The organism is Streptomyces sp. NPDC053755, from assembly GCF_040677675.1.
GTDB lineage: Bacteria > Actinomycetota > Actinomycetes > Streptomycetales > Streptomycetaceae > Streptomyces.
In genome coordinates, this window is sequence record NZ_JBFASK010000009.1 from 73,217 (window position 1) to 129,340 (window position 56,124).

A 56,124-nucleotide genomic window follows, 5' to 3' on the forward strand; every position below is an offset into this window, starting at 1 on the left:
TTCCGGTCCCCGCTACCCGTCCCTCCCCGCGGCGACCCCGCCGCACCCGGCCGACGGGCCGCCGCTCTTCCGGTCCCCGCTACCCGTCCCTCCCCGCGGCGACCCCGCCGCACCCGGCCGACCGCTCCTGCCCCCGGGGCGGCACCCTCCCCCCGTGTCATCCCCGCCGGCTCGCGGACGCGGCCTTCCGGTCCAGGTCGGTGAGGATCAGCTCCCCGTTGATCGCCGTGCCGGCCCGGTATCCGCCGCTCGCCGCGTTGATCACCTGCTCCGCCGGCCCGACCGCGTTGCCCGCGGCCCAGACCCCCGGGACACTGGTCCGCCCGGTCGCGTCCACCGCCACGAACGGCCCGAACGGCGTCTCCTCGGTCGTGGCCCCGAGCGCCGTCAGCAGCCCGTCCCGGGGCGACAGGAGCGTCCCGGCGAAGAGCACCGCGCGCTCCACGACCCGGCCGTCGGCCAGCCGCACACCGGTCAGCCGGTCCTCCTCGACGACCAGCCCGGACACCTCGCCGGTCACCACGGTGATGCCGGCCGCCGCCACCCTCGCGCGATCTTGCGGGGACAGGGGAGCGGCCGTGTGGAGGAAGAGGGTCACGTCGTCGGACCACTGGGACACCATCAGGGCCTGGTGCGCACCCATCACCGGGTGCGCGATGACCCCGAACGCCTGGTCGCGGACTTCCCAGCCGTGGCAGTACGGGCAGTGGAGCACGTCCTTCCCCCACCGCTCCGCCACTCCCTCGATCGCCGGGAGTCCGTCCACCAGGCCCGTCGTCACGACCAGCCGGCGCGCGTGGACCGTCCGCCCGCCGTCCAGGGTGACCACGAACCCGTCGGCCCCGTCCGAGGCCGCCTCCGTCACCCGCCCCGCCGTCCACTCCACCCCGTACGCCGCGATCTCGCGCCGTCCCTCCGCCAGGAACGCGGCCGGGTCCATCCCGTCCCGGGAGAGGTAGCCCTGCATGTGGGCGGCCGGGGCGTTGCGCGGCTCGCCTGCGTCGACCACCAGGGTCCGGCGCCTCGACCGGCCGAGGACCAGAGCGGCGCTCAGTCCCGCCGCACCGCCTCCGACCACCACGACGTCGTACCGCTGTCCGGGAGTGTGCTCGTGTTCGCTCATGCCACGACTCTCACTCCGGCGGTCGACTCTTGACAAATGTTCTTGCCGTTTCTGCAATGGACTCATGACCGATGACGAACGCATCGACGAGGTACTGAACGAGGTCGGTCCGCGGCTGCGCCGCATCCGGCACGAGCGGGGGGCCACCCTGGGTGATCTCTCCGCCTCCACCGGCATCTCGGTGAGCACGCTCTCCCGCCTGGAGTCCGGGCACCGCAAGCCCAGTCTGGAGCTGCTGCTCCCCATCGCGCGCGCCCACCAGGTGCCCCTGGACGAACTGGTCGGCGCGCCGCCGGTCGGCGATCCGCGCGTGCGGGCCAAGCCGATCGTGCGCCACGGCCGCACCATGTTCCCGCTCACCCGCCAGCCCGGGGGCCTCCAGGCCTACAAGGTCGTGCAGGACAAGCCGTACGAGAACCCCGATCCGCGCGTGCACGAGGGGTACGAGTGGCTCTACGTCCTCTCCGGCAAGCTGCGGCTCGTCCTCGGCGAGCACGACGTCGTCCTGGTGGCGGGGGAGGCGGCCGAGTTCGACACGCACGTGCCGCACTGGTTCGGGCCCACGGACGACGGCCCGGTGGAGTTCCTGAGCCTGTTCGGGCCGCAGGGTGAGCGCATGCACGTGCGAGCCCGGCCGAAGAACTCCTGAGGGCGGCCGAGAAAGTCGCGGCATACGGTTCCTCCACGGCAAGCGACCGCTTAGTATGCGACCGACCGCGCAGTACGGACGACCGCTGGTGGAGGAGCTCCATGCAGGCATGGCGAGTGCACGAGAACGGCGAGCCGGGCGAGGTGATGCAGCGCGACGAGGTGGACGTGCCCACCCCGGGCGAGGGGCAGCTCCTCCTCAAGGTCCGCGCCGCGAACATCAACTTCCCCGACGCCCTGCTCTGCCGCGGGCAGTACCAGGTGCGGCCGCCCCTGCCCTTCACCCCCGGGGTGGAGATCTGCGGCGAGACCGAGGACGGCCGCCGGGTCATCGCCACCCCCGTCCTTCCGCACGGCGGCCTCGCGGAGTACGCCGTGGCGGACGCCGGGAGCGTGCTCCCGGCCCCCGAGGCCCTGGACGACGCCGAGGCGGCCGCGCTCCACATCGGCTATCAGACGGGCTGGTTCGGCCTGCACCGCCGCGCCGCCCTGAAGGAGGGCGAGACGCTGCTCGTCCACGCCGCCGCCGGCGGAGTCGGCAGCGCCGCCGTCCAGCTCGGCAAGGCGGCCGGCGCCACGGTCATCGGCGTGGTCGGCGGCCCCGAGAAGGCCGAGGTGGCCCGCGCGCTCGGCTGCGACGTCGTCATCGACCGCCGCTCCGAGGACGTCGTCGCCGCCGTGAAGGAGGCCACCGGCGGCCGAGGAGCGGACGTGATCTACGACCCGGTCGGCGGCGCCGCCTACGCCCAGTCCGCCAAGGCCGTCGCCTTCGAGGGCCGGATCGTCGTCGTCGGCTTCGCCAGCGGATCGATCCCCTCGCCCGCCCTCAACCACGCCCTGGTGAAGAACTACGCGATCCTCGGCCTGCACTGGGGCCTCTACAACCTCAAGGACCCGGCCGCGATCCCGCGCTGCCACGAGACCCTCACCGCGTACGCGGCCAAGGGGCTGATCAAGCCGCTGGTCAGCGAGCGCGTCGCGTTCGCCGACGCGGCCGACGCCGTGCAGCGGGTCGCCGAGGGCGTCACCACCGGCCGTCTGGTCGTCCTCCCGGAAGGAGCCCGGGCATGACGGACACCGCCGAACTGCTCGACCGCACCCGGCGGCTGCTCGCCGAACACCCGCCCGCCGCCACCGCGCGGGAGGACTTCCTGCGCGCACGCTTCGACGCCGGGCTCGCCTGGGTGCACTACCCCGCCGGCCTCGGCGGACTCGACGCGCCCCGCTCGCTCCAGGCCGTCGTCGACGCCGAACTCGCCGCGGCCGGCGCCCCCGACAACGACCCGCGCCGGATCGGGATCGGTCTCGGCATGGCCGCCCCGACCCTCCTCGCCTACGGCTCCGACGAGGTCAAGCAGCGCTTCCTGAAGCCGCTCTGGGTCGGCGAGGAGGTGTGGTGCCAGCTCTTCAGCGAACCGGGAGCCGGCTCCGACCTCGCCGCGCTCGGCACCCGGGCCGTCCGGGACGGCGATTCCTGGGTGGTCAACGGCCAGAAGGTGTGGACGTCCAGCGCCCATGTCGCCCGCTGGGCCATCCTCATCGCCCGCACCGACCCCGACGTGCCCAAGCACCGCGGCATCACCTACTTCGTCTGCGACATGTCGGACCCCGGCGTCGAGGTACGGCCCCTGCGCCAGATCACCGGCGAGGCCGAGTTCAACGAGGTCTTCCTCACCGACGTCCGCATCCCCGACGCCCACCGCCTCGGAGAGGTCGGCGACGGCTGGCGGGTCGCCCAGACCACGCTCATGAACGAGCGCGTCTCCATCGGGGGCGCCCGCATCCCCCGCGAGGGCGGCATGATCGGCCCGGTCGCCACGACCTGGCGCGAGCGCCCGGAGCTGCGCACCCACGACCTGCACCGCCGCCTGCTCGACCTCTGGGTCGACGCCGAGGTGGCCAGGCTCACCGGCGAACGGCTGCGCCAGCAGCTCGTCGCCGGACAGCCCGGCCCGGAGGGCAGCGCCATGAAGCTGGGCTTCGCCCGCCTCAACCAGGCCATCAGCGGCCTGGAGGTGGAACTCCTCGGCGACGAGGGGCTGCTGTACGGCGACTGGACCATGCGCCGCCCCGAACTGGTCGACTTCACCGGCCGGGACGCCGGCTACCGCTACCTGCGCTCGAAGGGCAACTCCATCGAGGGCGGTACGACCGAGGTCCTGCTCAACATCGTCGCCGAACGGGTCCTCGGCCTCCCCGCCGAACCCCGCAACGACAAGGACGTCGCCTGGAAGGACCTCGCCCGATGACCGACCTCCTCTACTCCGAGACGGAAGACGACCTGCGGGCGGCGGTCCGTTCGCTGCTCGCCGACCGGGCCGGCGCGCAGACGCTGCTCGCCCGGATCGAGGGCGAGAGCCCGTACGTGCCGGGCCTGTGGAAGTCCCTCGCGGGGGAGATCGGCGCGGCCGGACTGCTCGTACCCGAGAAGCTCGGCGGCCAGGGCGCGAGCCACCGCGAGGCGGCCGTGGTGCTGGAGGAGCTGGGCCGCGCGGTGACGCCGGCGCCGTACCTCACCAGCGCCGTGGTGGCCACCGAGACCCTGCTGGCCCTGGACACGGAGAGCGGGCCCGTCGCCGGACTCCTCGCCGACCTCGCCGCCGGGCGGAGCGTGGCGGTCCTCGCGCTGCCGCTGTCGACCGGCCCCACCGCCGCGCCCGCGTCCCGCGGCACGGGCCACGACGGCGCGCCCACGGTGTCCGGGGTCGCCGACGCCGTCGTCGCCGACGTCTTCCTTGTGCCGCGCGCGGACGGGCTCCACGCCGTCCCGGCCGCCGAGGCCACCGTGGAGCCGCGGACGCCGCTCGACCTGACCCGGCCCCTGGCCGCCGTCACCACGGACGCCGCCGGCACCCGGATCGCCGACGCGGACACCTCCGCCGAGGCCGTCCGGCGCGGTCTGCTCGCGGGCGCCGGGCTGCTCGCCTCCGAGCAGCTCGGCCTCGCGGAGTGGTGCCTGGAGGAGACCGTGCGGCACACCCGCGAGCGGTACCAGTTCAACCGCCCCGTGGGCTCCTTCCAGGCGCTGAAGCACCGGATGGCACAGCTCTGGCTGGAGATCGTGAACGCACGCGCGGCGGCCCGCGCCGCCGCCGACGCACTGGCCACCGGCAGCCCCGAAGCCCCCCTGACCGTCGCCGTCGCCCAGGCGTACTGCTCCCGGGTGGCCGTCCACGCGGCCGAGGAGTGCGTGCAACTGCACGGAGGCATCGGCATGACCTGGGAGCACCCGGCCCACCTCGCGCTGAAGCGGGCCAAGTCCGACCAGATCGCCTTCGGTTCGGCCGGCTTCCACCAGGACGCGCTCGCGGAGCTGGTGGGTCTCCCGGCCCCGGCGTGAACCGGAAGGCCGGGCCGAAGTAAGGGGCCCCCGTGCCCACACCCCTTTACATACTGTTTAATTGCGAGTTGTTCGCAACAACGGTTGATCTTCAAGAGGGGTGTGGGCACCATGACCGCCCGATCCATACGCGGCGCGGCCGCCGCGACGCTGGCCGGAACCCTGGCCCTCACCGCGGCGGCCTGCTCGAACCCCGGCGGCCCCGCCTCGGGCTCCGGCGGCCCCAAGGATTCCGCGGTCGTCGGCATCGCCTACGAACCCGAGACCCTCAGCCCCCTCCTCGGCTACGGCAAGGACGGCAACTCCAAGATCTTCGACGGGCTCCTCGCCTTCGACGAGACCATGAAGCTGCGGCCCGCCCTCGCCGACGCCCTGCCCCGGGTGAGCCCCGACGGACTGACGTACACCTACACCCTTCGCACCGGCGTGACCTTCAGCGACGGCCGCCCCTTCTCGGCCAAGGACGTCGTCTTCACCTACCGGACGATCCTCGACCCGAAGACCAACAACCCCTCGCGGACCGAACTCGACGCCCTGAAGGACGTCAAGGCCGTCGGTGGGAACACCGTCGTCTTCACCCTGAAGTACCCCTACGCGCCCTTCGCCGAGCGGACCGTCCTCGCCATCGCCCCCGAGCACGTCGCGGCCGGCCAGGACGTCAACTCCGGCCCCTTCACCACCCGGCCCGTGGGCACCGGCCCCTACGTCCTCACCGGCTGGTCCAAGGGCGAGAAGCTCAGCTTCGAGGCCAACCCCCGCTACTGGGGCGGGGCCCCGCAGGTGAAGAAGTTCACCATGGCGATCATCAAGGACGACGACGTCCGCGCCACCCGGCTGCGCTCCGGCGACCTCGACGGCGCCATCCTCCCGCCCAACCTCGCCGCCGGATTCAAGAACGACAAGGCGAAGAGGACGTACGCCGCCACGACGTACGACTACCGCACGGTGACGCTCCCCACGCACCACCGGGTCACCGGAGACACCGCCGTCCGCCGCGCCCTCGACATCGCCGTCGACCGGCAGACCATGGTCGACAAGATCCTCGAAGGCGCCGGAAAGCCCGCCTACGGCCCCGTACCCACCGACAGCGAGTGGTTCGCCAAGGGCACCGAGCGCCGCCACGACCTCGCCGGCGCCCGGAAGATCCTCGACGAGGCCGGATGGAAGCCGGGCCCGGACGGCATCCGCGTCAGGAACGGCGTACGGGCCCAGTTCCCGCTCTGGTACCTCTCCGGGGACAAGCTCCGCCAGGACCACGCGCTCGCCTACGCCTCCGACGCCAAGAAGGCCGGCATCGACATCAGGACCCAGGGCGGCACCTGGGAGGTCATCGAGCCGCGCATGAGGACCGACGCGGTCCTCGCCGGCGGCGGCTCGCCCGGTGACCCCGACTTCGACCAGTACCTCCTCCTGAAGTCCACCCTCGCCGGCGACGGCTTCAACAACATGGCCTGGTACGACAACAAGGCCGTCGACGAGGCCCTGGAGGCCGGCCGGCGCACCGACGACCTCACCGCGCGCCGGGCCGCGTACGACACCGTGCAGCGCGAACTGGTCAAGAACCCCGGCTACACCTTCCTCACCCACATCGACCACCTGTACGTCGTCGAGGACCGCTGGACCGGACTGTCCACCCAGACCGAGCCGCACGACCACGGACTCGCCGCCGGCCCCTGGTGGAACGTCGAGACCTGGAAGCCGAAGGACACGCGGTGAGCCGTCGCCTCCCCTGGGGGGCCATGGCCCGGATGACGGGACGGCGGGCGCTGTTCGCCGTCCCCGTCCTGCTGGCGGTCACCTTCGCGGTCTTCGCCGTCGCCGCGGCCTCCCCCTTCGACCCCGTCAAGGCGTACGCCGGCACCGCCGGCCTCACCGCCTCGCAGGAGAACCTCGACCAGTTGCGCGCCAACCTCGGCGTCGACCAGCCGCTCGTCACCCGCTGGTGGGACTGGCTCACCTCCGCACTGCGCGGCGACCTCGGAGACTCCAGCGTCATGCGGCAGCCCGTCGCCGACGTCATCGCCGAGCGGATCGGCTGGTCCGCGCTCCTCGCCGTCACCGCCTTCCTCCTCGCCATCCTCCTCGGCACCGCCCTCGGGGTCCTCGCCGGACGCCGCCGCGGCGGCTGGCTCGACCGGACCGTCAGCTCCGCCGCGTACACCCTGGAAGCCGCCCCCGCCTTCTGGCTCGGCCTGCTCGCCATCTGGTTCTTCGCGCTGAAGCTGGGCGCGCTGCCGGCCGGCGGGCTCACCGACACGGCCAGCGACACCGTCACCTTCGACCAGGTCGCCGCACACCTCGTGCTGCCCGCCGCCGTCCTCGGCGTCGCCCAACTGCCCTGGTTCTTCCTGTACGTCAGGCAGGGCGTCGGCGACGCCCTGGAGGAGGACCCCGTCCGCGGGGCACGCGCACGCGGACTGCGGGAGCGCACCGTCCTGCTCGGCCACGCCCTGCGCTCCGGCATGCTGCCCATGCTCACCCTGGTCGGCTCCCGTGTCCCCGAACTCATCACCGGCGCCCTGCTCGTGGAGACCGTCTTCAGCTGGCCCGGCATCGCCGCCGCCACCGTCCAGGCCGCCACCTCCGTCGACTTCCCGCTGCTCGCCGCGCTCACCGTCCTGGCCACGGCCGCGGTGCTCCTCGGCAACCTCCTGTCCGACCTGCTGTACGGCCTGGCCGACCCGAGGGTGGGCTTCGATGGCTGACCCCCGCACCCGGCGCGTCCGCTTCTGGTCCTCCGCCGTGATCGTCGGCGCCGTGGTCCTCGCGGTCCTGGTCGTCCCCCCGGTCGTCCGCCTCGACGAGCAGGCGGTCGAACTCTCCCGCAAGCTCCTGCCGCCTTCCTGGGAGCACCCGTTCGGCACCGACGACGTCGGCCGCGACCTGCTGCTGCGCAGCGTCTACGGGCTGCGGATCTCGCTGCTCGTGGGCTTGGTCGCCGCGCTCGTCGCCACCGTCATCGGCACGGCGGTCGGCGCCGCCGCGGGAGCGCTCGGCGGCTGGACGGACCGGTTCGTGATGCGGATCGTCGACGCCTTCTCCTCCGTGCCGCACCTGCTGCTCGGCATCTTCATCGTCGCGATGTTCCGGCCGGGCGTCTGGCCGGTGATCGTCTCCGTCGCCCTCACCCACTGGCTGTCGACCGCACGCATCGTCCGCTCCGAGGTCCTCTCGCTGCGCTCGCGCCCCTACATCGACGCGGCGGTCTCCGGCGGCGCCTCCCGGTGGCGGGTCGCCGCACGCCACCTGCTCCCGGCCGTCCTGCCCCAGGCCGGACTCGCCGCCGTGCTCATGGTCCCGCACGCCATGTGGCACGAGTCCGCGCTCTCCTTCCTCGGCCTCGGCCTCCCCAGCCACCAGGCCAGCCTCGGCAACCTCGTGCAGAGCGCCCGCTCCTCCCTGCTCGCAGGGGACTGGTGGCCGACGCTCTTCCCCGGCCTGTTCCTGATCGTGCCGACCCTGGCCGTCGCGGGACTCGCCGGAGTGTGGCGCGACCGCCTCAATCCGCGCCGTCGATCGGAGCTGATGCTGTGAACCCCCGCGCCGAGAAGCCCCGCACCTCGGACACCCCGGCCGGAGGCTCCCCGGCCTCGCACATCCCGGCCCCGGGTGGCCGGGCCGGTGACCCCGGGGCCCCGCGTCCCCGAGCGGAGAACGCACGCGTCGTACGCGCCCTGGAGGCGGTCGCCGCCGGACGCGCCGACGACGCCGTCCTGAGCGTCCGGGACCTGTCCGTCCGCTTCCGCATGCGCGGAGGACGCCGGGTCGCCGCCGTCACCGCCGCCGACTTCGACCTGGCCGCGGGGGAGTGCCTCGCCCTGGTCGGGGAGAGCGGCTGCGGCAAGTCCGTCCTCGCCTCCGCGCTCCTCGGCCTGCTGCCCGGCAACGCCGAGACCACCGGCACGGCCCGCCTCGGCGGCGTCGACCTGCTGGCCGCCGACGAACGGACCCTGGCGCGTACGGTACGAGGCCGGCGCGTCGGACTCGTGCCGCAGAGCCCGGCAGCCCACCTCACCCCCGTCCGCACCGTGCGCTCCCAGCTGGAGGAGACGGTGCGCGAACTCACCGGGACGGCGCGGCGGGAGCGGCGCGCGGCGGCCGAGGCGGCCGCCGAACGGGCCGCCTTCCCGGCCGGTCACCTCGACCGCCACCCCCACGAACTCTCCGGGGGCCTCGCGCAGCGCGCGGCGACCGCGCTCGCCCTGATCGGGGACGCGCCGCTGCTGCTCGCCGACGAGCCGACCACGGGGCTCGACCGTGACCTGGTCGAGCGGACCGTCGACGAGCTGCGCCGGCACGCCGACGAGGGCCGGGGGCTGCTGCTGATCACCCACGACCTGGAGGCGGCGCGGAGGATCGCCGACCGGGTGGCCGTGATGTACGCGGGCCGCATCGTCGAGACCGCCGCCGCGCACCGCTTCTTCGGCGAGCCGGGCCCCCGGCACCCGTACGCCCGCGGTCTCCTGGACGCCCTGCCGGACCGCGCCTTCACCCCCATCCCCGGGATGCCGCCCGAACTGACCGACCTGCCCTCCGGCTGCGCTTTCGCCCCCCGGTGCGGGCGCGCGACCGCGGAGTGCGGCACGCTCCCCGTGCCGCTCGCGGGCGTGGCCTGCCACCACCCGGTGCGAGGCGGCGGCGATGCGTAGCCCCACGCCCCCGCGCCCGGGCACCCGCCCCTGCCCCGCCCGGCCGGCGCCGGCCCTCGCTCCCCACCCCGACGGGACCCTCGGCCGGGCACCGGGGCAGCCCCCTGGTCCGAGGCGAGGCCGGCTCGTCGGCCGGGCTTCCGGCCCGACGGGTGGCCGGCTCGTCTGCCGGCCCCGTGGCCCGGTCCCCATGCGGCCCCTCGGTCTCGGTGGGTTCTGCGGCCGGTCCGTCGACCGGGTCTCGGGCCGGGTCTTCGCTCCCGCCCCCGGTCACGTCCCCGCTCCCGTCCCGCCCGGAGGGCCCCGTGCTTGAACTCGACGCCATCACCGCCGGTTACGACCGCCGAGCGCCGGTCTTCCGCGGCGCGTCGCTGACCGTCCCGCCAGGCGGGTCCGTCGGTCTGCTCGGCCCCAGCGGCTGCGGCAAGTCCACGCTCGCCAGGGTCGCCGCCCTGCTCCACCGGCCCGACGCGGGCCGCCTGGTGCTCGACGGGACGGAGGTACGCGGCTGGCGGCACGGTGCGCCGCGCGCGCTGCGGACCTCCGTCGGGGTGGTCTTCCAGCAGCCCCGCCTCTCCGCCGACCCCCGGCTCCGGCTCGCCGACCTGATCGTCGAGCCCCTGCGCGCCACCGGCCGGCGGTCCGAAGCCGAGGACCGCCTCGCCGAACTCGCCCCGGAGGTCGGCCTCACCGCCGACCTCCTCGCCCGTCGTCCGCACGAGGTCAGCGACGGCCAGCTCCAACGCGCCTGCCTGGCCCGGGCCCTGGTGCTGCGCCCGCGCTGGCTGGTCTGCGACGAGATGACGGCCATGCTCGACGCCTCGACCACGGCCGCGCTGGTCGCGGCGGTCGAGGCCTACCGCGCCCGGTCCGGCGCGGGGCTGCTGGCCGTGGGCCACGACCGGATCCTCCTGGAACGCTGGTGTGACCGCACGGTCGACTGGCAGGAGTGCCTGGGCTAGGTCGTCTCCGGAAAGCCTCGCCCGGGCCGCGACGCCCTGCACGCCCTCCCGCGGCCCTTCGGGCACGGGAGGTGCCCCCACTCGCCGCCCAGGGCCCCCAACGTCACCCGTTCGGCAGGCATGCCGTACCGCCGGACGGAGCTCCCCCTGCGCCACACTGGCCGCCGGACGCCGCAATTCCGGTGCGGTGCAAGGAGGGTGTGGCGATGGCCGTTTCCATTTCCGTGGTGCTGCTTCTGCTGGTGCTGGCGGTGATCTTCCTCCGCAACGGCGGTATGAAGCTCTCCCACGCCCTGGTCTGCGCGCTGCTCGGCTTCTTCCTCGCGGGCACCAGCATGGCGCCCACCATCCAGAACGGCGTGGCCGCCACCGCCAACGTCGTCAGCAGCCTCAAGCCCTGACTGCCGTAACGTTTCACGATCATGAAGTGCCCGTGAAACGCAGGGTGGTCGCATGTACAAGTGGGGTGCTCGGGCCTAACGTCGGCCGCCGGCGCGACCGACGTACGCACCCGAGGAGCCGCATTGATCACGCCCCCCACACGAGCCCGCGCACTCGCGCTGATCGCCGCGGTGTGCGCGACCGCGCTCGCGTTCGCGACCCCCGTCGCTCTCGCCGACGAGATACCCCTCGCGCCCGGCCATCGGCTGGTGGACCACTACCAGGGCGCGCCCGCCACCCCCCGGCCCGTACCGGGAGAGGCGCCCGACCGGCATCCGTACCTCGCTCCGAACGGACGCAGCGGCATGCACGCCGACGGTGCCGGCAGCGGGACCCACCCCCACCCGGGGCCGCTCGGCCGCGCCCCGAGGGTCACCAGCGAGAAGATCGCCCCGCTCGGCGGCGAGTGCGCCACGGTCACCTTCGACACGGCCGGCCGCCTGCTCACCGTCTGCGGCACGTTCTCCGGGTTCCTGCTCAAGCTGCTCGACCCGGGCACCCTGGACACCCTCGCGGAGTACCGCCTCCCGCAGCGCTCCTCGACCGTCGAGGCCATCACCCGTCTCGACTTCGAGAAGATCTTCAAGGACACCTCCGGCGGTGCCTACTTCTACCTCGACCAGCGGGACCGGGTCGTCCTCGCCGACTCCCGCCAGCACATCCTGCGCATCGCCCACTCCCAAGGCGCCGACGGGAGCTGGAAGTTCACCGTCGAGGACGACTGGGACCTCACCCCGCTCGTCCCGCACGACTGCGTCGGCTGGACGAACCTCTTCCCCAGCGGCGTGTGCGACCCGGTCACCTCCGTGATGCCCGACTGGGACGGGCGCATCTGGTGGGTGACGCGCCTCGGGCGGGTCGGCACCGTCGATCCCGCCACCGGCGCGCTCCGCGCCGTCCGGCTGGACGGCGAGGAGATCCAGAACTCCTTCTCGGTGGCCGAGGACGGCGTGTCCATCGTCTCCGACCACGCGCTCTACAGCTTCCGCGCCGACGCCGACGGCACCCCCAGGATCCGGTGGCGGCAGACGTACGACCGCGGCACCGGCACCAAACCCGGCTCGGTGAACCAGGGTTCGGGGACCACTCCGGACCTCTTCGGCACCCGCGAGGACTATGTCGCCATCACCGACAACGCCGACGACCGGATGAACGTCCTCGTCTACCGCCGCGGCGCCGACGTGGCCGAGACGGAGCGCCTGGTCTGCCGCGTGCCGGTCTTCCGGCCGGGCGCCTCCACCACCGACAACTCCCTGATCAGCTGGGGCGACAGCCTGATCGTCGAGAACAACTACGGCTACGAGAACCCGGCCACGCTCACCTTCGGCCGCAGCGTCACCGGCGGAGTGACCCGGATCGACGTACGCCCCGACGGCAGCGGCTGCGACACGGTCTGGGAGAGCGACGTCCGGTCCCCCTCCACCGTGCCGAAGCTCTCCACGGTCAACGGACTCCTCTACTTCTACGAGAAGGAGCCGAGCGCCCTCGGCATCGACGCCTGGTACCTCACCGCCGTCGACTTCCGCACCGGGCAGCGGGTGTTCCGCCGGCTGACCGGCACCGGTGTCGCCTACGACAACAACTGGGCGCCGATCACCCTCGGCCCCGACGGCACCGCCTACGTCGGCGTCTTCAACGGGATCGTGGCCGTGCGGGACGAAGCCTGAGCCTGAGGCACGGCGACGCCCGGGGCCGTCACGGTCCCGGGCGTCGCCGCGCGCTCCCGCCTCACACGAACGCGGGCATCTCGCCCTCGGTGGTCTTCAGGTCGATCACGGCGAAGGCCGCGCCCTGCGGGTCCACGATGCTCGCGAAGCGGCCGAACGGGCTGCCCATCGGCCCGAACACCTTCCGGCCGCCGAGCTTCTCCGCCGTCGCCACCGCGGCGTCGCAGTCGTCGACCGCGAAGTAGACCTGGATGTACGACGGGACCTCGGCCGGGAAGTCCTCCGGGGTCATGGTCATCCTGCCGATGACCGGCATCTCACCGCCCAGGTCGAAGACCTTGTAGTCGACCTGGTCGTCCGTCATCCTCTTCGCGTTGTAGCCGAAGACCGAGGTCAGAAAGGCGTCGGACGTCTCCGGCTCCCGGGTGAAGACCTCTGCCCAGGCGTACGCTCCGGGTTCGCCCTCCAGCTCGAAGCCCTTGTGGGTGCCGGGCTGCCAGATGCCGAAGACGATGCCAGCGGGGTCCCGCGCCAGGCACATGGAGCCGAAGTCGGCGACCGCCATCGGCTCCATGAGGACGGTGCCGCCGCTGTCCTTGATCTTCTCCGCCGTGGCGGTCACGTCGGGGGAGGAGAAGTACAGGCACCAGGCCGACTGCGGCTCGGCGTCCTGGCCGGGCATCGGGGGGACGACGGCCGCGACGGCCTTGCCGTTCCGGTGCGCCTGGGTGTAGTTGCCGAACTCCGCGGACGACTCGGCGAAGGTCCAGCCCAGGACTTCGCCGTAGAACGTCTTGGCGGCCTCGAGGTCGGTGAACATCGCGTCGGCCCAGATCGGCGTGCCTTCGGGTTGCGCGGCCATGACGGTGACTCTCTTCCGATCGACGGGGCGTCCCCTGCGTGTCCGAGGGGGTGCTCGTGGGACGTCTCTCCAGGCCACGCTAACCACGCCTGCCCGAGCCCGCGCGGTGACGCACCGTGATGGGCCGCCCGCGAGGGGTGTGCGGACCCTTGATCGGTCCCGTACGGCGACCGCGTACGTCGCACCCCTAGGAACTGACGGTCCGTCAGGCTACTCTCCGCCCATGATTCCGACAGTCGTCTGGGGAACCGGAAACGTCGGGCGTGCCGCCATCCGTGCCGTGGACGCCCACCCGGCCCTGAAGCTGGACGCCGTACTCGTCCACACGCCCGCCAAGGTCGGCCGCGACGCCGGAGACCTCGCCGGTATCGGCCGCACCCTGGGGGTCGCCGCGACCGGCGACGCCGAGGCCACGCTCGCCGGCCGTCCGCGGGCCGTCGTCTACGCCGCGTCCGGTGACATCCGGCCCGACGAGGCGCTCGCCGACATCGTCGCGGCCATCCGCGCCGGCGCCGTGGTGGTCACCCCCTCGCTGTACCCGCTCTACGACGCGGCGGGCGCCCCGCCCGAGCTGCGCGAACCGGTCCTCGCCGCCGTCGCCGAGGGCGGCGGCTCGCTCTTCGTCTCCGGAGTCGATCCCGGCTGGGGCAACGACGTCCTCCCCCTGCTGGTGAGCGGCCTCGGCACCACCGTCGACACGATCCGCTGCCAGGAGATCTTCGACTACTCGACGTACGAGCAGGAGGACTCCGTCCGCCATCTCGTCGGCATGGGGCAGCCCATGGAGTACGAACCGCCGATGCTCGCCCCGTCGGTGCCCACCATGGTGTGGGGCGGCCAGATACGGCTCATGGCGCGCGCCCTCGGCGTCACGCTCGACGACATCACCGAGACGCTGCAGCGGCGCCCGCTCGGCTCCACCGTGACCACCCGGACGATGGGCTCCTTCGAGGCGGGCACCCAGGGTGCCGTGCGGTTCGAGGTGCGGGGGATCGTCGGCGGCGAGCCCCGCATCGTCATCGAGCACGTCACCCGCATCCACCCCTCCTGCGCCCCCGACTGGCCCACACCGCCCGACGGCGCGGGAGCGCACCGGGTGATCGTCGAGGGCCGCCCCCGCATCCAGGTCACCGTCGAGGCGACCGACGAGGGCGAGAACAGGTCCGCGGGCGGGAACGCCACCGCGGTCGGCAGGCTGGTCAACGCCGTCGACTGGCTCGTGGACGCCAAGCCAGGACTCTACGACGCGCTGGACGTGCCCCTGCGTCCCGCGGTGGGCAGGCTCGGAAGGAGACAGCCGTGATCATCGACATCCCCGAGGGCCAGGAACCGATCGGATACGTCTGGGGCGACATGGTCCCGGGCATCGGCATGGCGGCCGCGAACTTCTCGCTGTCGGTGTACGAGCACACCACGCTCGGCCTGCGCGAGTTCGAGGCGGCCCGGCTGCGGATCGCGCAGATCAACGGCTGCGCCTTCTGCCTGGACTGGCGTACCGAACGGGACGGGCGGAAGGTCGAGGAGTCCTTCCCCGACGCCGTGACGCACTGGCGCACCACGGACGCGTTCGACGAGCGCACGCGTCTGGCGGCGGAGTACGCCGAGCGGTACGCCCTGGACCACCACGGTCTCGACGAGGAGTTCTGGTCGCGGATGACCGGGCACTACAGCCAGAGGGAGATCGTCGAGCTGAGCATGAGCATCGGCTCCTGGCTGGCGTTCGGCCGGCTCAACCACGTGCTGGGCCTGGACACCGTGTGCGTCCTGCCCCAGGGCTGAGCCGGCCCCTGGCCGCCGTCACAGATCGGTGGCGATGATCTTCTCGATGTTCCGCTCGGCGAGCGCCGTGATCGTCACGAAGGGGTTGACGCTGGCGTTGCCGGGGATCAGCGCGCCGTCGATGACGTAGAGGCCCGGGTGGCCGTGCAGGCGGCCGTGGTTGTCGGTGGCCCGGTTCAGCACGGCGCCGCCGAGCGGGTGGTACGTGAGGTGGTCGCCCCAGATCCTGGAGCCCCCGAAGAGGTCCGTGCGGTAGATCGTCCCCTCCTTGGCGTTGATCCTGTCGAAGATGCTCTTCGCCATGTCGATGGACGGCTGCTTCCAGGCGGTCTGCCAGTTCAGATCGACCCGGTCGGCCGCGGCGTCGTAGGAGAACTCCGCCCGGTGCGGGTTCTTGGTGATGGAGAGGTAGAACGAGGCGTACGTCTCGATGCCGGTGGGCAGGGGCGCCACCTCGGCGAACGCGCCGCCCGCGTCCCAGTTGTCGATGCCGGCCGTCGGCATGGAGGACTGGAGCTTGCCGGTGGCGTCCCACATGTGGTTCGCGCGGCCGCACATGACGTTGCCGTTGTCCCCCCAGCCCTTGCCGACCTCGGCGTTCAGGCCGGGCAGGGCGCCGGTGGCCCGCAGCCTCGTCAGCAACTTGCTGGTGCCGACGCTGCCGGCGGCGAAGAAGACCTTGCCCGCCGTGACCGTCTTGGTCGCCTTGGTGGCGCCCGTCGTGTCGAGTTCGTCGATCGACACCGTGTAGCCGCCGCCGGCCGCCGGGGTGACGGACGTGACCTTGTGCAGGGGGGAGACGGTGACCCGTCCGGTGGCCTGGGCCTGGGCGAGATAGGTCTTGCGCAGGGTCTTCTTGCCGTGGTTGTTGCCGTACAGGACCTCGCCGGCCAGCGCCGACCTGGGGGCCGCCCCGGCCGCCTCCTGCTTCATGTACTCCCAGTCGTAGACGTTGGGCACGAAGACGAAGGGGAAGCCGGAGCGCTGGGCGTGCTTGCGGCCCACCCGCGCGTACTGGTAGCAGGCGGCGCTCTCCCACCAGGCGGGGTCCACCTGGTTGACGCCGAGCCCGGCGTTGGCGCGGGGGTAGTAGACGGAGTACATCTCGTCGGCGTTCACGGAGGGGAGGATCGCCCCGAAGTTCTCCCGCCGGGGCGTGACCGCCATGCCGCCGTTGACGAGGGAGCCGCCTCCCACCCCCCGGCCCTGGTAGACCGTGATGCCGGCGAACTCCTCCGCGTCCAGGATGCCGGTGTAGCGGGGGACGTCCTTGTCGAGCGGGAAGCCGAGGAAGCTGCTGAGGGGCTGCTTGGTCCGGGTGCGCAGCCAGAAGGAGCGGTAGTCCGGCTTGGTGGTGTTGGCGAAGACGTTTCCGTCCGGCCCCGGGGTGTCCCAGGACATGCCCATCTCGACCATGTGCACGGGGACGCCCGCCTGGGCCAGGCGCAGCGCGGCGACGGAGCCGCCGTAGCCGGTCCCGATCACCAGGACGGGAAGGTGGGCTCCCGCGGTGACGCGGGTGGCCGCCACGGCCGTTCCGGGGAGGGCCAGAGCGCCGATAAGGGAACCTGTTCCAGTGATGAATCTTCTGCGTGATACCACGTGAAGTTCCTCTCTGTCGATGGGAAGAGGAACGAGTTCTACTGCCGGCCGCTTGGGAAGTCACGGTAAACCGATAGGTAACTTATGGGTGGGTCGCGCACCTTGTGCACTCCGGCATTCAAGGTGAATCCCTATAAAGCCGACATTCTGGGCAGACTGAGGACCGATCGAGCCAGGAGCGCGCCCACCATGCCGACCACCGCCGCCGACCCCGCCCTCGCGTCCGCCCCGGCCCAGGCCCTGGATCCGGCCCTGGACGCGGTCCCCGAAGATGTCGACCGCGCCGCCGCGCAGCTCTGCGACACCGCCGCGTGGCGGGAGATCGTCCGTCTCTGGGACGCCCCGGCGCCGCCCGCCGACATCCCGGTCACACCCCCCGCGGACGGCTGGCGAGCCCTCCTGTCGGTGCCCGTCGACCAGCTCGTCGCCACCGCACTGGACGCCCTCCCGGCGCCCCCGCCCCCCGAGCGGCCGCTTCCCGGGCGGCTCGGCGCGGTCATGCCGGACCGTCTGCACGCCTGGCGCCGCATCGGCCGGCCCGACCTGCGGCCCTCCACCCATCTCGCCCACGCCCGCCGCGTTCTCGTGGAATGGGGCTGGCAGAACAAGCCCTACCGCCTCCGCGACGCCCGCGGCGCCCGCTGTCTGTGCGGCGCCCTGCTCACGGCCCACCGCCTGGGCTACGGCAGCGCCGACACCATGAACCGCTCCGCCGCCTGGCTGGTCACCGAACTGCGCGCACAGGGCTGGACGGGCCTGATCGGGCCGTGGAACCGCGCGCCGGGCCGCACCGCGGAGCAGGCGCTCGCGCTCATCGACGCGACGATCCGTCGCGCCGCGCACGCGGGAGAGTGACCCCGCTCTCGTCCCAGGTGCGCGGCCTGGGCGCCATGGCCCAGCGGATGGAGCCCGTCACCAGCCGCCCGCCCACCCGGGCCCCGTCCCACGCCGGGCCCGGAAGGCGCGGCAGCCCCAGCGGCTTCCTGGCCCACGGGGGCAGCAGCGCGACGGAGGCCGCCGCCAGCAGCGCGTAGGGCGGCCGGGCGGGCCAGGGGATCGGCGGACGCAGCAGCAGGAACCTCGCCGCCTCCCGGGAGGCGGGCGTGGCCCGCAGTTCCGCGCGGTACGCCTCCATCCGCGCCGCCAGCTCGGCGACGCTGAGCGGCGGGTCCGGGACGCCCAGCTCCCGCGCGATCACGGCGGCGTCCGCGACGTATCCGTCATAGCCGGCGTCGTCGAGCGGAGCCGCTCCGTAGACGCGGTGGGCCCGCAGGAAGCTGTCGACCTCCGCCACGTGCACCCAGCACAGCAGATGCGGATCGGAGGCGTGGTACGGGATGCCGTCCGGGGTCGTCCCCCGGACCCGCTCGTGGACGGCCCGGACCCGGTCCACCGCCTGCCGCGCGTCCTCGGCCGTCCCGAACGTCGTCACGGCGAGGAACGTACTCGTCCGCTGCAACCTGCCCCAGGGATCGCCCCTGAAGCCGGAGTGAGCCGCGACCGCGGCCATGGCGAGGGGGTGCAGCGACTGCAGGAGCAGCGCCGTCAGACCGCCGACGAACATGGAGGCGTCACCGTGGACGGCGCGGATGGGGCGGTCGGGGCCGAACCAGCGAGGACCGGGAGCGCCGTGGATCCGGGCGCGCGTGGACGCGCCCGAAGGGCCGGCCACCCGGCGGAAGAGCGTGGCGCCGAGCCGTTCCCTCAGATCGTCGACGGTGGGGGGCTGCCATCCCATGCGCCCAGTATGCGTCGCGCCCGGACGGGGTGACCCGGGCCGTACGGGCGCGGCGTGGCGCGGCCCGGTCCGGGGGTACGCGTGCGCGTCGCGTTCCGACGCCCCTGCCGCTGAGCCGCCTGCGTCACCGCGCTGCGCGATGGGGTCCCCGTGCGGCTCGGTGCCCGGACAGCCGCATCGAATCCGTAATGGACGATTCTCGGAAGCGGTTGCGTGTGCGATCTGTAATGCACGATACTTCGGGCAGGGCGGGGCGCGAGTCGCCCGTGCCGAGAGAGAGGGGACGGACATGCGACGCGAAGAGCGGGATCTCATCGGGGTGAGAGAAGTGCCGGCGGATGTGTACTGGGGCATTCACACCCTGCGCGCGGTGGAGAACTTCCCTCTCACGGGCATCCCCCTGTCGTCGCATCCCGAACTCGTGGTCGCGCTGGCCGCGGTGAAGGAGGCGGCCGCGCTGGCCCACCTGGAGCTGGGGACCCTTCCCGAGGAGCGCGCCCGGGCCATCGTGGCGGCGTGCCGGGAGATCCGCGCGGGCCGCCTCCACGACCAGTTCGTCGTCGACGTCTTCCAGGGTGGGGCGGGAACCTCGGCGAACATGAACGCCAACGAGGTCATCGCCAACCGGGCGCTCGCGATCATGGGGCACCCGCGGGCCGGCTATGAGCACCTGCACCCCCATGACGACGTGAACCGCTCCCAGAGCACCAACGACGTGTATCCCACGGCGGCCAAGCTGGCGGTGTACGCCTCCGCGGGGCGGCTGCTCGACGCGATGACCGTGCTGCGCGACGCCTTCGGCGACCGGGGCGGGCACTTCGCGAAGACGGTGAAGCTCGGGCGCACTCAGTTGCAGGACGCCGTGCCGATGACACTGGGCCGGGAGTTCGACGCGTTCGCCCTCACCGTACGGGACGACGCCGACCTCATCCGCCTGGCCGCCGCGTCCCTCCTGGAGGTGAACCTGGGGGGCACGGCGATCGGCACCGGCCTCAACGCGGACGAGGGCTTCGCGCGTCTGGCTGTCACCCACCTCGAAGCCGTCGCGTCCGTGCCGGTCCGTCCCGCCCGCGACCTGGTGGAGAGCACGCAGGGAATCGGTGGGTTCGTCCGGCTCTCCGGCGCCCTCCGTCAGTTCGCCGTACGGCTGTCCAAGATCTGCAACGACCTCAGGCTGCTGGCCTCGGGTCCCGGGGCGGGCCTCGGCGAGATCCGGCTGCCGGAACTCCAGGCCGGGTCGAGCATCATGCCGGGCAAGGTCAATCCGGTGATGCCGGAGGCCGTGAACCAGGTCTGCTTCGACGTCCTCGGCGCGGACGCCGCCGTCTGCGCGGCGGCCCAGGGGGGTCAGCTCCAGCTGAACGCCTTCGAACCCCTCATGGTCCACCATCTGCTCAACTCCGCGAACCGGCTCGCCGCCGCCTGCCGGCTCCTGGCCGAGCGATGCGTCGCCGGCATCGAGGCCGACGAGGAGCGCTTGCAGGCTCTGGTGGAGAGGAGCGCCGGTCTCGCCACCGCGCTGAACCCGGTCATCGGCTACCAGCGGTCCACGGCCCTGGCGCGGGAGTGCCGGGAGTCGGGGGTTCCCGTCCGTGAGCTGGCGGCTCGCGACGGGCTGCTCACCGACGGGGAGCTCGACGAGCTGCTCGATCCGTCGCGCCTCGCCCGGCCGAGCTGAGCCCCGGCCGGGCTGAGCCCCGGCGACGCGGTGTCATGGCGACGCTGAGTCCCGGCAGCGCAGAGTCCCGGCCGGGTCGTGCCGGGCCGGGACGTCGTGTGCGGTGCGTCATGTGCGGCACCGGATGCCCGCGGGGCCCGGTCGCGTGTGCGAGGGTCCCGCGGGGGCCGACTGCCTCAGCTTCTGGTGAGCGTGCAGGCGTAGGTGGCCGAACCGGAGCCGCTGTAGGCCTCCACGTCGAGGTAGTAGGTGCCCGTCCCGGTCGCGGTCCTGGTGAACGACAGGGATTCGTCGGTGCCCGCCCCGTCGTTCACGGAACGGGTCAGAGTGCTGCCGTTCGCGTCGAGCCAGTACACGTCGGCGTCGTAGGCGGAGGGCACGGCGCAGTTCACCGACACGGTCTGTCCGGCCGCCACGGAGACCTTGAAGTAGTCGCGGTCGCTGGTCGACTTCATGCTGCCCGTGAGGGTGCCGGGCGAGGCGAGCGCGGTGGCGTCGTCGGCCGCGTCGCGCGAGTCGTTGGGCTCGCTCTCCGCGACCGTGGACCCGCCGCCCTGGCTGCCGCAGTCGGTCACGGGCGTCCCGTTGTAGAGGTTGGCGTCGGGCGTGCCGTTCGTGACGCTGCGCAGGTAGTAGCCGCAGGTGGGGCGGTTCTTGAAGTCGAAGGTGGAGCCCGGCGTCAGACGCCAGACCTTGAAGTCGCTGTAGGTGAGCGGCTTCCTGTCGACGGCCTGCTCCGGCTGGTGGTCGGCGAGGACGACGTAGGCGTCCTTGCCGTACTGCGTCGCCATGCCGTTGCGGTCGAGGAACAGGGACCCGCCGCCCTCCTCCACCCCGACGCCCCAGGCGGAGCCGCCGGGTGCGAGGCCGTCCTTCACCGCGCGCGCCAGGAAGGACATGGTGCGGCCCATGCGGTCGCGGGTCACGAAGTGGGAGTCGTTGATGACGGCTCCGTAGTTCGCCCATTCGAACATGCCGGTGGTGAAGCTGACGTACTGGTCGTAGGGGTTGGCGAGGGCTTCCGCGCTGGTGACGCTGCCCTTGCAGGCGTCGTAGACGATCGGGCTGTTGATGTGGTGGCCCGCGCTGCCGCCGCCGGAACCGCCGCCCTTGGCGACGACCGCCTCGACGGCGGCCTCCAGGGCCGTTCCCTTCCAGGCGGTGTAGCGGCACTGGTCGCCGCCGGCGAAGTAGACGAACTCGGCGTTGCGGACGTCGGTGGCCATCTGACTGTTGTTGCCGTCGGACGCCGTCGTCAGCGTCCATGTCGTACAGGAGTTCACGCCGGTCAGCCCCGTGATCGTGTCGCACTCCGGAGTCTTGCTGCCCGACGTCGGCGCCGACCCGGCCAGGACCACCACGTCGAGGCTCCCCGTGCCGCCGCGGATCTCCTGGATGGCCCGGGTCATCGAGGCGGTCACGACGCCGCCGGCCCCGTTCATCGTGAACGCCGGACCGTTCCACGTGCTGCGGCTGACGTCGGACGCGCTGCCGAGCCTGATCCGGTCGGCCGCCGCCTGCGCCGGCTGATGCGCCATCAGTACGGAGGCCATCGCGGTGAGGACGACGGCGGCTGCCGCGGGGGCCCTGAAGGGACGGTGTGTCATGTGCACTCCTGGAGGGGCGAACTCGGTGCCGCGGCCGTGGGTCGACGGCTGCGGGATTGGTAGCGGAACATACAAGTAATGACCTGGATGGGGAAGATGTAAGTCCGGAACAGCGCCCTGCCCGCCGGGACTGAGTCGCGAATACGCGTCAAACGCTCAAAAATCACCCCAGCTCTCAGGCTGAAACTCTCGTTGCGTGAACGTAATGGGACTTACATCTAGCCATCGTGTGGGTTTCTCTGTAACTTCGCAGCAGTGCCTGGCGGTCAGACTCCGCCGGCAGATAACCACCGAGAGGTTCCAGGCGATGAACGCTCTTATCGCACGCCCCGCGGCCGCCGCCGCCGTTGCGGCGACCATGCTCCTGTCCCTGTCCGCCTGCGGCGGCGACGAGCCCGCGGCCCCGTCGGGCAAGGTCGTCATCGGCGGCGTGGAGATCGTGAAGGACCAGAAGCTGCACGACCTGCTCCCCGAGAAGATCAAGAAGGCCGGTGAGGTGCGCGTCGCGACGGATGTGCCGTACCCGCCCTTCGAGATGTACGTGAAGGAGGGGGAGACCGCGCTGACCGGCCTGGACTACGACCTCGGCCAGGCCCTCGGCGGTAAGCTGGGCGTCACCTTCGCCTTCTCCCCGCAGAAGTTCGACGGCATCGTCCCCGCCATCCAGGCCGGCAAGTTCGACGTGGCGATGTCCGCCATCACGGACAACAAGGAGCGCCAGAAGGTCGTCGACTTCGTCGACTACTCCCAGTCCGGCTCCGGCATCCTCGTCGGCGACGGCAACCCGGCGAAGGTGACCACCCTCGACGACCTGTGCGGACGGAAGGTCGCCGTCCAGGCGGCGACCAACCAGCTCGACCTGCTGAAGGGCCATCAGGCGACCTGCGCGAAGGCGGGCAAGGGCAAGATCGACATCCAGACCTTCCCCAAGGACTCCGACGCCCAGCTCGCACTGCGCTCCGGAAAGGTCGTCGCCCAGGTGCTGACCAAGCCCGCCGCCGGCTGGGTCGCCAAGACGGCCGACGACGGCAAGGCCTTCGACCTCGTCGAGGACCCGTCCGCCCCGGGTGGCTACAACGCCTCGCCCAACGGCATCGCGGTCAGCAAGCAGCTGCCCGAGCTGACGGACGCCATCCAGAAGGCGCTGCAGTCCCTCATCGACGACGGCACCCTGATCAAGATCTACAACAAGTACGGCGTCCCGTCGATCGCGGTGAAGGAAGCCACCAAGAACGCGGCGGTGGGCTGAAGATGGCCGGCACCATCAAGGTCCCGCGGGACACGACCCCCGCGGACCGGCCCCTCACCGGGGAGATCGAGGTCGTCCCCGTCCGCAACTACGCGCGCTGGATCGCGGCCGTCGCCTCGGTCCTCGCCCTCGTCGGACTGATCGGCTCCCTCGCCAAGAACGACAACCTGCACTGGGACGTCGTCGGTGACTACCTCTTCGCCGACCTCATCTTCGACGGTCTCGCGACCACCCTCTGGCTCACCGCCGCCGCCATGCTGCTCGGTCTATCCCTCGGCACGCTGATCGCCGTCATGCGGCTCTCGTCCAGCCCCGTGCTGTACGGACTCGCCAACGCGTTCGTCTGGGTCTTCCGCGGCACCCCGCTGCTCGTGCAGATCATCTTCTGGGGTTACGCCGCCGCGCTGTACACCTACGTCAAGATCGGGGTCCCCTTCACCGGCATCACGTTCTTCCAGGCCGAGACCAACGCGCTGCTGACACCGGCGATCGCCGCCCTTCTGGCCCTCGGCCTGAACGAGGCGGCCTACGCCTCGGAGATCGTCCGCGCCGGCATCCAGTCCGTCGACCCCGGGCAGGCGGAGGCCGCGCACTCGCTCGGCATGCGGCCCGCGCTGACCATGCGCCGGATCGTCCTGCCGCAGGCCATGCGCGTGATCATCCCGCCGATGGGCAACGAGACCATCAACATGCTCAAGATGACCGCGCTCGTCTCGGTCATCTCCGCCCACGACCTGATGTCCAACATCCAGGACGTGTACGCACAGAACTACCAGGTCATCCCCATGCTGGTCGTGGCCAGCATCTGGTACCTGGCCCTCGTCACCCTCCTCAGCGTGCCCCAGGCATGGCTGGAGCGGCGCTACGGCCGCGGGACCACCCGCGCCGGACACGTCTCGCCCTTCCGGCGCCTCCTCGGCGGAACGGCGGAGCGGCTCGGCAAGAACAGCAAGGAGCAGAACCGATGAGCACCCCCATGGTGCGCGCCGAAGGCGTACGCAAGCACTTCGGGAGGCTCGAGGTCCTCAAGGGCATCGACCTCACCGTGGAGCGCGGCCAGGTCTGCTGCCTCCTCGGCCCCTCCGGATCCGGGAAGTCCACCTTCCTGCGCTGCATCAACCACCTGGAGAAGGTCGACGGCGGCCGGCTCACCGTCGACGGGGAGCTCGTCGGCTACCGCCAGCAGGGCAACAGGCTCCACGAGCTGCGCGAGCGCGAGGTAGCGGACCGCCGCCGCGACATCGGCATGGTCTTCCAGCGCTTCAACCTCTTCCCCCACATGACGGCCGTCGAGAACGTCATGGAGGCCCCCGTCAAGGTCGCGGGCGTCTCCCGCGCCGCCGCCCGGGAACACGCCCACGCCCTCCTCGGCCAGGTCGGTCTCGGCGACCGCGGGCACCACTACCCCGCCGAGCTGTCCGGCGGACAGCAGCAGCGCGTCGCCATCGCCCGCGCGCTCGCCATGAAGCCCAAACTGATGCTCTTCGACGAGCCCACCTCCGCCCTGGACCCCGAGCTCGTCGGAGACGTCCTGGACGTCATGCGGCAGCTCGCCGCCGACGGCATGACCATGGTCGTCGTCACCCACGAGATCGGCTTCGCCCGCGAGGTCGGCGACACCGCGGTGTTCATGGACGAGGGAGTCGTCGTGGAGGCGGGCGACCCCCGCCAGGTGCTCGTCGACCCGGAACAGGAGCGCACCCGCGCCTTCCTGTCCAAGGTCCTGTGAGCGCCCCCACCCGCCGCCAGGAGAGGCTCGACGACCTCCTGGACCTGGCCCGGGCCCGCCGCGCCGACTACCTGCGCGACCTGGAGGAGCTCGTCTCCGTCGACTCCGGCTCCTACAGCGCCGAAGGCGTCAACCAGGTCGCCGACTGGATCGAGCGCCGGCTCGAACGGCTCGGGTTCGCGGTGGAACGCGTCCGCTTCCCGTCGACGCCCGACGGACACCGGACCGGTGACGCCCTCGTCGGCCGCCGACGCGGCACGCTGCCCGAGTCGGAGGGAGGCCGCAGGATCCTCCTCGCCGGCCACATGGACACCGTCTTCGAGAACGGCACCGCTGCCGCCCGCCCCTTCCGGATCGACGGCTCCACGGCGTACGGCCCCGGCGTCAGCGACGACAAGGGCGGCCTCCTCGCCGGACTCACGGCCCTGGAGCTCCTCGGCGACCTCGGCGTCGAGGCGTACGACGAGCTGGTCCTGCTCGCCACCCCCGACGAGGAGATCGGCTCGCCGGCCAGCCGACCGCTGATCGAGAAGACCGCCGGCGAAGTGCACTACGGACTCGGCCTCGAATGCGCCCGGGAGAACGGCGACTTCGTCATCGCCCGCAAGGGCGTCGCCGACTTCCGCCTCACGGTCACCGGCCGGGCCGCACACGCCGGCATCGAACCCGAGCGCGGTGCCAACGCCGCCCTCGCCGCCGCCCACCTCACCGTCGCGCTCCAGGCCCTCAACGGCCACTGGGACGACGTGACCGTCAACGTCGGCGTCGTCAGGGCCGGAACCCGCGCCAACATCGTCTGTCCCCAGGCGGAACTGCGCATCGAGGTGCGCGCCGCCACGACCGCCGACATCCAGCGCGTCGACCGGGCCATCCGCGAAGCCGCCGACCAGCCCGGCGTCCCTGGCGTCACGGTCGAGGTCGAGCAGCTCGACCTGTGCCCGCCGATGGAGGACACCCCCGCCTCCCGGCGGATGTTCGACCACGCGCGCACCGCGGCCCGAGCGGCCGGCATCGAGCTGGGCGCCGCCGCCACCGGCGGCGTAGGGGACGCCAACATCATCGCCGGCGCGGGAATCCCCGTCCTCGACGGCCTGGGCCCGGTCGGTGGCGCCGACCACACGCCCCAGGAGTGGCTCGACGTCACCAGCGTCCCCCACCGCATCGCCCTCCTGGCCGACCTGGTCGCCTCCCTGGGCACGGCCGGCACGCCCTGAATGACGTCCGCACCCCCTGGATGACGTCGGCACCACCCGAACGGCGCCGACGCCGACACCCAGCGGAGGGAAGCCCCGGTTCCCTCCGCCGCGGGTACGGCGCCGACGCCCCAGGCGTCGCCCGCCACGGGTCCGGCCACGCACCCCCGCCCCACGCACCATCCCGCCACCCATCCGACCCTCAACGGAGGCACCATGCGCGTCCCTTCCGCACCTGCACGCCGCACCGTCCTCGCCGGCGTCCTCGCCGTATCCCTCCTCTCGGTCTCCTCCTCCGCCCTCGCCGACGCCCCGAAGGCCCGGCCCCAGGCGGGGTCCCTCGTCCTGGTCGGCGGAGCCCTCAAGGAGAGCAACACCCAGGTCTACGGCGAGATCATCAAGCGGGCCGGCGGCCCCGGCGCCCGCATCGGGATCATCACGGCCGCCTCCGTACCCGAGAGCCAGGACCCCCACGCCGGCGACCCCGAGCGGTGCAGCAACTCCGCCTGCAACGGCGCCTACTACGCAGACGTGTTCAAGCGGCACGGTGCCGCGGACGCCCAGTGGATCCCCGTCGACATCGACCACGTCGCCAACGCCGACTCGGACGCCGTCGTCGCTCAGGTCGACTCCATGACCGGCTTCTTCTTCGGCGGCGGCGACCAGTACCGGTACGTGACCACCCTGCTGCGCGGTGACGAGCACCGGGACTCCAAGGTCCTGGCCGCCATCCGCGCCAAGCTCGCCCGAGGCGCCGTCGTCGCCGGGTCTTCCGCGGGCGCACAGATCGCCTCCGGCCCCGACATGGTCACCGGCGGAGAGTCGTACGAAGGGCTCAGGGACGGCAGCGCCCCCGGCTATTTCGACGACGCGACGCGCCTCGGCTACCTCCCCGAGGGCGGCTTCGGCTTCCTCCGGTCGGGGCTCGTCGACACCCACACCGGCGCCTACGGACGCGAGGGCCGTGCGCTGCGCCTCGCCTCCGACACCGGCCACGACCGCGTCTACGCCCTGGAGGAGAACACCGCCCTCGTCGTCGACCGGCCGGGCACTCCCCGTGAGCACCTCAGCGTCCTCGGGCCGAACGGCGTCGCCGTCCTGGACCTGCGCGACGCCCGCGCGTACGACTCCGAGGACGGCTGGTCCCTGCGCCGGGCCCGGTACAGCTACCTCACGGACGGGGACCAGTACGACGCACGCACCTGGACGCCGCGCGTCCACCCGTCCAAGCGGCCCCTGAGCCCCGTCGGCACGGCGCCCGTGCCCGTCAACTCCGACGTCTTCCACTCCGCGGCCAACCCCGACGGCGCCCCGTACGCCTTCCGGACCACCGCGCGGGCGCTCGCCTCGACGCGCGCGCAGAACAGCGCGACCGCGACCACGTTCGAGAGCGGGCCGCGGTTCACGGTGACGTACACCAAGGGGCGGGGATTCGCCGCCTTCACCGGCGACGGCACGGAGGCCCGTACGCTCCTCTCCCTGCGCATCGACATCGCGCCGCGCTGATCTGCCGAACGACACGGAGCCGGCCCCAGGACGGGGCCGGCTCCTTTCGCGTCGTCGAACGGACCGCGACGCGCGGTCCGTTCACAGCAGGCCGGTGCGCCGGGCGACCCTCTCCGCCTCCTTCATGCGCTCGTGGCCGCTGCCGCCGATCCGGTCGAGGACGGCGGCGACGAGCGCCTCGACGACCGCCAGGGCCGGCACGAGGCTGTCGTAGGGGGAGTCCGAGGAGACCTGGGTGATGAGGACGACGTCCGCGTGGGCGGCGGCGGGGGAGAGCCACGGGTCGGTGAACACGATGACCTTGCCGCCCCGCTCCCGGGCCAGTTCGGCGATCAGCGTCTTGTCGGACTCGTAACGCCGGTAGTCGAAGAGCACGGTGACGTCGCGTCGGGTGAGCTGCGTCAGGAAGGAGGTCCGCTCCACGTCCTTGTGCGGCAGGAAGCTCACCTGGTTGCGGAACTGCATCAGGTGCAGGCCCAGGTACTCGGCCATCAGATGCGTGAACCGTCCCCCCGCCACGTGCACGCGGCGGCGCGGGTCGGAGAGGAGGCCGACGGCGTCCTCGAACTCGTGGGCGGCCACCTCGTCGAAGGTCCGGGCGACGGCCTGCCGCACGATCGAGGAGCGCTCGCCGAGCTGGGTGGCGCCGGCGTCCTGCGGAGCCTCCGTCCGCTCGTGCTTCGACGTCCCGGCGGCCGTGTAGAGCGTGATCGGCGAGGCGTTGCGGGCGTCGAGTTCGGAGCGGAGAGCGGCCTGGAGGTCGGGAAAGCCCCGGTAGCCCAGCCGGGAGGCGCACCTCAGCACCGTGGGTGCCGAGACGCCCGCCCGCTCCGCGATCGTGGCGACCGTCTCGAAGACCGCGGCCGGATACCCCGCCAGCAGCACCCGCGCGACCTTGCGCTCCGCGGGACTCAGCTCTCCGAGCCGACTGCGGATCTCGTCGGCCAGCGTGGGGCTCATGGGTTTCCCTTCTGCGGCGCGGGATCACCGAGGCGGACGGCGGCCGTCGAGGCCGCGTCCTTCGGCTTGCCACGTTTCAGAACAGCGAATTTCAGAGATCGACTGTACCGCCTATTACGTATCCTGTCCCACGGGGTCGTGTGGTTCCCCGCCCCCCGTTCAGGTGGCAACCGGTTTGCGCCGTGGCCGGATCGGCACGTCAGAGGCGGGCCGCGTCCCGTACGGCTCCGTGGACGGCGCGCGCCACCCGGGCGCCCCACACCGAGCGGGGCCCCGCGAAGGCGTGCGGCTCTACGCCGGGGGCGGGGGTCCGGGCGGCGACGCACACGGCGTCCGTCGGCGTGCCGGAGCAGTCGTGGCCCGCGTCGAGCAGCGCCTGCACCTTCGCCTCGGTAGCCGTGGCCACGGCGTTGACCAGCGCCGCATCGGTCAGCGACACCGGCAGCGCCACCACGATGTTGATCGTGCCGGGCGCCATCTCGAGGGCGGTGCCCTCCTGGGCGGCGGCCGCCCAGCCCTTGACTCCAAGGCCCGCCGTGGCGACGGCCTCCACGCCGCCGTCGCGGACGTGACCGTACGCCCGGACGTCCGCGGCCGTCATCAGCCCCACCCCCGGCCCGCGGACGCCGGCCTCGCGGGCCAGCTCGGCGAGATGGCGGTCCGGGTCGGTGCGCCGGTAGCCGTGCGCCACCTGCGCGTTGAGTATCCAGGAGCGCTCCCCGATGCCCCCGCCGAGCACGGCGCTGCTGATCATCCGCCAGCCGTCGCCGACCCGCCACAGCAGACCGTGCAGCCGCTCCCCGTCTTCCAGGCGCGTGAGTGTCCGCAGGGGCGGCAGACCGTGGGGCGGACGGGGCGGCGGGTTGGTGCTCACCGGGCGGGCACTCCTTGCGGGGGACGGAACCCGCTGATCGTACGCACTCCGTTCGAAGGCGGGACGGCCCGGTCGACCGGCGCCCGTGCCGCCGCGCCCGACGTGGCCCACGAGCGTCTCCTTCCGGAACTCTCGGAGGGCGACGTGGTGGTGCTGCACGACACCGGCGCCTGGGCCTCGTGGCCCTCGTGGCCGAGGCCCCGGGCGCGCCACTCCGTCGCCTTCGGCTCGATACCCGGACCCCGCCCGCGGACCAGCGATCCGAGGCTAGGAAAGACGCCCCCTAGGTTGCGTCGGCGCCCGGGCCCTCCGCGACCGTGAAGAGGCCGCCGTCGGGGTCGCGCAGGATGATCTCGCGCCCGTTGGGGGTGGTCAGCACCGCGGAGGCGGTGGCCCCGCCCAGACCGAGGGCGGTCTCGCGTGCCTTGTCCACGTCCTCGACCCTGAAGTGCACGTGCCAGCGCGGCCGGACCTGCGGGTCGGGGGCGGCCTCCACCGCCCCGCCGGAGAGCCGGGCGACCGTGATGTCGCGGTGGCTCAGCACGACGTGGTCGTCCTCGTAGGAGACCTGGCAGCAGTCCGGCCCCTCACCCGCCCAGTCGAGCACCTCCGCGTAGAAGATGGCCGCGTCGAACGCGTTCCTGGTCCGCAGCTCCAGCCAGGCGGGCGCGCCGCCCCGGCCCACGCTCCAGTCCGGGATGACCTGGCCCTCCCAGATGCCGAACACGGCCCCCTCGCGGTCGGCGGCCAGTGCCGCGCGCCCGGTCCCGAAACGCAGGGGGCCGACCGCGACGGTGGCGCTGCGCTCCCGGATGCGGGCCGCGGTCAGGTCGGCGTCGTCGACGGCGAAGTACGGAGTCCAGGCGACGGCCACCGCGAGGCGGGGAGCCAGCGCGCCGATGCCCGCCACGGGAGCGCCGTCGCGAAAGGCCACGGAGAACTCCTCGCCCAGGCGCGTGGGCCGGAACTCCCAGCCGAAGAGGGCGCCGTAGAAGGACTCGGCGGCCCGCAGGTCGCGGGTCATGAGGCTGACCCAGCAGGGGGCACCGGGAACCGCGTGGCTCGAGGTCGACACAGACTTCAACCATCCTTCGTGGACGCCCGACAGCAGCACATCCCACCCCACCCCACCCCCGGCAAGATCGCCATTCCGGCCGGGCCCCGGCCGGTGGCGGCCCGGGCCCCGCGCCGACCGGGTCAGTCCAGCGGTTCCACCACGAACACGGGGATCTCGCGCTCCGCCTTGCGCTGGTAGCCCGCGTAGTCGGGGAAGGCGTCCACGGCCCGGTCCCACCAGGTCCGCCGCTCCTCGCCCGTGACCAGGCGCGCCCGCATGTCCCGTACCTTCGGCCCGTCCCGCAGCTCGACCACGGGGGAGGCGATCAGGTTGTGGTACCAGACCGGGTGCTTCACCGCTCCGCCGTTCGAGGCCACCAGGGCGTAGGAGCCCTCGTGCTCCACCCGCATGAGCGGCGTCTTGCGGATCTTGCCGCTCCGGGCGCCGCGGTTCGTCACGAGGACGACGGGCATGCCGCGGATCGTGGTGCCCTTGGCGCCGTCGGAGGACTCGTACAGCTCGACCTGTTCGCGCACCCACTTCGTCGGGCTCGGCTCGTACTCTCCCTCGAGCGGCATGGCGACCCCTCCCCTTCGTCCGGCCTGTCGTGTCCGCCGTGTCCGTCTTGTCCAGGGCGGACACCGGTGTGGTCCGCCGTGGCGACGCTATCCGACCCCGAGCCGACACGCACGTGTGCCGCGCACGGCGTGCGAAGCGGCCCGAGTTGCGAAAACCTGGGGGAGCCAGGAGACCGCAGCGCACACGGAAGGACCGGGGAAACCACGTGGCGGACGTCCGCACCGCGCTCCGACGACGGGTGACGCAACTGCTCGCACAGCGCAAGGACCCCGTCGTCGTCCAGACCCTTCGATCCACCGCGGCGGCGACCATCGCCTACGTCGTCGCCCTCCAGCTCAGCAGCGAGCCGGCGCCCCTCACGGCGCCCCTGACGGCGCTGCTCGTCGTCCAGGTCACCCTCTACTCCACGCTGACCACCGGCATCCGCCGCGTCAACTCGGTGGTCGTCGGCGTGCTCATCGCCATCGCGTTCAGCGTCCTGGTCGGCCTGACCTGGTGGAGCCTCGGCCTCGTCATCCTCGCCTCACTGGTCGTGGGGCGGTTCGTGCGGGTCGACGAGTTCGTGCCCGAGGTCGCCATCAGCGCCATGCTCGTGCTCGGCGTCACCCAGGTCGCGAACACCGCCTGGGACCGGGTCCTGGAGACGCTCATCGGCGCCGTCGTCGGCCTGCTGTTCAACATCCTGCTCGTGCCCCCCGTCTGGGTGGGGACCGCGGGGGAGTCGATCGAGGACCTCTCCCGCCGCATGCGCCAGCTCCTGCTGGGCATCGGCGAGGAACTCAACGCCACCACGCCCGTCGAACGGGCCGCCGCCCGGCTGCACGAGGCCCGACGGCTCGACAACGACATCGCCGACGTCGACGCCGCCCTGCGGCAGGCCGAGGACAGCCTCCGCCTCAATCCGAGGGTCAAGGAGGGGCTCCTGCACCGCATCGTGCTGCGCACCGGCCTGGACACCCTGGAGATCTGCGCCGTCGTCCTGCGCGTGCTCGCGCGGACCCTCACCGACCTCGCCAAGGCGCGGCAGGACGAGGAGCTGGTACCCGAGGAGGTGGGGTCCGCCGTCGAGGAACTCCTCGCCCACGTCGCCGACACCCTGGTCAGCTTCGGCGTCCTCGTGACCACCCGGGTCAGCGAGGACGCGGACGCCGCCGAGGAACGCCTCACCAACGAACTCCACGCCGCCCGCGCCGTCCGGGACAACGTGGCGGACCTGCTGCTCCGGGTCGTGCTGCGCGAGCCCCGGCAGTGGCAGCTCTACGGCGCGCTGCTGGCCGAGGTCGACCGCATCCTGGACGAACTCGACCTCGACCACCGCTCGCGCCGTCTGATGGAGGAGCTGGACCGTCACTCGCGCGAACGCAAGGAGAAGCGGCCCCGCCTGTCGGCGCTGCGGGAACGCATGGGCGTCTGACACCGGCGGCTGTCGCGGGTCCGGGGCCGGAAGCGGGAGCGGTCGCCGGCCCGGAGCGACGGCGCGGGGGCCGGGAGCCGTGAGGATCAACGCCGGTCGTTCATCAGCTCCTGGAACGAGTGCATGCAGGAGGCGCAGTGGCGGTCCGTCTTGTCGCGTTCCTCGGTGGGCACTCCGTGGAGGGACTGGCCGCACAGAGCCGTCCGGTTGCCCACGGGAGCGACGTGCCAGACGAAGACGCCGTCCGGGGTCGCGATGCCGACGTGCATTTCGTACATGGTCGTCTCCATGCTCGGCGGGCGGTTGCCCCTCCAGTGCACCGGAGACAGGGCCGGTTGCACGCCCGGAGCGCAGCTGTTCGGGTGACGGGCGTCCGGCCGCACCCACCGTGACCTGGTCGGACACGGTGAGCGACCGGCGGGGCCGACCGGCCGGGGGCGGGATGGCTACCCTGGAGTACGAGACCGCCCACGGTGCGGCCCGGCGGGAGGCGACCCATGACACGACGCCACCACTTCCACCTCGACCACGCGGGGCACTCCGTCAGCGTGACCGTCCAGACGGGACACGGCGCGGCCGTGGTGGTGCTCGTCGACGGCAAGGAGACGGGGTACGTCAAGCTCTCCGGCGACCGTCCCGTGACCGTCGCCGTCGAGCTGCCGACCGATCCGCCCTCCCAGGCCGTCGTCCGCGTGACGCCCGGCCCGGACGCTCCCCACTGCGTGCTCGAAGCGCCCGGCGCCGAGCCGCAGGTGATGCCCCCGCGCGCCTACTGACCGCCGGCCGGCGCCGCCCTGACGGACCGGAGATCGCCGCCCGACGAACGGGCCGGGCGCCGCCCTGACGGGCCCGGATGACGGGGCACGTGACGGACGGGCCGGCGCCCCCTGACGGGCCCGAGGTCGCCTCCGGTCCGTACCTTTCGTGTGCCCGTCGCGCCGACGGCCGGCCGGACGAAGCGGTGCATCCCGTCCGAAGACCTCCCCGATCGGCACCGCACCAGGTCAACAGTCTGTAACGCCGCAGGACTTGTCGGACAGAAGCCTTCCTTCCGCACGCCTCGTCTGGGATCTTGCGTCCACCCCACACATCACACGGCCCGGCCGGCGCCACCAGCGCCACCGGGCCATCGGAGGACGCATTGTTTTCCCACATATCCAGCCGGCTGAGACACTCCGCCCTGGCGGCCGTCGCCCTCGGCGCGACCATGGCCCTCGCGGCGCCCGCGGGCTCCGCGCACGCGGCGCCGAACGCCGTCCCGGAGCCCTCGTCCCCCTCGGCGCGCACCGCGACGGCGCCGACGGCCACGACGGCGGCCTCGACGGCCTGGGCGGCCGGCACCCGCGCCTACCTGGTGATCACCGCCCCCGGTGACACCTCGGCCGCGCGCACCGCCGTCGCGAACAACGGCGGTTCCGTCTTCGCCTCGTACGACGCGATCGGCGTGATCGTGGCGCACTCGGCCTCGGCGACGTTCGCCTCCTCGATGCGCGCCGTGAGCGGTGTCCAGCAGGTCGGCGCGACGCGGACGTCCGACGTCCCGGCCGACGCCTACAACCCGGCCATCCCGGCCAGTCCGACGCAGTCGGCGACGACGCTGACCGAGTCCAACCGCTGGGACATGACCCAGATCAAGGCGGACCAGGCCTGGGCCGTGACGACCGGGTCCGCGACCGTCAAGGTCGGCGTCCTGGACACCGGCGTGGACGACCAGCACCAGGACATCGCGCCCAACTTCAACGCGGCCGACTCCGTCTCCTGCGCCTACGGCAAGCCGGACACGCGCGCCGGCGCGTGGCGGGACGTCGACACCCACGGCACCCACGTCGCCGGCACCATCGCGGCGGCGAAGAACGGCAAGGGCGTCATCGGCGTCGCGCCGGGCGTGAAGATCTCCTCCGTGCGCATCGCCGAGAAGCCGAGCGGGCTGTTCTTCGCCGAGAACACCGTCTGCGGCTTCATGTGGGCGGGCGACCACGGCTTCAAGGTCACCAACAACAGTTACTACACCGATCCTTGGCAGTTCAACTGCCCGGACAACGCCGATCAGGCCGCCATCATCGAGGGCGTGCGCAGGGCGCAGGCGTACGCCGAGAGCAAGGGTTCCCTCCAGATCGCGGCGGCGGGCAACGCCAACTACGACCTGGCGAACAAGACGACCGACACCGAGAGCCCCAACGACTCCACGCCGGTCAGGCGCACCATCACCAACGCCTGCATCGACATCCCGACCGAGCTGCCGGGCGTCGTGACGGTCGCCGCCATGGGCAACGGCAACGTCAAGGCCTCGTACTCCAACTTCGGCAACGGCGTCATCGACGTCGCGGCCCCCGGCGGCGACGGTACCTCCGGCGTCTACTCGACGCTTCCGGGCGGCAAGTACGGCAGCAAGAACGGCACGTCGATGGCGTCCCCGCACGTGGCGGGCGTCGCCGCGCTCATCGCGAGCACCGACCCGGCCCTGACGCCGGCGCAGATCCGCGACCGGCTCGCCACGCAGGCCGGCGACGTCGCCTGCCCCTCGGACAGCCGCTGCACGGGCACGACGGCCAAGAACGGCTTCTTCGGCGACGGCCAGGTCGACGCGCTCAAGGCCGTCGGCGGCACCACGCCGCCGCCCGGGTCGTACTTCGAGAACCTGACCGACGTCACGATCGCCGACAACGCCACCGTCGAGAGCCCGATCACCGTCAGCGGCGTGACCGGCAACGCGCCGGCCACCCTCAAGGTGGGCGTGGACATCAAGCACACGTACATCGGTGACCTGAAGGTCGACCTCGTCGCCCCGGACGGCACCGTCTACACGGTCCACAACCGGGCCGGCGGCGGTACGGACAACCTCGTCCAGACCTTCACCGTCAACGCCTCCGCCGAGGTGGCGAACGGCGTCTGGAAGCTGCGGGTGAACGACAACGCCAACCAGGACACCGGCCGAATCGACGCCTGGAACCTCACCTTCTAGCGCAAGGGCCCCCGGGAGAAGCCCGCGTGAGGTGACCCTCACGCGAGGCCGCACCACCGAACCCGCCCCGGCCGTCAGGCCGGGGCGGGTTCCGTCTCGTGCCGGTCCGGACGGGTCAGGCGTCCTCGCGCAGCAGATCCGCGCACTTCTCGCCGATCATCATCGTGGTGATGCACGGGTTGACGGTGACGAGGTCCGGCATGACCGACCCGTCCGCCACCCGCAGACCGTCGACCCCCTTGACGCGCAGGCGCGCGTCGAGCGGCGCCAGGGGGTCGTCGTCCGCGCCCATCTTCACCGTGCACGCCGGGTGGTAGACGGTGTTGTGCGTCTTGTGGATGTAGTCGAGCAGCTCGTCGTCGGTGTGCACCGACGGCCCGGGCGCGAGTTCGGCCCCGGCCCATCCGGCGAGCGCGGGCTGCCCGGCGATCCGGCGGGCGAGCCGGAGACCGTACGTCATCACCCGGACGTCGTGCTCGTGCGTGAAGTACCGCGGGTCGACCTTCGGCTTGTCGCGGTAGTCGCGGGTGCGCAGCCGCACCGTCCCGCGCGACTTGGCCCGCGTGACGTTCGGCGTCAGGCAGAAGGCGTTCTCCGACGTCGGATAGCCGTGCCGCGCGGTGTTCATGTCGAACGGCACCGAGCCGTAGTGGAACATCAGGTCCGGCCGGTCCAGGCCCGGCTCGGTGTCGTAGAAGACGCCCGCCTCCCACCACTGGCTGGAGACCGTGGGCATCGGCTGCTTCGCCTCCCACATGATGACGCCCTCGGGATGGTCCTGGAGGTTCTCGCCGACCCCGGCGGAGTCCACCACGACCTCGACGCCCACCTCGCGCAGGTGCGCGGCGGGTCCGATGCCGGACAGCATCAGCAGCTTCGGCGTGTCGATGGAGCCGCACGAGACGACGACCTCGCGGCGGGCCCGGACCCGCCGGGTGTGGACGAGGTCCGGATCCAGGTACTCGGCGCCGACGCAGCGGCGTCCGTCGAGCATCAGCCTCTTGGCCCGCACCCCGGTCCGTATCTCCAGGTTGGGCCGCTTGCCCATGATCGGGTGCAGATACGCCACGGACGAGGACTGGCGCACGTTGTTCTCGTCGGAGTTGATCTGGAACCAGTTGGCGCCGCGCACCACCGTCCTGCCGGTGTTGAAGGGCGTCGTCGGGATGCCGGCCTGGGCGCACGCCTTCAGCAGCGCCTCCCCGCACGGGTCACCGCCCTTGAGCGTACGGAGCTTCACCGGACCGGTCCGCCCGTGGTGGTCCCCGGGCGCGTCGTTGTTCTCCAGGCGCCGGTACAGGGGGAACAGGTCCGCCGCGCTCCAGCCCGTACAGCCGGCCCTCGCCCAGTCGTCGAGGTCCTCCGCCGGTGCCCAGAAGGCGATGCAGGAGTTGTGCGAGGAGCAGCCGCCGAGGACCTTGGCGCGGGCGTGGCGCATGAAGCTGTTGCCGCTCGCCTGCGGTTCGACGGGATAGTCCCAGTCGTAGCCGGAGTCCAGCAGCCCCATCCACCGTTCCAGCTTCAGGACGTTGTCGTCGCCGACGTCGCTGGGTCCGGCTTCGAGGACGCAGACCGTGACGGACGGGTCCTCGCTGAGGCGCGCGGCCACGACGTTGCCCGCCGTGCCGCCGCCGACCACGATGTAGTCGAACACCTCTTCGGGTCGCGTGCTCATGAGGGGACGGTCTCCTTCACTGCGGTGGGCTCGGGGGTCGCCTCGGCGGCGTGTTCGGCGAGGACGCCGGTGCGGTGCCGCTGGACGAACCAGTAGTAGGCGAAGCCGCCGAGCGCGATCGCGCCGACGAACAGGACCGCGCCCCAGCGCAGGTACCAGTGGAACGGGGCGGCGGCGTTGTAGACGGCCGCGCGCGGCCAGATGAGGTTGAGCGTCATGGCTCCGCCCCAGAGCACCGCCAGGATGTTGACGGGCAGGCCCCAGCGGCCGAGCGAGAACCTGCCCTCGGCGGGCCGCCACCGGCCGCGCAGCCGGGCGATCAGCATCGGCCCCGTGACCAGCAGATAGGCGACGTAGATCATGACGATGCCGATGCTGGTGACCACGGTGAAGATCTGCGGCTGACGGATGTTGACCAGGAGGATCGCGAGTGCCAGGACACCGATGATCACGGTCGGCAGGACCGGGGTGCCGAACCGCGGGCTGACCTTCGCCAGCCGGGAGGACGCCGGCAGGTTGTTGTCCCGCGCCATGGCGAAGGTGAGCCGCACCGCCGCCGTGTGCACCGCCAGCGCGCAGACGGTGACCGCGATCAGGACGCACCAGAGCATGGCCTTGCCGGCCGTCGGGCCCAGGACGTCGAGGACGACGTACTGCAGTCCGTCGGAGGACAGCTTCTCGCCCCGCAGGCTCGACACGCTCATCAGCGCGAGGATCAGGATGAGGCCGCCGAGGACGAACGAGGCGACGATGGCCCGGATGATGGCGCGCGGCGCGTTACGGGAGGGGTCCAGGGACTCCTCGCCGAGCGAGGCCGCGGTGTCGAAGCCGTACATGACGTAGGCCGAGGCGAGCGAGGCGATCAGGAACGCCCCGAGGTAGCCGTACGGCTGGCCCGTGCCGGTGCCGGCGGTGTCGGTGACGACCTCCGGGCCGCGGACGACGTTCACCGCGAGGAGCACGATCAGCACGACCGTGGCGATCAGTTCGAGGAATACCCCCGCGGTGTTGATCATCGCCATCAGCCTCACGCCGAAGGCGTTGACGACGGTGGTGAAGAGGATGAGCCCGGCGGCCAGCAGCACCGCGTTGGTCGCCACGTCGTACGTCCCCGTGCCGTCCCCCACGAACTGGAAGAACGAGGAGATCTGGGGGAGCGTCAGCTGGTAGGCGAGGGCGACCGCGGCGATCGACACGACCGACGCGATGAGCATCATCCAGCCGGCCAGCCAGCCGACGTGCCCGTTCCCGACCCTCTTCGCCCAGTTGTAGATGGAACCCGCCACGGGGTAGCGCGCGGCCAGTTCGGCGAAGCAGAGCGCGACCATGACCTGGCCGGCGAAGACCATCGGCCAGGACCACCAGTAGGCGGGCCCGCCGCTGGCGAAGCCGAAGTAGAAGAGCTGGAAGGTGCCGGTGAGGATCGAGATGTACGAGATACCGGCCGCGAAGGTGTGGAAGTTGCCGAGCGTGCGCTTGAGTTCCGGCCGGTAGCCGAACTCGGTGAGTTCGGCGTCGTCGCCCGGCCGGGACGGTGGATCGGTTGCCATGAGTCGTCTCCTGGGGGCAGTAGCGATGCGGTCAGGCGAACCAGCCCTGCGGTTCCGGTGCGGTGTTGCGCCAGATGTGCTTGGTCTCGCGGTACTCCGCCAGGCCGGCCGGGCCGAGTTCACGCCCGGTGCCCGACTGCTTGAACCCGCCCCATTCGGCCTGCGGCACATAGGGGTGGTAGTCGTTGATCCACACGGTCCCCAGGCGCAGACGCGCCGCCATGCGCCGGGCCCTGCCCTCGTCGCTCGTCCAGACCGCGCCCGCGAGCCCGTAGACCGTGTCGTTGGCGAGCCGTACGGCCGCGTCCTCGTCGCCGTCACCGAACCGCTCGACGGTCAGCACCGGCCCGAAGGACTCCTCCCGCACCACGGACATGTCCGCCCGGCACTCGTCGAGCACGGTCGGCAGGTAGTAGAAGCCCGTGTCGTACGCGGAACCCTCCGGACGGGCTCCGCCGCAGCGCAGCACCGCGCCCTCGGCGACACCCCGCTCGACGTACGCAGCGACCTTGTCCCGGTGGGCCGCCGAGATGAGCGGCCCGGTCTGCGCCCGCTCGTCGAAGGGCCCGCCGAGCCTGATCTCCCGGGCCCTGCGGACGAGTTCGTCGACGAACCGGTCGTGCAGCGAGTCCTCGACCAGGAGGCGGGCACCCGCCGAGCAGACCTGCCCCGAGTGGAGGAACACCGCCGTCAGCGCCATGTCCACGGCCGCCTCGAAGTCGGCGTCGGCGAACACGATGTTGGGGTTCTTCCCGCCCAGTTCGAGGGCGACCTTCTTCACCGTCCCGGCGGCGGCCGCCATGAGCCTGCGGCCGGTGAGGAGCCCGCCCGTGAAGGAGAGCAGATCGACGTCGGGGTGCTCGGCGAGGGGCGCGCCGGCCTCGGGGCCCGCGCCGAGCACGAGGTTCGCGACGCCGTCGGGGAGCCCCGCCTCGGCGAGCAGCCGCATCAGGTGGATCGCGGTGTGCGGGGTGAGTTCGCTCGGCTTCAGGACGAAGGTGTTGCCGGCGGCGAGCGCGGGCGCCACCTTCCACGCCGTCTGGAGCAGCGGATAGTTCCAGGGCGTGATCAGGCCGCAGACGCCGACCGGTTCGTACACCACACGGCTGTCGGCGCCCGCCGTGCCCGTGTCGATCACCCGTCCCGTCTCGGCGGCGGCGAGCCGCCCGAAGTAGCGGAAGCAGTCGACGATGTCGTCGATGTCGTAGGCGCTCTCCACCAGCCGCTTGCCGGTGTCGAGGGACTCGGCCCGGGCCAGCGCCTCCTTGTCGCGGGCGAGGAGATCCGCCACCCGCAGCAGCAGGTCACCGCGCTCCGCCGCGGGAGTCGTGGGCCAGGGACCCTCGTCGAAGGCGCGGCGCGCGGCCGCGATCGCCTCGACGGTGTCCTTGCCGCCGGCCTCGTCGACGACGGCGACCAGCCCGCCGTCGGCGGGGCACCGGATCTCGCGGGTCCGCTCGTCGAGCGCGGACCGCCAGGCCCCGCCGATGAAGAGTTCGGGCATGTTCTCGTTCCTCCAGGTCAGCGCCCCCGCGGGGCGCCCTCGGGGCAGGGCGCCTATCCGGAGGTCCGGCTTCTATTCCGAATGTGACGGTCGACACGTCGACGGAAGGAACTCGGAGGCGGGGGCGGGGTGGGGGCGGACCTCTCGGCGCACGGTCGCGACACGGGCGATCCGGGCGCCGGGGCCCGGCCGGCCTCCCCGGGCGTCCACCCGGCCGACTCCCGCAGGACTCCGCCCGGGCCGACTGCCGCTGCCGTCCACCCGGCAGACCTCTCTGGCGGTCCGTCCGCCCGCCCGCCGCCGGGGGCCCGACCGCCCCGCCCGCAGCCCTCCGGGGGCGACTTCACCGGCCGCCGCCCGGGGCTCCACTCCCCGGCCGTCCGCATAGCCCCCTTCCCCGCCCGCCCGCCGCCCCCCCGGGGGGGCAGAATTCCCCGGCCGGCTTCCCGGCTCCGTCAGCCCGGCCGACGGAACAGATCAGACCGAGGCGAACGCCCCCGCCGGGAATACACGGCCCCGCGTCGGCGTTGTCGCCCGCTGAGCGGTCATCGCCGCCATCGGTGGCCCGAGATTGCCCGGCAGCCCCTCGGGAAGCGCCATGATCCGTGCCAGAACCCTGCTCCTCACCGTCGTCGCCGCGGCCCTCGCCGCGCTCATGGGCTGCTCCGCCCTCGGCAGCCGTGAGGCAGCGCCTTCCCCCGCCCCCGAGGCGACGTCCCCGGCCCCTGCCGGGCCCTCCGTCAACCTGCCGCCGCCGAGTTCGCCACCGGCCACGCCGGCCGATCCCGTCGCGATGGCGCCCACGCCGGACCCCGCCGACCGGACGCGGCCGTCCCGGCTCTCCCTCCCGTCCATCGGCGTCGAGGACCTGCGCGTCGTCCCGTACGAGGGGACGACCGACGACACGCCGGGCACCCGCATCCAGGACCGGGGCGTCGCCGCCAGCCCCCAGGGCGCGGGCGGCGGAGTCGGGCCCGGCGAGGTCGGGAACTTCCTCGTGACGGCGCACCGGCTCTCCGCCGGAGGACCGCTGCGCGATCTCCCCGCCATGGAGGTCGGCGACCGCGTCATCGTCCGGGCGGCAGACGGCACGGCCTACGAGTACGAGATCGTCGAGACGCGCCAGACGTCCTTCCGGTCCGAGCGATCCCTCGCCGAGCAGCGGGCCGCCGTGCCGGGCGAGCCGGGCGCGAAGCCCACGAAGGCCATGATCACGATATCCACCTGCGCCACGCCGGAGGACGACGCGGCGGGCAACTACTGGCGGGACGAGAACGGCAACCCCGAGCACCGGATCGACAAGATCGGCGTGCTGACCTCGGCCCGGCCGCCGGCCTGATCGGCGAGGCCCTCCGCAGAGCACCCCTCACACCCGCATCCGCCGGCCCGGTCGGACGAGGGCTCCCGTGACGTTTGCGGCCCGGCACACGCTGAACGGAACATGAGCAAGATCGAAACGATGCCACCGGCCGGCGAGCGGCGGCGCGGGCCCGGGCAGGTGCATGCCTGATGTTCCGTCTGTCGCCGCGCTCCTGGCTGATACTCGCCTCATGCGCCGTCGTGCTCCTGCTGCTGACGGTGTCCCTCTCCTTTCCGGCCCTGACCTCCGCCCTGACCTCCCCGTGGCGCGGACCCACCGGTCGTCCGGCCCTCTCCGGACCCCTGCCGGACGCCCCGCTCCCCGGCGGTGGCACGGCCCTGCTCTCGTCCTGCGGGGTGGACGACGGCCCGCGCCCGCGCGCGCGAGGCGAGGGGGAGCGGGACAGGGACCCCGAGCTCGTCTTCGGCGGTTACAGCGCGGTCGACCCCGGCACCCGGACGCCCGGCCGGCCCCGCTTCACCGTCCACGTGTCGGTCCGCACCGTCGACCGGCCCCTGCTCCTCACCGCGCCCGTCGCCGGCGGACGCGTCGATCTCGACGTCTACGGTCCGCGCGGCGAGGGCCGCCGGGCGTCCGCCCGGGGCCTGACGGCGACGGTCGTGGAGGACGGCTACCCGAGCCGGCCTGCGAAGACCCCCGCGTCCGGCGCCTTCCGCGTGCGCCCGGGCGAGTCGCTGCGGCTGGACGTGGAGCTCCCGGCCGGCGCGGTGTGCCCCGGTCACACCGTGGCCGACGTGGGCAGCTGCTCGCCCGAGGGAACCAACGACGCCACCCTGTGCCCCGTTCTGACACTGGCGCTCTCCGACCCGGCGATCCGGGACCACCGGGCCGCCGTGACGGGCCGAGATCCCGCGGGCCTCAGCGATCGGCTCGTCATGGTCTCCCTGGAGCCGGAGATCACGCGGACCTGAGCGGTCGGGACCGTGCCGGCGGCGGCGGACGACGCGGCCGCGCCCGACCGCCCGGCCCCACGTCCTGAAGCTCGTGCCCCAGACCCCGTGCCCCGCCCGCACCCCGTGTCCCGCCGGCCCACCGCCGCGTCCCCGTCCCGTACCGCTCCGAAGGCCCCCTTGAAGGATGGAAAGATGGCCGGGTTAGCATATGAGCGCCGCCTAGCTCGAAAGATAAGCCTGTGACTGTCAATGACGACTCGTTCACCAACTGGAAGAACCGCGAGGAGATCGCGGAGTCGATGATCCCGATCATCGGGAAGTTGCACCGCGAGCGGGACGTGACCGTCCTGCTGCACAGCCGCTCCCTGGTGAACAAGTCGGTGGTCAGCATCCTCAAGACCCACCGGTTCGCTCGGCAGATCGCCGGCGAGGAGCTCTCGGTCACCGAGACCCTGCCGTTCCTCCAGGCCCTCACCGCGCTGGATCTCGGTCCTTCCCAGATCGACATCGGCATGCTCGCCGCGACGTACAAGACCGACGACCGCGGTCTGTCGGTGGCCGAGTTCACCGCCGAGGCCGTCGCCGGTGCCACGGGCGCCAACAAGATCGAGCGCCGCGAGGGACGCGACGTCGTCCTCTACGGCTTCGGCCGCATCGGCCGCCTCGTCGCCCGCCTGCTCATCGAGAAGTCCGGCTCGGGCAACGGCCTGCGCCTGCGCGCCATCGTCGTGCGCGGCGGCGGCGAGCAGGACCTGGTCAAGCGCGCCTCGCTGCTGCGCCGCGACTCGATCCACGGCCAGTTCCAGGGCACCATCACCGTCGACGAGGCGACCAGCACGATCGTCGCCAACGGCAACGCGATCAAGGTGATCTACGCGAACGACCCGTCCGAGGTCGACTACACCGCGTACGGCATCAAGGACGCCATCCTCATCGACAACACGGGCAAGTGGCGCGACCGCGCGGGCCTGGCCAAGCACCTGCGTCCCGGCATCGACAAGGTCGTCCTGACGGCCCCGGGCAAGGGCGACGTGCCCAACATCGTCCACGGCGTCAACCACGACACCATCAAGCCCGACGAGCGCGTCCTGTCCTGCGCCTCGTGCACCACCAACGCGATCGTGCCGCCGCTGAAGGCCATGGACGACGAGTACGGCGTCCTGCGCGGCCACGTGGAGACCGTCCACTCGTTCACGAACGACCAGAACCTGCTGGACAACTACCACAAGGCGGACCGCCGCGGCCGTTCGGCGCCGCTGAACATGGTCATCACCGAGACCGGTGCCGCCTCGGCCGTCGCCAAGGCGCTGCCCGATCTGAAGGCACCGATCACCGGCAGCTCGATCCGCGTCCCCGTCCCGGACGTCTCCATCGCCATCCTCAGCCTGCGCCTCGGCCGTGAGACCACCCGCGAGGAGGTCCTGGAGTACCTCCGGGACGTCTCGCTGCACTCGCCGCTCAAGCGTCAGATCGACTTCACCACCGCTCCCGACGCGGTCTCCATGGACTTCGTCGGCTCGCGCCACGCCTCGATCGTCGACGCCGGTGCCACCAAGGTCGACGGCGACAACGCCATCCTCTACCTCTGGTACGACAACGAGTTCGGCTACTCCTGCCAGGTCATCCGGGTCGTCCAGCACGTCTCGGGCGTCGAGTACCCGACGTTCCCGGCTCCGGCGGTCTGATCCCGTCGCGCCACCCCGCTCCGCCGCCCGGCCCGCCCCGGGCGGCGGAGCGCGATCCGGGGGCGGCCGGACCCGTGAGGGTCCGGCCGCCCCCGCATCCTTTCCCGGACACGAGCTGCGGGGGGGCGATCCCGTCCAGCCACGGGGATGCCGACCGGGCCGGTCCGCTGGGGTCCGCGCGGGCGGCGGTGACCCCGAACCGGTCTGCGTGGGCGCCGCCGACACCGGTCTGCCGGCCTCCCTGTGGCGGTCTGTCGGGCACCTGCGCACCCCCTCTCCCCGTGCGTAGGCCACGGATCACGCTCGCCCTGTCGCCGTCGGCGCGCTCGCCGTGCCGACCCGGCATACGGGACCTACCGTGCACAGTGTCGATCTGGTGGCTAAGGAGAAGGACATGTCCGAGCTCGTCGTCATCGGCTTTGCCGACCGCTCCACCGCGAACGAGGCGTTCAGGAAGGTCCAGGAGCTGCAACGCAGCGGTGTCGTCGAGCTCAACGGACTCGCCGTCGTCTCGGTGGACGAGGACGGCGAGACGCACGTCGACACACCCGCCAAGAACGAAAAGGTCGCCGTCTCGGCCACGGCCGGCGCCCTGTGGGGCCTGGTCTTCGGCATGCTCATCCTCACCCCGGCCATCGGCGTGGTCGGTGCCGCGCTCGGCGGGCTGATCGGCAAGCTCAGTCAGATGGGCGTCGACAAGGACTTCAGGGCGAAGGTCCAGTCCCTTCTCGAACCCGGCTCGGCGGCCGTCGTGATCATGGCTTCCGCGATCACCGAGGATGCCTTCGCCGAGGCTCTCCATCCGTTCGGCGGAACCGTCCTCAAGACGTCGCTCGCCGAGCGGGATGAGCAGGAGCTCGTCCAGCAGCTCGCCGGCGGCGCGCAGGCCGCCTGACCGGCGCTCCCGGGGCTCCACGGGGAGTCCTGCCCTCCGCCCCGTCTCGTACCGCCCCGGTCCAGCCCGGTCCCGGCTCCTCCCGTGCGGCTCCCGGCCCCGCCCGGGTCCGTACCGCGCCTGCTCCGGGCGCCGAGCGCGTGTCCCCGCCCGGGCAGCCGAGCGCGACCGTCACCCGCACCCATCACCCCGCCGAAGGACGAGCCGAGTGACCACCTCTCTCCGCAGGAAGCACCCTGTCCGCGCCCGTGCCGTGAGCGCCGCGGCGGGGGTGGTCCTGGCGGCCCTCGCCGCCGGCGCCCTCGCGTCGTGCGGCTCGGACGACGACTCGGGCGGGAGCTCGTCGTCCAGCGGCGCGCCCACACCGCCCGACCAGGAGTCCTTCGCCGGCGAACCGCCCTCGGCCCTCGCCTCCGCCGCGGAGTCCGCCGCGGCCGCCGCCAGGGAGTCCGCGTCCTCCGCCGCCGCGTCGGCGTCCGCCCGTGAGGCCTCCCGCAAGGCATCGACCGGGACGGAGGCCGAGCGCTCCCGGCAGGCGGCCGAGAACGCCCTGAAGAACGTCGACGCTCCCGGCAACGCCGTGAGCGACGTGGCGATGACGGGCAAGCCCCGCGCCCAGACGGGCGGGCTGTTCGCCGTCGTCGTCACGATCACCAACACGACGAAGGCCAAGGCCTCCTACGCCGTGCAGATCGACTTCCTGGACGCGTCCGGCAAGGTGGTCGAGACCCGGTTCACCGGAGCCGAGGCTCTCGCTCCCGGAGGGCGCGTCCAGCCCGTGGTGGTCAGCCGGGCGCCCGAGGCGCCGCCCCTCACCCCCAGGCTCACCAAGGCGCAGCGGTACTGACTGCCTGCCCGCGCCGAGGACATCGCGCGCGGCGGGCGGGCCCGAAGTCCGGGTGGAAGCGGTGGACCGCCTTCATCGCCCGGCTCTCGTCCTGCCGCGCGCGCCGGTACGGCGGGTCGGGGGTCACGCTCCGCCGTGGAGCCGGCAGGGCATGTGGCGTCGATGGTCCGCGGCCCGAGCTCGTGGGCGACGGTCTTCCGGTCGGGTCGTGGTCGCCCTGTCCCGTTACTGCGGGTGCGTCCAGCCTTGACGTGGCAGGTCGGACCGGGGCCCGTTCACCCGCTTGCCGCTTTCCGGGTTGCCGCTAATGTCGATATATAGGCGAAATGTGCATCCTCGTTCCCACGCTGTGCCGGTGAGGGGAAGGGGGCGTACGAGAGGAGCCTCCCATGACCCGTACAGTGCGCGGGGCGATAGCCCTCGCCGGAGCCGTGGCTCTGTCGCTGGGCGCGGTGGCGACCAGCGGCGCCTCCCAGCCGGGGGCGGACAGCGCGGCCCAGGACGAGGTGAAGATCGGACTGCTGCTGCCGGAGAGCAAGACCACGCGGTACGAGAAGTTCGACCGCCCGTACATCGAGCAGAAGATCAAGGAACTGGCGCCCAACGCGCAGATCGACTACTACAACGCCGCCGAGAGCGCCACGACTCAGCAGCAGCAGGTCAACACCGCGCTCGCCAAGGGCGACCAGGTGCTGATCCTGGACGCCGTCGACGCGAAGTCGATCCAGTCCTCCGTGCAGAAGGCCCATGACGCGGGCGTGAAGGTCGTGGCCTACGACCGCCTCGCCCAGGGCCCGGTCGACGCCTACGTCTCGTACGACAACCGCAAGGTGGGCGAGCTGCAGGGGAAGGCGCTGCTGGACGCGCTCGGCGACAAGGCCGGCAGCGGCCAGATCGTGATGCACAACGGCTCGCCGACCGACCCGAACGCGGCGGAGTTCAAGGCCGGCGCCCACTCCGTCCTCGACGGCAAGGTGAAGATCGGCAAGGAGTACGACACGCCGAACTGGGACCCGAACAACGCCAACCAGCAGATGTCGGGCGCCATCAGCTCCCTGGGCAAGGAGAACATCGTCGGCGTCTACTCGGCCAACGACGGCCTCGCCGCCGGCATCGCCACCGCCCTCAAGTCGGCGGGCATGAACGTACCGCTGACCGGTCAGGACGCCCAGCTCGACGCGATCCAGCGGATCCTGCTCGGCACCCAGACGATCACGGTCGAGAAGCCGTACAAGCCGGAGGCCGACATCGCCGCGACGATGGCCGTGAACCTCGCCGAGAACAAGCCGCTCCCGGCCGACCTGACGCCCACCACCGTCACCAGCGGCAGCGGCCAGAAGGTCCCGGCCAATCTGCTCACGCCGATCGTCGTCGACAAGGACAACATCAAGGACACGGTCGTCAAGGACGGCCTCTACACCGTCCAGGAGATCTGCACCCCGACCTACGCCGCAGCCTGCAAGGAGGCCGGGCTCCAGTAGCCCCGAGGCGACGCCCGCCGGAGACGGCGGGCGGTCAGGGGGGTTCACGGAGGAGGCGGTTCCGTTGCCGGAAGCACCCGTGCTCGCCCTGCGGGGCATCTCCAAACGGTTCGGCGCCGTGCAGGCGCTGTCCGGCTTCGACCTGGAGGTCCACGCCGGCGAGGTCGTCGCACTGGTCGGCGACAACGGCGCCGGCAAGTCCACCGCCGTCAAGGCGATCGCCGGGGTGAACCCGCCCGACGAGGGCGTCATCGCGTGGGAGGGCCGCCCGGTCGGCATCAACCGGCCCCATGACGCCCAGAACCTCGGCATCGCCACCGTCTACCAGGACCTGGCCCTGTGCGACAACCTCGACGTCGTCGGCAACCTCTTCCTCGGCCGCGAGCTGCGCCGCTTCGGCGTCCTCGACGAGGTCCGCATGGACAAGCGCTCCCGCGAGCTGCTGGCCACGCTGTCCATCCGCATCCCCAGCGTCCGCATCCCCGTCGCCTCCCTCTCCGGTGGCCAGCGCCAGACCGTCGCGATCGCGCGCTCGCTCATCGGCGACCCCAAGGTCGTCATCCTGGACGAGCCCACCGCCGCCCTGGGCGTGGAACAGACCGCCGAAGTCCTCGACCTGGTCGAGCGCCTGCGCGACCGCGGCCTCGGCACCATCCTGATCAGCCACAACATGGTCGACGTGATGGCGGTGGCCGACCGGATCGCGGTCATGCGCCTCGGCCGCAACAACGGCTTCTTCGACAAGCGCTCCACCTCCACCGAGGAGATCATCTCCGCCATCACCGGAGCCACCGACAGCGCCGTCACCCGCCGGGAGACGCGCAAGCGGGAGGAGGAGCGATGAAGCGTGCCCGAGGCCCCGACGACGCCGCCCAGGAATCGGCACGCGACGCGATGCCCGCCGTCGACAGCCGACTGCTCGTCAGGGAGGAGGGACTGCGGGGCTACCTCGGTGAGTTCCGGCGCAAACTGCGCAGCGGCGAACTCGGTTCGCTGCCCGTCGTCGTCGCCGTGATCGTCATCTGGACGGTCTTCGGCAGCCTGAACAGCGCCTTCCTCTCCGCCCAGAACCTCTCCGACCTCAGCCAGCAGATCGTCGGCACCGGCATGATCGCCGTCGGTATCGTCTTCGTCCTGCTCCTCGGCGAGATCGACCTGTCCGTCGGATCCGTCAGCGGACTGTGCGCCGCGCTCTTCGCCGTCCTCAACGTGCTGAACGGCATGAACGAGTGGCTGGCGCTGCTCGTGGCCGTGGCGGGCGGAGCCGCCGTCGGCCTCATCCAGGGCTTCTTCTTCGCGAAAGTCGGCGTGCCCGCGTTCGTCGTCACCCTGGCGGGCAATCTCGCATGGAACGGGCTGATGCTCCAGATCCTCGGCACCAGCGGCACCGTCAACATCCCCGCCGAGAGCATCGTCACCCGGCTCTACTCGACCATCTTCCACAGCCCGGCCGCCGCCTACGTCGCCGCCGCCGTGGGCGTCGGCCTCTTCCTGGCCGCCTCGCTGCTGGACGCCAACCGCCGCAGGTCGGCGGGGGTGCCGTCCCGGCCGGTCGCCGAGATCACGCTGCGCACGGTCGTGCTCGCGGCGATCGCCTTCGCCACGGCCTACATCCTCAACCAGTACCAGGGCCTCCCGCTCGCGCTGCTGATCTTCCTCATCCTGCTCGTGGTGCTCGACTTCGTGCTCCGGCGCACGACCTACGGCCGGCGCGTCTTCGCGGTCGGCGGCAACATCGAGGGCGCGCGACGGGCCGGCATCAGCGTCGCGTTCGTCAGGATGAGCGTCTTCTCGATCTCCGGCACCATGGCGGCCGTCGGCGGCCTCTTCCTCGCCGGACAGATCCAGTCCGCGAGCCAGACCTCCGGCGGAGGCAATCTCCTGATGAACGTCATCGCCGCGGCCGTCATCGGCGGCACCAGCCTCTTCGGCGGCCGGGGATCGGTCTGGTCCGCCCTGCTCGGCGCCCTGGTGATCGGTTCCATCCAGTCCGGAATGAACATCATGGGCGTCAGCAACGCCATCCAGTTCATGATCACGGGTGCGGTCCTGCTGGCCGCCGTGGTCGTCGACTCGCTGTCCCGCAGGAGCCAGAAGGCCGCGGGCCGCGCCTGAGCGCCGTCCCACCCGCAGCCGACACCCCTCCGACCGCCCCGCCACGCGGGGCGGTTCTTCTGTGCGCGGACGGCCTTCGGACATCCTCGGCAGGCTCCGCACCCCGGCAGGCCGGTCGCCGACGCCGTGCCGGCGAGCCCGATACCCCCTGGGGCGGACGGCCCTGACGCATCGTCGGTCCGCAATCGGCACCCCGTGACAGGAACCGACGTGCCGCGTTGGCCCTCATGCTCCATGGGGCCCGGGGACGGCGCGCGGCGCCGACTCCTCCGGCCCCTACGGCACACCCGAGCGTGTGCCGTACCCCTTGAGCCGAGGAAGAAGACGAGGAAGTCACGTGCCCCTGTCGTCGCACCGACGTCTGGCCCTGAGCGCCACCCTGATCGCCGCACTCGCCGGCGGTCTCGCCCCCGCCACCACGGCCGCCGCGGCACCGGCGGCCCCCGCGGCCCCCGCGATCCCCACCGTCCCCGCCCCCGACATGGAAGGCGTGACCGCGGCCCTGAACGCCGCGATGGCCAACGGCGCTCCGGGCGCGATGGCCCGCTTCACCGGCCCCGACGGCGTCCGGACACGGACGGCCGGAGTCGCCGACCGCGTCTCCGGCGCGCCGATGGACACCCGGGCGCGCTTCCGGATCGGCAGCGTCAGCAAGACCTTCTCCAGCGTCGTGCTGCTCCAACTGGTGGACGAGGGCAGACTGGAGCTCGACGCCCCGGTCAACGGCTACCTGCCCGGGCTGCTGCCCGACGATCGCATCACGGTCCGCCACCTCCTCACCCACCGCAGCGGCCTGGCCGACTACACCAACGCCATGTTCGCCCGGACCGTCCCCGGCTTCGAGGCCGTGCGCAACCGCGTGTTCGGCTACCAGGAGTTGGTGGACCTGTCGCTGAGCGAGCCGCGCACCACGGAGCCCGGAGCCGCGTACAAGTACTCCAACGCCAACTTCGTCGTCGTCGGCATGCTCATCGAGAAGACCACGGGCACCTCGGTCGCACGGCAGTACGAGCGCCGCATCATCAAGCCGCTGAAGCTGCGGCACACCTCCTACGTCCACCCCGAGGCGGGGATCGAGGGACCGCACGTGCGCGGCTACCTCCACCCCGACGAGGAGGGCGCGCCGCTCGTCGACTCCACCGAACAGACCGTCTCCTGGGCGCAGTCGGCCGGCGCGGTCATCTCCGACCCGGCGGACCTGAACACCTTCACGACCGCGCTCATGCGGGGCCGGCTCCTGTCGCCGCGGATGCTGGACGCCATGACCACGGTCACCCCGACCGACACCACCGACACCCGCTTCTACGGTCTCGGTCTGCGCCGCTACGACCTGTCGTGCGGCACCCAGGTGTACGGACACACCGGGACGGTGCAGGGCTACTACACCTATGCCTTCGCCACCCGCGACGGCCGCCGCGCCCTCTCCGCGATGGCGAACACCTCGAACCGGGGTGCGGCCAACACGGCGCTCGGCGGAACGCTGGAAGCCGCCTTCTGCGGGAAGAAGGCCCCGGCCGCGTCGTCGTCGCGCACGGCGCCGCGCCCGCTCTCCTCGCTGCCGGCGGAGGCCGACCTGCCCGAGCGCCGCTGAGGCCGGCCGCGGTGGGAGACCGCGGCCCCTGGCAGAGGGAGGGCGGGCGCTCGGCCCGCCCTCCCGCCGCGCCCCCGCCTCAACCGGTACGGGGAGGCCGGCCCTCGGCCGAGTGTCCGGACCCCGTCCGGGATCCCCGGCCTCCCAGGGGCCTGCGCGCGCCAGGGCGGGCCGGCCGACGACAACGGGGCGTCGCACGACCGGGGCGGCGCCTGCTGACGTCGTACGGAACCACGGAACCACGGAACCACGGAACCACGGCACCACGGCACCACGGCACCGGGCCCGCGGGATGACTTCCGCGGGCCCGGCGCCCTGCCGTACGGGCCTCTCCCGTGCGGACCCTCCCGCGTGTACCTCTCCCGCGCGGACGGCGGAACCGTCCGCCCTCCGAACCCGTCGACGGGCAGGCGTCCCTCAGGCGAGAGCGGCCATCGCGAGCGCGCCGCAGGCGTCGACGACGCAGCACCATTCCGACCAGGCCCGGGGCACGACCCTCCCCGTCCTGTGGTGGACGAAGTCCCAGACCGCGTGCGCGAGCCAGCCGGCGGCCAGGACGCGGACGCCGAGGGTCTCGTCGACGGCCAGTGCGGTCACCGCCACCGCCACGAAGCCGACGAGGCCCGCGATCTGGACCAGGAGCGTGCCGGGACTCCGGAGTTCGCCCCGCACCGCCCCGAAGAGCAGGTAGAAGAGCGGCATGCCGACGAGGAGCCCGGCCAGGAGGCCCCGGGGCGGGAGGCCGTCGACGAAGGTGACGAGCGCGAGGGCGAGCGCCACCAGGGTGGGCCACCGGTGCCCGAGCCGGCTCAGGAACCCGCCGCCGGGCCGGAGCGGGTGAGGAGGGGGCGTCACGGGGCCCGTGGGGGTGGCGCCGTCCGGGGTGCCGTGCGTAGAGCCGGTCGTCATGGTCTCTCCGGAGGGTGTCGAAGGAGCGGGTCGCCGGATCGGGCCCTCGGCGCGAACCGGCGAAGCGGCTCACCGGATCCACTCACCGGATCGGTTCGACAGAGCGCTTCGACAGAGCGCTTCGACGGATCGCATCGGCGGACCGACGCGGCGCGTCGATCGGAGTGAGCCGTGAGGTCGCGCGGTGCCGTCGGTCGGGTCGTGGGGCCGGATCGTCCGAAGGGTGGGGGAGGTCCCCTCCGAAGCACTGTTCCCCTCGTCCAGGGCATCCACCGGCTTCCCGCCGCAAAGATGTCCGGTGCCTTGGGGTACGGGTCCTTCCGGCGTAGGGTCGCCGCATGGGGGAGCGGCTCATGGTGGTGGTCGGCTACGACTCGGCCGAACTGCTGGACATCGCGTGCGTGACCACGAGTCTCGCCATGGCCAACGGCCTCGGGGAACCGGCGGTTCCCTACCGCGTGAGCGTCGTCGGTCCCGGCGGAGGCCCGATCGTCTGCGGCTCCGGTCTGACCTTGCAGAGCCAGCAGTCCCTCGAACGGCTCACCGGCCCGCTCGACACCCTGATCGTCTCGGGCGGCGTCGGTTTCGACCGGGCCGCCGGCGACGACCGATTGGTGGGTCACGTACGGCGGCTCGCCAGGGAGAGCCGACGGGTCGCGTCGGTGTGCACGGGGGCGGGCGTGCTGGCCGCCGCCGGTCTGCTCGACGGACGCCGGGCCACCACGCACTGGCGGTTCGCGCCCTGGCTCGCCTCCCGGTATCCCGAGGTCGTCGTGGACCCCGCCCCCATCTACGTCCGCGACGGAAACGTCTACACGGCGGCGGGTATCACCAGCGCGCTGGACCTCACCCTCGCCTTCATCGAGGAGGACCACGGTCCCGAGCTGGCCCGCCAGGTGGCACGCGACCTGGTCACGTACCTCCAGCGGCCGGGCGGCCAGGCGCAGATGAGTCTCTTCACGGCCGCCCCGCCACCCCGCAACGACCTGGTCCGGGCGCTGGTCGAGCACATCACCGCCCACCCCGACCACGACCTGAGCATCGAGGCCCTGGCCGCTCGTGCGGGGGTGACCCCTCGACACCTGACCCGCCTGTTCACCGAGCACCTCGGGCAGGCCCCCGGCCGGTACGTCCGTCAGGCCCGCACCGAAGCGGCCGCCCAGCTGCTCGTGTCGACCACGCTGCCCGTGACCGGCGTGGCGGCCCGGTGCGGTTTCGGTACGGCCGAGTCGCTGCGGCAGGCCTTCACCGGCCGGTTCGGCATCTCACCCGCCCGCTACCGGGAGACGCAGAGCCGACGCCCGGCCCACTGACAACGGCCGCGTTCGAGGCGCCCGGTCCACGCAAGCGCCCTAGCCCTCGCCGTCGCGGCCGTTGTCGCCGCGCAGGCGGTCCGTGTGCCGGGTGATGGTGTCCACGCGGGCCGCGAGGTCGGGATGGTCCGCTTCCAGGTGCCGGTGGGTGTCGATGAGCGGGCGGACCAGGGCTGCGGCGTCGTCGTCGCCGAGGGCCTCGGAGAGGCGGGCGAGGGGGGCCCGCGAAGCGGCGGGCAGGTCGCCGAGGGTGGTGATCTGCCCGGCGAGCCGCCGCAGGTCCGCCGCGTTCCCCCGGGCCCAGGCGGTCACCGACCGGTCGGCGGCGCGGCGGTCCCGCGTCGCCTGGACGCGCTGTTCGCCCGTGCTGCCCGCCGCGCCGGGGCGCACCCGGAGGTAGCGGCGCTCGGCCGCCTGGCGGCTGGCGACGCCGAGGGGGTGCGCCAGTTCGGCCCAGCTCGCACCCGCCTCACGGGCCGCCTCGATCAGCGCCGGCTCCCAACCGGCCAGCTGTTCCCGCAGCTCGCGCAGGAGCAGGAGCGCGGACAGCGCCTGCTCGGAGCTGACCGGGCCCTCGTCCGCGGGACCCACGGGCCCGGAGTCCCGCGCGCTGCCGTGCGCGGTGCGGACGGCCTGGTCGATCGCGGACAACGCGGCCGAGGCGGCGAAGAAGGACGAGGCGGTGGTGCCGGGTCGTCGTGGCTGGTCGGCTGCTGTCATGGGCTCCGGCTCCCCTTCGTCGTCGTGTCACCCTTTCGATGACATCGCGGTTGTCATCGTTCCGATGACATGTTACAACGGTGTCAGGTGAAGCGCATTGGCAGTTTCTGCCCGAACCGACTGGAGGTGTTTCGCGATGTTGATGCGCACCGACCCGTTCCGCGAGCTCGACCGGCTCACCCAGCAGCTCCTCGGCTCGACCGGCACCTGGTCCAAGCCGTCGCCCATGCCGATGGACGCGTACCGCGAGGGAGACGAGTACGTCATCGCCCTCGATCTGCCCGGTGTGTCGAGCGACGCGATCGACATCGACGTCGAACGGAACATGCTGACCGTGAAGGCCGAGCGCCGGCCGGTCGCGAAGTCCGACGACGTGCAGATGGAGCTGTCCGAGCGTCCCCTCGGGGTCTTCTCCCGCCAGCTGATGCTGGCCGACACCCTGGACACGGAACGGATCACGGCCGACTACGAAGCGGGTGTACTGACCCTGCGGATCCCGATCGCCGAACGCGCCAAGACGCGCAAGATCAGCATCGGCACCGGCTCCGACCGCAAGCAGATCAGCGGCTGAAGCGGCCGGCCCGCCCGCCGCGCGCGGAGGACGGCACCTCGTGATCCCCCCTTGCTCCCGTCCTCCGCGCGCCCCCGGGCCGGACGACGCCGCCCGGCCCCGCACACACCACCGAGATCAGAAAGGCAGCCCTTCTTCCATGCTGACCCAGTCGGTACCGACCCAGCAGCGCCCGGCCGCGCCTGCCATGACGTTCGACCGGATGCTGGAACGAGTGCGCTACGAAGGCGCCTACCCCACCCGGGAGCGGGCCGAGGCGACCGTCCGCGCGGTCCTGTCCGCCCTGGGGCGGCAGGTCACCGGCGACGAACGCGTCGACCTCGCCGCCCGCCTGCCCCTGGAGGCCGCCCGCGCCTTCACCTGCCAGATCCCGGCGACCGAACCCCTCACCGGCTGGGGCTTCGTCAAGGACCTCGCCGGCCGCGTCGGCGGCACGCCCGCCACCGCACGCTGGGACACCGGCGCGGTCCTCAATGTCGTCGCCGACCTCGCGGGCCCTGAACTCCTCGACCGCGTGCTCGCCCAGCTCCCGCCCGGTTACGGCCTCCTCTTCGGCCGCGCCGAGCTGACCCAGGCCACCGACCGGCAGCGCCTGGCCCAGGCCGCCTGACCCCTCCGGGCGCCGGCGGCAGGGTGACCGGCGGGGCGCCCCGGCCCGGGCGCCCGGCCGTGGCCCCCCACCGCCGTACCCCGCCGTAACGCGGCCACCGGGTGCCGTGGCCCAGGCCCGCGACGGCCCGCACGGCGCCGCGGCAGGACGACCTCGCCTCAGGCCCTGGGCCCGTACGGCGCCGTCCCGCCTCCGGTCCCGGCCTGGCAGCGACCGTACGGCGCCGCGTGCGGACCTCCCCGCGTCAGACTCCGGGCAGCGCCAGGACGGCGACGGGCGCGGACGTCGGCTCCGGGGAACCGCCCGTCGGCTCCAGGGTGATGCCGACGGCCGTGGCGCGGTCCACCGCTCCCGTGAGGAGGGTGGCCGACGCACTGCCCCCGGTCGGCATCAGGCCGGCCGGGCGCATGGCTCCCCGGTCGTCGAACCAGAGCTGGTACACCTTCCCGGCCGGTGGGGCCGGCAGGTCCGAGGCGGCGAACACGGCCCGGTCCACCGACGGCGCGTACACGACCGTACCCACGGCGCCGCCCCGCAGCCGGGCGGTGGTGACGCGCGCGTCCGGTGCCGCCAGGACCGCGGCCACACCGGAGGACTCCGCCCGCGCCTCGCGGGCCGCCCGACGCGCGTCCTCGGCCCGCTCGTACTGCCAGCCCGCCACACCCCCGAGGGCGACCGTCCCGACGAGGGAGGCGGCCAGGGCCCACCCCGGCATCCGTCGCAGGCCCCGCAGGGCCCGGGTGGTACGGGCCGGCGGCTCGGTCG

Annotated in this window: 51 protein-coding genes (1 of these 51 running past the window's edge); 35 read left to right on the forward strand and 16 right to left on the reverse strand. The window is 72.5% G+C overall.

Annotated elements, in window-relative coordinates; genetic code table 11:
* Window positions 1–157: 157 nt before the first annotated feature.
* Window positions 158–1,123 carry an NAD(P)/FAD-dependent oxidoreductase gene (locus AB0K65_RS12015; RefSeq protein WP_365715681.1) on the reverse strand — a complete coding sequence of 322 codons (966 nt, stop codon included), beginning with the start codon at window positions 1,121–1,123 and terminating at the stop codon, window positions 158–160.
* 64 nt (window positions 1,124–1,187) lie between these two features.
* On the opposite strand from AB0K65_RS12015, the gene AB0K65_RS12020 reads away from it, so the two are divergent.
* The 11 genes from AB0K65_RS12020 to AB0K65_RS12070 all read left to right on the forward strand — a co-directional run bounded on the left by AB0K65_RS12020 (window position 1,188) and on the right by AB0K65_RS12070 (window position 12,830).
* Window positions 1,188–1,772, forward strand: coding sequence for an XRE family transcriptional regulator (locus tag AB0K65_RS12020; protein ID WP_365715682.1), 585 nt, complete (start codon window positions 1,188–1,190; stop codon window positions 1,770–1,772).
* A 101-nt stretch (window positions 1,773–1,873) separates the two neighbouring features.
* Window positions 1,874–2,842, forward strand: coding sequence for an NADPH:quinone oxidoreductase family protein (locus AB0K65_RS12025; RefSeq protein WP_365715683.1), 969 nt, complete (start codon window positions 1,874–1,876; stop codon window positions 2,840–2,842).
* Complete coding sequence (locus tag AB0K65_RS12030; protein WP_365715684.1) at window positions 2,839–4,020, forward strand: acyl-CoA dehydrogenase family protein; 1,182 nt, start codon at window positions 2,839–2,841, stop codon at window positions 4,018–4,020. The genes AB0K65_RS12025 and AB0K65_RS12030 overlap by 4 nt, the downstream gene beginning before the upstream one ends.
* Window positions 4,017–5,111 (forward strand): acyl-CoA dehydrogenase family protein, encoded by a 1,095-nt coding sequence (locus tag AB0K65_RS12035; protein WP_365715685.1) that lies wholly within the window; start codon window positions 4,017–4,019, stop codon window positions 5,109–5,111. The genes AB0K65_RS12030 and AB0K65_RS12035 overlap by 4 nt, the downstream gene beginning before the upstream one ends.
* Window positions 5,112–5,222: 111 nt before the next feature.
* Window positions 5,223–6,827 carry an ABC transporter substrate-binding protein gene (locus AB0K65_RS12040; protein ID WP_365715686.1) on the forward strand — a complete coding sequence of 535 codons (1,605 nt, stop codon included), beginning with the start codon at window positions 5,223–5,225 and terminating at the stop codon, window positions 6,825–6,827.
* A gap of 23 nt (window positions 6,828–6,850) precedes the next feature.
* The gene (locus AB0K65_RS12045) at window positions 6,851–7,816 is read left to right on the forward strand and encodes an ABC transporter permease (RefSeq protein ID WP_365715788.1); all 966 of its coding nucleotides are present in this window, start codon (window positions 6,851–6,853) and stop codon (window positions 7,814–7,816) included.
* Window positions 7,809–8,645 (forward strand): ABC transporter permease, encoded by an 837-nt coding sequence (locus AB0K65_RS12050; protein WP_365715687.1) that lies wholly within the window; start codon window positions 7,809–7,811, stop codon window positions 8,643–8,645. Before AB0K65_RS12045 ends, AB0K65_RS12050 begins: the two co-directional genes overlap by 8 nt.
* A gap of 212 nt (window positions 8,646–8,857) precedes the next feature.
* Window positions 8,858–9,760, forward strand: a complete 903-nt coding sequence (locus AB0K65_RS12055; RefSeq protein WP_365715789.1) for an ABC transporter ATP-binding protein — start codon at window positions 8,858–8,860, stop codon at window positions 9,758–9,760.
* Window positions 9,761–10,065: 305 nt separating this feature from the next.
* Window positions 10,066–10,722 (forward strand): ATP-binding cassette domain-containing protein, encoded by a 657-nt coding sequence (locus AB0K65_RS12060; protein ID WP_365715688.1) that lies wholly within the window; start codon window positions 10,066–10,068, stop codon window positions 10,720–10,722.
* 206 nt (window positions 10,723–10,928) lie between these two features.
* On the forward strand, window positions 10,929–11,123 hold the full coding sequence (locus tag AB0K65_RS12065; protein WP_365715689.1) for a hypothetical protein: 195 nt from the start codon (window positions 10,929–10,931) through the stop codon (window positions 11,121–11,123).
* A 171-nt stretch (window positions 11,124–11,294) separates the two neighbouring features.
* Complete coding sequence (locus AB0K65_RS12070; RefSeq protein WP_365715790.1) at window positions 11,295–12,830, forward strand: hypothetical protein; 1,536 nt, start codon at window positions 11,295–11,297, stop codon at window positions 12,828–12,830.
* A 61-nt stretch (window positions 12,831–12,891) separates the two neighbouring features.
* Here the strand turns inward: AB0K65_RS12070 and AB0K65_RS12075 are convergent, their stop codons facing one another.
* Complete coding sequence (locus tag AB0K65_RS12075; protein ID WP_365715690.1) at window positions 12,892–13,692, reverse strand: VOC family protein; 801 nt, start codon at window positions 13,690–13,692, stop codon at window positions 12,892–12,894.
* Window positions 13,693–13,915: 223 nt separating this feature from the next.
* On the opposite strand from AB0K65_RS12075, the gene AB0K65_RS12080 reads away from it, so the two are divergent.
* On the forward strand, window positions 13,916–14,995 hold the full coding sequence (locus AB0K65_RS12080; protein WP_365715691.1) for a dihydrodipicolinate reductase: 1,080 nt from the start codon (window positions 13,916–13,918) through the stop codon (window positions 14,993–14,995).
* Window positions 14,992–15,471, forward strand: coding sequence for a carboxymuconolactone decarboxylase family protein (locus AB0K65_RS12085; RefSeq protein ID WP_365715692.1), 480 nt, complete (start codon window positions 14,992–14,994; stop codon window positions 15,469–15,471). Before AB0K65_RS12080 ends, AB0K65_RS12085 begins: the two co-directional genes overlap by 4 nt.
* Window positions 15,472–15,489: 18 nt before the next feature.
* Here the strand turns inward: AB0K65_RS12085 and AB0K65_RS12090 are convergent, their stop codons facing one another.
* Window positions 15,490–17,073 (reverse strand): GMC oxidoreductase, encoded by a 1,584-nt coding sequence (locus tag AB0K65_RS12090; protein ID WP_365715693.1) that lies wholly within the window; start codon window positions 17,071–17,073, stop codon window positions 15,490–15,492.
* 189 nt (window positions 17,074–17,262) lie between these two features.
* On the opposite strand from AB0K65_RS12090, the gene AB0K65_RS12095 reads away from it, so the two are divergent.
* A complete protein-coding gene (locus tag AB0K65_RS12095; protein ID WP_365715694.1) occupies window positions 17,263–17,928 on the forward strand; it encodes a hypothetical protein in 666 nt (221 codons plus the stop codon).
* Here the strand turns inward: AB0K65_RS12095 and AB0K65_RS12100 are convergent.
* The gene (locus AB0K65_RS12100) at window positions 17,885–18,811 is read right to left on the reverse strand and encodes an oxygenase MpaB family protein (protein ID WP_365715695.1); all 927 of its coding nucleotides are present in this window, start codon (window positions 18,809–18,811) and stop codon (window positions 17,885–17,887) included. The genes AB0K65_RS12095 and AB0K65_RS12100 overlap by 44 nt on opposite strands.
* Window positions 18,812–19,100: 289 nt before the next feature.
* Here AB0K65_RS12100 and AB0K65_RS12105 point away from each other — a divergent pair, with 289 nt between their 5' ends.
* The gene (locus tag AB0K65_RS12105) at window positions 19,101–20,489 is read left to right on the forward strand and encodes an aspartate ammonia-lyase (RefSeq protein ID WP_365715696.1); all 1,389 of its coding nucleotides are present in this window, start codon (window positions 19,101–19,103) and stop codon (window positions 20,487–20,489) included.
* A gap of 176 nt (window positions 20,490–20,665) precedes the next feature.
* On the opposite strand, the gene AB0K65_RS12110 is transcribed toward AB0K65_RS12105, so the two are convergent.
* Entirely contained in the window at window positions 20,666–22,096 is a 1,431-nt protein-coding gene (locus AB0K65_RS12110) for a pre-peptidase C-terminal domain-containing protein (RefSeq protein WP_365715697.1), read from the reverse strand.
* A gap of 307 nt (window positions 22,097–22,403) precedes the next feature.
* Between AB0K65_RS12110 and AB0K65_RS12115 the strand changes: the two genes are divergently transcribed.
* The 5 genes from AB0K65_RS12115 to AB0K65_RS12135 all read left to right on the forward strand — a co-directional run bounded on the left by AB0K65_RS12115 (window position 22,404) and on the right by AB0K65_RS12135 (window position 27,773).
* Window positions 22,404–23,345, forward strand: a complete 942-nt coding sequence (locus tag AB0K65_RS12115; protein WP_365715698.1) for an ABC transporter substrate-binding protein — start codon at window positions 22,404–22,406, stop codon at window positions 23,343–23,345.
* Window positions 23,346–23,347: 2 nt separating this feature from the next.
* A complete protein-coding gene (locus tag AB0K65_RS12120; protein ID WP_365715699.1) occupies window positions 23,348–24,313 on the forward strand; it encodes an amino acid ABC transporter permease in 966 nt (321 codons plus the stop codon).
* Entirely contained in the window at window positions 24,310–25,074 is a 765-nt protein-coding gene (locus AB0K65_RS12125; protein WP_365715700.1) for an amino acid ABC transporter ATP-binding protein, read from the forward strand. The genes AB0K65_RS12120 and AB0K65_RS12125 overlap by 4 nt, the downstream gene beginning before the upstream one ends.
* The gene (locus tag AB0K65_RS12130; protein ID WP_365715701.1) at window positions 25,071–26,288 is read left to right on the forward strand and encodes a M20 family metallopeptidase; all 1,218 of its coding nucleotides are present in this window, start codon (window positions 25,071–25,073) and stop codon (window positions 26,286–26,288) included. The genes AB0K65_RS12125 and AB0K65_RS12130 overlap by 4 nt, the downstream gene beginning before the upstream one ends.
* Window positions 26,289–26,483: 195 nt before the next feature.
* On the forward strand, window positions 26,484–27,773 hold the full coding sequence (locus AB0K65_RS12135) for a cyanophycinase (RefSeq protein WP_365715702.1): 1,290 nt from the start codon (window positions 26,484–26,486) through the stop codon (window positions 27,771–27,773).
* Window positions 27,774–27,854: 81 nt separating this feature from the next.
* Here the strand turns inward: AB0K65_RS12135 and AB0K65_RS12140 are convergent, their stop codons facing one another.
* The 4 genes from AB0K65_RS12140 to AB0K65_RS12155 all read right to left on the reverse strand — a co-directional run bounded on the left by AB0K65_RS12140 (window position 27,855) and on the right by AB0K65_RS12155 (window position 31,242).
* Window positions 27,855–28,733, reverse strand: a complete 879-nt coding sequence (locus AB0K65_RS12140; RefSeq protein WP_365715703.1) for a MurR/RpiR family transcriptional regulator — start codon at window positions 28,731–28,733, stop codon at window positions 27,855–27,857.
* A gap of 199 nt (window positions 28,734–28,932) precedes the next feature.
* Complete coding sequence (locus AB0K65_RS12145; protein WP_365715704.1) at window positions 28,933–29,607, reverse strand: adenosylcobinamide amidohydrolase; 675 nt, start codon at window positions 29,605–29,607, stop codon at window positions 28,933–28,935.
* Between the two features lie 283 nt (window positions 29,608–29,890).
* Window positions 29,891–30,631 carry a VOC family protein gene (locus AB0K65_RS12150; RefSeq protein ID WP_365715791.1) on the reverse strand — a complete coding sequence of 247 codons (741 nt, stop codon included), beginning with the start codon at window positions 30,629–30,631 and terminating at the stop codon, window positions 29,891–29,893.
* A gap of 173 nt (window positions 30,632–30,804) precedes the next feature.
* Window positions 30,805–31,242: a nitroreductase family deazaflavin-dependent oxidoreductase gene (locus AB0K65_RS12155; protein WP_365715705.1), complete on the reverse strand. Its 438-nt coding sequence runs from the start codon at window positions 31,240–31,242 to the stop codon at window positions 30,805–30,807.
* A gap of 206 nt (window positions 31,243–31,448) precedes the next feature.
* Between AB0K65_RS12155 and AB0K65_RS12160 the strand changes: the two genes are divergently transcribed.
* Window positions 31,449–32,657 carry an aromatic acid exporter family protein gene (locus tag AB0K65_RS12160; RefSeq protein WP_365715706.1) on the forward strand — a complete coding sequence of 403 codons (1,209 nt, stop codon included), beginning with the start codon at window positions 31,449–31,451 and terminating at the stop codon, window positions 32,655–32,657.
* 86 nt (window positions 32,658–32,743) lie between these two features.
* Here AB0K65_RS12160 and AB0K65_RS12165 read toward each other — a convergent pair whose 3' ends face one another.
* Window positions 32,744–32,935, reverse strand: coding sequence for a hypothetical protein (locus tag AB0K65_RS12165; protein WP_365715707.1), 192 nt, complete (start codon window positions 32,933–32,935; stop codon window positions 32,744–32,746).
* 219 nt (window positions 32,936–33,154) lie between these two features.
* Between AB0K65_RS12165 and AB0K65_RS12170 the strand changes: the two genes are divergently transcribed.
* Together AB0K65_RS12170 and AB0K65_RS12175 are read left to right on the forward strand one after the other, a co-directional pair.
* Window positions 33,155–33,433: a hypothetical protein gene (locus AB0K65_RS12170; protein WP_365715708.1), complete on the forward strand. Its 279-nt coding sequence runs from the start codon at window positions 33,155–33,157 to the stop codon at window positions 33,431–33,433.
* A 431-nt stretch (window positions 33,434–33,864) separates the two neighbouring features.
* Window positions 33,865–35,619 (forward strand): S8 family serine peptidase, encoded by a 1,755-nt coding sequence (locus AB0K65_RS12175; RefSeq protein WP_365715792.1) that lies wholly within the window; start codon window positions 33,865–33,867, stop codon window positions 35,617–35,619.
* A 115-nt stretch (window positions 35,620–35,734) separates the two neighbouring features.
* On the opposite strand, the gene AB0K65_RS12180 is transcribed toward AB0K65_RS12175, so the two are convergent.
* From AB0K65_RS12180 to AB0K65_RS12190, 3 genes are read right to left on the reverse strand one after another with little or no spacing between them, the layout of a single operon-like run.
* Entirely contained in the window at window positions 35,735–37,294 is a 1,560-nt protein-coding gene (locus AB0K65_RS12180; RefSeq protein ID WP_365715709.1) for a GMC family oxidoreductase N-terminal domain-containing protein, read from the reverse strand.
* Window positions 37,291–38,844, reverse strand: coding sequence for an amino acid permease (locus AB0K65_RS12185; RefSeq protein WP_365715710.1), 1,554 nt, complete (start codon window positions 38,842–38,844; stop codon window positions 37,291–37,293). Before AB0K65_RS12185 ends, AB0K65_RS12180 begins: the two co-directional genes overlap by 4 nt.
* Before the next feature lie 31 nt (window positions 38,845–38,875).
* A complete protein-coding gene (locus AB0K65_RS12190) occupies window positions 38,876–40,348 on the reverse strand; it encodes an aldehyde dehydrogenase family protein (RefSeq protein WP_365715711.1) in 1,473 nt (490 codons plus the stop codon).
* A 598-nt stretch (window positions 40,349–40,946) separates the two neighbouring features.
* Here AB0K65_RS12190 and AB0K65_RS12195 point away from each other — a divergent pair.
* From AB0K65_RS12195 to AB0K65_RS12235, 9 genes are all read left to right on the forward strand, one after another.
* On the forward strand, window positions 40,947–41,687 hold the full coding sequence (locus AB0K65_RS12195) for a class E sortase (protein ID WP_365715712.1): 741 nt from the start codon (window positions 40,947–40,949) through the stop codon (window positions 41,685–41,687).
* 170 nt (window positions 41,688–41,857) lie between these two features.
* On the forward strand, window positions 41,858–42,640 hold the full coding sequence (locus AB0K65_RS12200) for a hypothetical protein (RefSeq protein ID WP_365715713.1): 783 nt from the start codon (window positions 41,858–41,860) through the stop codon (window positions 42,638–42,640).
* 221 nt (window positions 42,641–42,861) lie between these two features.
* Complete coding sequence (locus tag AB0K65_RS12205) at window positions 42,862–44,307, forward strand: glyceraldehyde-3-phosphate dehydrogenase (RefSeq protein WP_365715714.1); 1,446 nt, start codon at window positions 42,862–42,864, stop codon at window positions 44,305–44,307.
* 394 nt (window positions 44,308–44,701) lie between these two features.
* On the forward strand, window positions 44,702–45,202 hold the full coding sequence (locus AB0K65_RS12210) for a DUF1269 domain-containing protein (protein ID WP_365715715.1): 501 nt from the start codon (window positions 44,702–44,704) through the stop codon (window positions 45,200–45,202).
* Window positions 45,203–45,410: 208 nt separating this feature from the next.
* On the forward strand, window positions 45,411–46,049 hold the full coding sequence (locus AB0K65_RS12215; protein ID WP_365715716.1) for an FxLYD domain-containing protein: 639 nt from the start codon (window positions 45,411–45,413) through the stop codon (window positions 46,047–46,049).
* Between the two features lie 389 nt (window positions 46,050–46,438).
* Complete coding sequence (locus AB0K65_RS12220; RefSeq protein WP_365715717.1) at window positions 46,439–47,530, forward strand: substrate-binding domain-containing protein; 1,092 nt, start codon at window positions 46,439–46,441, stop codon at window positions 47,528–47,530.
* Between the two features lie 64 nt (window positions 47,531–47,594).
* A complete protein-coding gene (locus AB0K65_RS12225) occupies window positions 47,595–48,374 on the forward strand; it encodes an ATP-binding cassette domain-containing protein (protein WP_365715718.1) in 780 nt (259 codons plus the stop codon).
* Window positions 48,371–49,645, forward strand: coding sequence for a sugar ABC transporter permease (locus AB0K65_RS12230; RefSeq protein WP_365715720.1), 1,275 nt, complete (start codon window positions 48,371–48,373; stop codon window positions 49,643–49,645). Before AB0K65_RS12225 ends, AB0K65_RS12230 begins: the two co-directional genes overlap by 4 nt.
* A gap of 337 nt (window positions 49,646–49,982) precedes the next feature.
* Window positions 49,983–51,236, forward strand: coding sequence for a serine hydrolase domain-containing protein (locus tag AB0K65_RS12235; protein ID WP_365715722.1), 1,254 nt, complete (start codon window positions 49,983–49,985; stop codon window positions 51,234–51,236).
* Window positions 51,237–51,653: 417 nt separating this feature from the next.
* Here the strand turns inward: AB0K65_RS12235 and AB0K65_RS12240 are convergent, their stop codons facing one another.
* Complete coding sequence (locus tag AB0K65_RS12240; protein ID WP_365715723.1) at window positions 51,654–52,145, reverse strand: hypothetical protein; 492 nt, start codon at window positions 52,143–52,145, stop codon at window positions 51,654–51,656.
* Between the two features lie 338 nt (window positions 52,146–52,483).
* Between AB0K65_RS12240 and AB0K65_RS12245 the strand changes: the two genes are divergently transcribed.
* Window positions 52,484–53,458 carry a GlxA family transcriptional regulator gene (locus AB0K65_RS12245; RefSeq protein WP_365715724.1) on the forward strand — a complete coding sequence of 325 codons (975 nt, stop codon included), beginning with the start codon at window positions 52,484–52,486 and terminating at the stop codon, window positions 53,456–53,458.
* 39 nt (window positions 53,459–53,497) lie between these two features.
* Here AB0K65_RS12245 and AB0K65_RS12250 read toward each other — a convergent pair whose 3' ends face one another.
* The gene (locus AB0K65_RS12250; protein ID WP_365715725.1) at window positions 53,498–54,178 is read right to left on the reverse strand and encodes a type III effector protein; all 681 of its coding nucleotides are present in this window, start codon (window positions 54,176–54,178) and stop codon (window positions 53,498–53,500) included.
* Between the two features lie 136 nt (window positions 54,179–54,314).
* On the opposite strand from AB0K65_RS12250, the gene AB0K65_RS12255 reads away from it, so the two are divergent.
* Together AB0K65_RS12255 and AB0K65_RS12260 are read left to right on the forward strand one after the other, a co-directional pair.
* A complete protein-coding gene (locus tag AB0K65_RS12255; protein ID WP_365715726.1) occupies window positions 54,315–54,749 on the forward strand; it encodes an Hsp20/alpha crystallin family protein in 435 nt (144 codons plus the stop codon).
* A gap of 139 nt (window positions 54,750–54,888) precedes the next feature.
* A complete protein-coding gene (locus tag AB0K65_RS12260; protein WP_365715727.1) occupies window positions 54,889–55,359 on the forward strand; it encodes a DUF2267 domain-containing protein in 471 nt (156 codons plus the stop codon).
* Window positions 55,360–55,603: 244 nt separating this feature from the next.
* Here AB0K65_RS12260 and AB0K65_RS12265 read toward each other — a convergent pair whose 3' ends face one another.
* A protein-coding gene (locus AB0K65_RS12265; protein WP_365715728.1) for an anti-sigma factor crosses the window boundary here: on the reverse strand, window positions 55,604–56,124 show its 3' portion. It continues 238 nt past the right edge of the window; 521 of the gene's 759 nt are visible here — the last part of the coding sequence; its start codon lies beyond the right edge, outside the window; it ends in the stop codon at window positions 55,604–55,606.

Excerpts from the sequence above, each read along its gene's own strand:
- AB0K65_RS12100 (WP_365715695.1), bottom strand. The coding sequence starts at position 18,811 with ATGGGATGGCAGCCCCCCACCGTCGACGATCTGAGGGAACGGCTCGGC.
- AB0K65_RS12040 (WP_365715686.1), top strand. The coding sequence starts at position 5,223 with ATGACCGCCCGATCCATACGCGGCGCGGCCGCCGCGACGCTGGCCGGA.
- AB0K65_RS12080 (WP_365715691.1), top strand. The coding sequence starts at position 13,916 with ATGATTCCGACAGTCGTCTGGGGAACCGGAAACGTCGGGCGTGCCGCC.
- AB0K65_RS12055 (WP_365715789.1), top strand. The coding sequence starts at position 8,858 with ATGCGCGGAGGACGCCGGGTCGCCGCCGTCACCGCCGCCGACTTCGAC.
- AB0K65_RS12185 (WP_365715710.1), bottom strand. The coding sequence starts at position 38,844 with ATGGCAACCGATCCACCGTCCCGGCCGGGCGACGACGCCGAACTCACC.
- AB0K65_RS12020 (WP_365715682.1), top strand. The coding sequence starts at position 1,188 with ATGACCGATGACGAACGCATCGACGAGGTACTGAACGAGGTCGGTCCG.
- AB0K65_RS12110 (WP_365715697.1), bottom strand. The coding sequence starts at position 22,096 with ATGACACACCGTCCCTTCAGGGCCCCCGCGGCAGCCGCCGTCGTCCTC.
- AB0K65_RS12140 (WP_365715703.1), bottom strand. The coding sequence starts at position 28,733 with ATGAGCCCCACGCTGGCCGACGAGATCCGCAGTCGGCTCGGAGAGCTG.
- AB0K65_RS12050 (WP_365715687.1), top strand. The coding sequence starts at position 7,809 with ATGGCTGACCCCCGCACCCGGCGCGTCCGCTTCTGGTCCTCCGCCGTG.
- AB0K65_RS12105 (WP_365715696.1), top strand. The coding sequence starts at position 19,101 with ATGCGACGCGAAGAGCGGGATCTCATCGGGGTGAGAGAAGTGCCGGCG.
- AB0K65_RS12125 (WP_365715700.1), top strand. The coding sequence starts at position 24,310 with ATGAGCACCCCCATGGTGCGCGCCGAAGGCGTACGCAAGCACTTCGGG.
- AB0K65_RS12180 (WP_365715709.1), bottom strand. The coding sequence starts at position 37,294 with ATGAGCACGCGACCCGAAGAGGTGTTCGACTACATCGTGGTCGGCGGC.
- AB0K65_RS12245 (WP_365715724.1), top strand. The coding sequence starts at position 52,484 with ATGGGGGAGCGGCTCATGGTGGTGGTCGGCTACGACTCGGCCGAACTG.
- AB0K65_RS12135 (WP_365715702.1), top strand. The coding sequence starts at position 26,484 with ATGCGCGTCCCTTCCGCACCTGCACGCCGCACCGTCCTCGCCGGCGTC.
- AB0K65_RS12030 (WP_365715684.1), top strand. The coding sequence starts at position 2,839 with ATGACGGACACCGCCGAACTGCTCGACCGCACCCGGCGGCTGCTCGCC.
- AB0K65_RS12170 (WP_365715708.1), top strand. The coding sequence starts at position 33,155 with ATGACACGACGCCACCACTTCCACCTCGACCACGCGGGGCACTCCGTC.
- AB0K65_RS12065 (WP_365715689.1), top strand. The coding sequence starts at position 10,929 with ATGGCCGTTTCCATTTCCGTGGTGCTGCTTCTGCTGGTGCTGGCGGTG.
- AB0K65_RS12210 (WP_365715715.1), top strand. The coding sequence starts at position 44,702 with ATGTCCGAGCTCGTCGTCATCGGCTTTGCCGACCGCTCCACCGCGAAC.
- AB0K65_RS12260 (WP_365715727.1), top strand. The coding sequence starts at position 54,889 with ATGCTGACCCAGTCGGTACCGACCCAGCAGCGCCCGGCCGCGCCTGCC.
- AB0K65_RS12075 (WP_365715690.1), bottom strand. The coding sequence starts at position 13,692 with ATGGCCGCGCAACCCGAAGGCACGCCGATCTGGGCCGACGCGATGTTC.
- AB0K65_RS12025 (WP_365715683.1), top strand. The coding sequence starts at position 1,874 with ATGCAGGCATGGCGAGTGCACGAGAACGGCGAGCCGGGCGAGGTGATG.
- AB0K65_RS12115 (WP_365715698.1), top strand. The coding sequence starts at position 22,404 with ATGAACGCTCTTATCGCACGCCCCGCGGCCGCCGCCGCCGTTGCGGCG.
- AB0K65_RS12045 (WP_365715788.1), top strand. The coding sequence starts at position 6,851 with ATGGCCCGGATGACGGGACGGCGGGCGCTGTTCGCCGTCCCCGTCCTG.
- AB0K65_RS12150 (WP_365715791.1), bottom strand. The coding sequence starts at position 30,631 with ATGACCCGCGACCTGCGGGCCGCCGAGTCCTTCTACGGCGCCCTCTTC.
- AB0K65_RS12120 (WP_365715699.1), top strand. The coding sequence starts at position 23,348 with ATGGCCGGCACCATCAAGGTCCCGCGGGACACGACCCCCGCGGACCGG.
- AB0K65_RS12250 (WP_365715725.1), bottom strand. The coding sequence starts at position 54,178 with ATGACAGCAGCCGACCAGCCACGACGACCCGGCACCACCGCCTCGTCC.
- AB0K65_RS12015 (WP_365715681.1), bottom strand. The coding sequence starts at position 1,123 with ATGAGCGAACACGAGCACACTCCCGGACAGCGGTACGACGTCGTGGTG.
- AB0K65_RS12255 (WP_365715726.1), top strand. The coding sequence starts at position 54,315 with ATGTTGATGCGCACCGACCCGTTCCGCGAGCTCGACCGGCTCACCCAG.
- AB0K65_RS12095 (WP_365715694.1), top strand. The coding sequence starts at position 17,263 with ATGCCGACCACCGCCGCCGACCCCGCCCTCGCGTCCGCCCCGGCCCAG.
- AB0K65_RS12165 (WP_365715707.1), bottom strand. The coding sequence starts at position 32,935 with ATGTACGAAATGCACGTCGGCATCGCGACCCCGGACGGCGTCTTCGTC.
- AB0K65_RS12230 (WP_365715720.1), top strand. The coding sequence starts at position 48,371 with ATGAAGCGTGCCCGAGGCCCCGACGACGCCGCCCAGGAATCGGCACGC.
- AB0K65_RS12220 (WP_365715717.1), top strand. The coding sequence starts at position 46,439 with ATGACCCGTACAGTGCGCGGGGCGATAGCCCTCGCCGGAGCCGTGGCT.
- AB0K65_RS12240 (WP_365715723.1), bottom strand. The coding sequence starts at position 52,145 with ATGACGACCGGCTCTACGCACGGCACCCCGGACGGCGCCACCCCCACG.
- AB0K65_RS12035 (WP_365715685.1), top strand. The coding sequence starts at position 4,017 with ATGACCGACCTCCTCTACTCCGAGACGGAAGACGACCTGCGGGCGGCG.
- AB0K65_RS12190 (WP_365715711.1), bottom strand. The coding sequence starts at position 40,348 with ATGCCCGAACTCTTCATCGGCGGGGCCTGGCGGTCCGCGCTCGACGAG.
- AB0K65_RS12200 (WP_365715713.1), top strand. The coding sequence starts at position 41,858 with ATGTTCCGTCTGTCGCCGCGCTCCTGGCTGATACTCGCCTCATGCGCC.
- AB0K65_RS12195 (WP_365715712.1), top strand. The coding sequence starts at position 40,947 with ATGATCCGTGCCAGAACCCTGCTCCTCACCGTCGTCGCCGCGGCCCTC.
- AB0K65_RS12155 (WP_365715705.1), bottom strand. The coding sequence starts at position 31,242 with ATGCCGCTCGAGGGAGAGTACGAGCCGAGCCCGACGAAGTGGGTGCGC.
- AB0K65_RS12175 (WP_365715792.1), top strand. The coding sequence starts at position 33,865 with ATGGCCCTCGCGGCGCCCGCGGGCTCCGCGCACGCGGCGCCGAACGCC.